Raw genomic sequence first — 57284 nt, forward strand, 5'->3', positions numbered from 1 at the left:
CCGCCAATGCCATCATGGGACTGCTGCCGGACTCGCTGACCATCCAGAGCGGCCGCATTCGGCTGGACGGAGAAGACCTCCTCGATGCCTCTCCGGCTCGGCTGCGGGACTTGCGCGGACGGCTCGTCTCCATCGTCTTTCAGGATCCGCTTTCCGCGCTGAACCCGCTGATGACCATCGGCGACCAGATCGCCGAGGTGATCGATGCCCATCGCCGCCACGGCAAAATTGATAAGCAGGCGCGCGTCGTTGAACTCCTCACCGAGGTGGGGCTGCCCAATCCGGAGCTCATCCAGAAACAATATCCATTCCGCCTGTCCGGCGGCCAGCGCCAGCGGGTGATGATCGCGATGGCGTTGGCGCTCGAACCCTCGGTGCTGATCGCCGACGAGCCGACGACGGCTCTTGACGTGACGACCCAAGCCCAGATTCTCGAACTGATTCGGATGATCCAGCAGCGAAAGGGCATGGGCGTCATGTTCATCACCCATGATTTCGGTGTCGTCGCCGAAATCGCCGATCGGGTGATCGTCATGGAAAAGGGCCACCTGGTGGAGCAAGGCAAGGCACGCGACGTGCTGCAGACGCCGCGGCACCCCTACACCCAGGGTCTGATTGCGGCAGTTCCGCGGATGAGCGAAGCCGCAGTTCATGGCGCCAGCCAAACGCCCGTGGTGCTCTCGGCAAGCGGGCTGAAGAAGACCTTCCGCGTTGCCGGCGGATTTATGAAGCCGTCCCGCACGGTCACGGCCGTCGACGACGTCGCGATTGAAGTGCGCAAAGGCCAGACCGTCGGCATCGTCGGCGAGTCGGGCTCTGGCAAGTCAACCCTTGGCCGGGTTTTGATGAAGATCCTCGATCCCGAGGCCGGGACCATCCATTTCAACGGCCAGGATGTGGCGAAGATGCCGGAGGCCGAGTTTCGCCGCCACCGCCCGTTAATCCAGATGATTTTCCAGGATCCGTTCGCTTCGCTCAACCCGCGGCAGACCGTTGGCCGAATTCTGACTTGCGGGCCGATGGAGCACGGGCTGGGGCGCGCCGAGGCGAAAAAGCGGGCCGAGCGGCTGCTGGCGCGGGTGGGATTATCGCCCTCGGCCTTCGAGCGCTATCCCCATGAATTTTCCGGCGGCCAGCGCCAGCGGGTGGGCATCGCCCGGGCGCTGATGTTCGACCCGGAGCTGATCATCGCCGACGAAGCCGTTTCCGCCCTCGACGTTTCGGTGCAGGCGCAGATCCTCGATCTTCTCGCCGAGATCAAGGACGAGATGAAGCTTGCAATGATTTTCATCACCCATGATTTGCGGATTGCCAGCCGCATTTGCGACTCGGTGCTGGTGATGCAGCGGGGAAAGACGGTGGAAGCCGGTCCGCCGAGCGAAGTCTTCCAGACGCCGAAACACGATTACACCCGCCAGCTCGTCGCAGCCATCCCCGGCGGACGCTGGGACCGGGCAGCGTAAAGCCGGCCGGCGGCCGAAGCGTCGATTGAAAGAGTGAGAGCGTCCTGTCCGCGTCCGATCAGACGCAGGGCGCTCCTAACCGCCGGGCGCCGTCTTATGGCGTCCTCATTCAGCGCAATTTTCAGGCACTCATACTCGACGATAAAAATCTCATCCAAAACTAGTTGACATCGTCCATTACATTTATGACACTTTGCCGTACTTGAACCGTCATGCGTGGACGTCGCCAGACGGCCAATTCGCACCGTCCATGCTGGAGCCGGCCATGGCAGCCGAAAGCCACGCCAAACAGTCTACCGTAACACGCGTCGATGACGTCGATCTCGATGTCCTCGAAGATACGCTGAGTTTCTTCATCCGAAGCCTCAATCTCGCCGTGAGCCGGGATCTCGACGCCCGGCTCGACGGGCTCGACGTCGCGCGCGGGACCGGCAAGGTGACGGCTCTCTTTTTGATCGGCCGCCATCCCGGCATCCGGCCGTCGGTGATCGCCGCAGCCGCGATGATGGACCGCTCAGCCATCGGCCGGGTGCTCGACGGCATGGAGCGCCATGGGCTGGTCCGACGCGAGCCGGACTCCGAGGACGGGCGCGTGCAGGCGCTGTTCTTGACCGAAGCGGGCGAGACACTCGCGGCCGAGGTGCGTGCGATCGTGCGCGAGTCCCGCGCTTTCTTCCACGACATGTCCGATAGCGAATACGCCCAGGTCGTCGACCTGTTGCGCAACATCTACTGGCGCATCGTCAAGAGTCACAGTGGACGGGGATGACATGATGACGGGCCAACCGACCGCTCTGATTTCCGGCGCCAATCGCGGCATCGGCGCCGCCGTCGCGCGGCGGCTGGCGCAAGATGGCTGGGCCCTTTCGTTGGGGATGCGCGATCCGGTCCTGCCGGACTTCGCTGATCCCGACCGAACGCACCTGTTTGCCTACGACGCCACGGCGAAGAGCGAGGCGGCCTGGGTTGCCGAAACGATGGCGCGCTTCGGCCGGATCGACGCGATCGTCGCCAATGCCGGGATCATGATCCCAAAATCGGTGATCGAGGCTGAGGACGACGAGCTCGACACGATGCTCGCGGTCAATGTCAAAGCACCGCGCCGGCTGGTGAAGGCTGCGTTCGAACCTTTGGCCGAAAGCGGACGTGGCCGGGTAATCATCCTTGCTTCGCTCTCCGGCAAACGGGTGAAATCCGAAAAATCCGGCCTTTATGCCATGACCAAATTTGCCGCCGTGGCGCTCGCTCATGGCATCCGTCAGGCCGGCTATCATCGCGGCATCCGCGCCACCGCCGTTTGTCCGAGTTTCGTCGCCACCGATATGGCGCGCGCGCTGACCGATCGTGACGAGGCGAGCCTGACCGATCCATCCGAACTCGCCGATGTCATCGCTATGCTGATCGGCCTTTCGAACACGGCGAGTGTCGCCGAATTTGCTGTGAACTGTCAGCTCGAGGAGCAGTACTGACTATGCCCGGCCCCTTCGTCACTCCCGTCCATGGCGATCTCGACCTGCCGCAGGCGGTCGACGTCGTCGTCATCGGCGGCGGGATTATCGGCGTCTCAACAGCGCTGGAATTGGCCGAGCGTGGCGTCAGTGTCGCCTTATGCGAAAAAGGCGGCATCGCGCAGGAGCAGTCCAGCCGCAACTGGGGTTGGGTCCGGATCTCCCGCCGCGACCCGCGCGAAGTGCCGCTGATGGCCGAGTCGCTGCGGATCTGGGAGGATCTCGACCGGCGCGTCGGCCGCCCCACCGGGTACACCCGCGCCGGCATCGTCTTTTGCTGCGAGAACGACACGGACGTTCAGAACTACAGCAACTGGACGCGCCATCTCGAACCCTGGCAGATCGAAGCACGCATGCTCGATTCGACGGAATTCGCGGCGATGTTCCCGGAGGCGCAATTGCCGGTCAAGGGCGCACTCTACACGCCCGCGGATGGCCGTGCCGAACCGCAGCTCGCCGCGCCCGCGATCGCCGAGGCCGCCCGCGACAAGGGCGCGACGATCCTGACCGAATGCGCGGTGCGCGGCATCGAGACGGCGGGCGGCCGAATTTCCGGCGTTGTCACCGAACGCGGCCGGATCGCTTGTTCGTCTGTGGTGCTCGCAGGCGGAGCCTGGTCGAACCTCTTCTGCGGCCTTTACGGCCTCGACCTGCCCCAACTCACGGTGCTCGCCTCGGTGCTGCGGACCAAGCCTCTCGAAGGCGGGCCGGACCAGGCGATCTGGGCAAAGGACTTTGCCTGTCGCAAGCGGCGGGACGGCGGCTATAGCATCGCCTCAGGCCACGAAAATATCGTCGACATCGTGCCGAATTCGTTCCGCTACGCGCGCCAATTCCTGCCGGCCCTGCTGGAAGAATGGAACTCACTCAATTTTCGCCTCTCCTGGCGGTTCTTTGACGAGGCCCGCCAACCACGCACATGGGCGCTTGATGAGGCTAGCCCCTTCGAATATTGTCGCGTGCTCGATCCTGAACCATCTAAGCGTATGACACAAAAGGCGCTCACCGAGCTCAGCCGCGCTTTTCCTGCCTTCGCCAAGGCCGAAGTTGCCCAGCATTGGGGCGGCCGCATGGACGTCACCCCCGACGCTATCCCGGTCATTTCGGCGATCGACGCTATTCCCGGATTCCACGTCGCCACCGGCTTTTCCGGCCACGGCTTCGGCATCGGCCCTGGTGCGGGCCGCCTGATGGCCGACATCGTGATGGACCGTACGCCGGTCGTCGACCCGCATGAGTTCCGCTTCTCCCGCTTCACGGACGGTTCCAAGATCCGCCCGATGACCGGCTTTTAGCATTGCAGGCAGGCCCCCATTGACCAAAAGGATTCAGGATATGGCAGACGATCAAACTCCCTCGTGGTTTCGCCCGTCGCGGCGCCAGGTGCTTTCGCTGATCGGCGCGTCAAGCGCCGGGCTCGTCGTCCCCGGCCTGTTCGGCAGAGGCGAAGCATGGGCCGCCAAGCCCGCAAAGCCGACCGGGCAGGTGATCGTCGGCTTCTCGCAGGAGCCCACCGTCTTCAATCCCCACCTGCTGCATATCGAGGTCGACGAAGGCATTCACTTCTCCGTCTTCGACCCGCTGTTTTTCATCGACGAGAAGGGTGAATTCCAGCCGGGGCTGGCCACAGAAGTCCCGACGATCGACAATGGCGGCATCTCGGAAGATGGCCTGCACTGGAAGATCAAGCTGCGCGACGGGGTCAAATGGCACGACGGCAAGCCGTTCACCGCCGAAGACGTCAAATTCACCCTCGAACTTCTGGTCGATCCGAATTTCAAAAGTTGGCGCCGCGACGGCCATAACCTGGTCGAGAACCTGACAGTCGTCTCGCCGACCGAGCTGACCTTCGATCTGAAGACGCCTTACGCTCCCTATTCGTCGATCCTGGCCGCGACCTTCATCGTCCCGAAGCACAGCTTCGAGGGCGTTGATCCCAACAACGCACCGTTCAACAACGCACCGATCGGCACCGGCCCGTTCAAATGGGTCGAGCGGATGGCCGGCGATCACATCACGCTGGCCGCCAACGACGGCTATTTCGGCGACGGCCCGTATCTCGAACGGCTGATCTACAAATACATCCCGGATCTGACCGTCCTCTACACCCAGTTCAAGACCGGCGACATCGACGTCGTCGGCGTGCAGTGGATCAGCCCCGACAAGTATCAGGAAGCCAAGGATCTGCCGGGCAAGGTTGTCACGGTGGTGCCGATGGGCACCGTCGAGTCCTTCACCTTCAACATGGCGCGGCCGCAGTTTCAGGATCAGAAGGTGCGCGAGGCGCTCTATTACGCCCTCGACAAGAAGACCATCATCGACGCGCTTTATTACGGCCTGCCGACACCAACCGAAACCTACATGCCGCAGCAGTCGGCCTATTACAACGCCGATCTGCCAAAGCATGAATACGACCCGGAGAAAGCCAAGAGCCTGCTCGACGAGGCCGGCTGGAAGCCCGGCAGCGATGGTATTCGCGAAAAGGACGGAGTGCGGCTCGCCTTCACCAACTCGACCACCGCTGGCAACCATATTCGCGAACAGGCCCAGCAGTTCATCCAGCAGTCCTTCAAGGATATCGGCGTCGACATGCAGATTTCCAATCTGCCGCCGGCGGTGATGTGGGGCGACTACTGGATGCAGTCGAAATTCGACTCTGTCGTCGTCGGCATCGACTTCTTGACCGGAGCCGACCCGGACGTTTCGACCTATCTCTCCCCGACCGCGATCCCCGCAAAAGGTGGCGGCGGCCAGAACACCTGGGAATATGAGAGCGCGGAAGTCGGCAAGCTGTTGAAAGAAGGCGGGACGAGCTTCGACACCAAGGTCCGAAAGGCGGCCTATCTGAAGCTGCAGGAGGTGGTGCGCCATGATCTGCCGTTCCTGCCGATCTTCCAATACGCCGCGGTGCGCGGCCACAAGAACGGCATCGAGGACGTGATCCCCAACATCAATGTCCGTATCGACACCTGGAATGTCGGCGGCTGGTACTGGGACCAATAAGCACTAGACCCTGGCCGGCTCTTGCGGGCCGGCCAGGGGTCTTTCTCAATCAACGTCACATGAAATCCCGCGGCCGGCATATTGGCGCGGGGCGGTGCGCAAAGCGAAAGCGAGAGCGGCGATGGTGCGCTTTCTCCTCGGACGGTTGTGGCAAAGCCTCGTCCTCCTGGTCATCGTCTCGGTGATCGGGTTCTTCGTCCTCAACCTCGCGCCGGGCGGTCCGCTGTCGCAATTTGCGCTCACGCCGGGCATGTCGGACGCGCAGCTCGCCCGCATCGCTCATCAGATGGGCCTCGATCGCCCGCTACCGGTGCAATATTGGGAATGGTTCACGCGGCTGCTTCAGGGCGATTGGGGCCGGTCCTATCGCGACAATCAGCCGGTTCTCACGGTGATCTGGAGCCATCTCCTCGCGACGCTGCTGTTGATGGGCACCTCGACCGTGATCTCCGTCCTGATCGGCACCTGGGTCGGCGTGCTCGGCGCCCTCAGACGCTATTCGGTCTTCGACTACGCCGCCACGGTAGGCGCCATGGTGGCGCTGTCGATCCCGACCTTCTGGTTCGGCCTGATCGCGATCTATCTGTTTTCGCTGCGGCTTGGCTGGTTGCCGGCCGGGAACATGTACACCATCGGCGACGGCTCGTTGCTCGATTACGCCGTCCATTTAATCATGCCGAGCGTCGTCCTGGCGCTGGTCAATGTCGCGGTCTGGAGTCGCTACATGCGCACCGCCGTACTCGACGTCATGACGCAGGATTTCATTCGCACCGCCAAGGCGAAGGGCCTCACCCGCACCGCGGTGCTGACCCGACACATTCTCCGCAACGCCCTCGTTCCGATGGTCACTCTTCTCGGCTTGCAGCTGCCGACGATCCTCGGCGGCGCGCTGGTGACCGAGACCGTCTTCACCTGGCCCGGCATGGGCCGGCTGTTTCTCGATAGCCTCGGTTACAGCGACTATCCGGTGGTGATGGGGCTGCTGATGCTGTCGGCCATCCTGGTGCTGATCGGCAATCTCCTCGCCGACATCGTGGTCGCCGTCATCGATCCGCGGATCCGGCTGGGCTGAAGGGATAACCGATGACCGAGATGACATTTCAGACCGACCCCGCCCCCACAGAGCGCTGGTGGCAGCGCCGCGTCGTCAAGCGCTTCCTGCGCCATCGCCTCGCCTTATTGGGCCTTGCGATCATCGTTGTGATGGTGCTTGCCTGTCTCGTCGGCCCGCACCTTCTGCCCTTCGACGATCTTTATATCGACTTGCGCGCGCGCTTCTCGCCGCCATTCACCGGCGCCCACCTTCTCGGGACTGATCCGCTCGGCCGCGACGTCGCCGCCCGCCTTTTCATGGCCGGTCGGATCTCGCTCCTCGTCGGGTTCGCCGCGATGCTGATCTCCACCGTCTTCGGCAGCCTGATTGGCGTCGTCGCCGGCTATTACGGCGGCAAGGTCGGCGCCGTCCTGATGCGCTTCGTCGATGCCGTCCTGTCCTTCCCGCAGATCTTTCTCCTGTTGGCGCTCGCCGCTTTCATCAAGCCGAGCCCGATCATGATCACGGTGATCATCGCCGCGACGAGCTGGATGGAAATTGCCCGCATCGTCGAAGCCGAGATCAAGTCGCTGCGCGAGCGCGATTTCATTCTGGCCGCCCGCACGCTCGGTCTGCCCAACGCCCAGATCATGTTCCGCGAGCTCCTGCCGAACGCCATCGGCCCGATCATCGTCGCGGCGACACTGACGGTCGCCCGCGCGATCCTGCTCGAAGCCTATGTCAGCTTCCTCGGCTACGGTATCCAGCCGCCGCTGCCGAGCTGGGGCAACATGCTGAACGGCGCCCAGCAATATCTCGACTCCGCCCCTTGGCTCGCCATCGTCCCCGGCGTCGCGATCACTTTGGCGGTCACCGGCTTCAACTTCGTCGGCGACGGCCTGCGTGACGCCCTCGACGCCCGCAGCGACCTGACCTGAGACGAGCAGCGCAAGGGTCACGCGCCGCGCGTCCTTCAGGTCGCACAAACAAACGGCGCTCTCAATCACGGCAGAAAGCCCGATGCGCTGAAGCTCACACCGCCAACTTGCTTCGCGCGTGGCGGCGAGCAATGATATCGGCGAGGTGGCGGCTATCCTCGTCGATGGCGAGGAAGCGGCCGGAGCCCCAGGTATTGAGCCAGCCAAGGCCGATGAAATAGCAGCCCGGCTTGGCGGTGACGCCGCGATCGAAGACCGGTTTGCCGCGCTCGTCGAAGACGTCGATGTCGATCCAGGAATAATCCGGCCGAAAGCCGATCGCCCAGATGACGGCGGTGATGCCGAGGGTGTGGGCGTCGATCGCGGTCACGTCCCGGTCCGGATGCCAGACCGGTTCATAAGGCGGCTCGAGCGGCGCATCGATCCCCTCGCGGGCGATATAGGCGTCGATCTGATCGCGGATGCCGCAATAGCTGCGGTCGGCATCGTCGAGATTGGCGGCGAGATCGGGCAAGAAGGAAATGCGCTCCGCCGCCATGTCGGCGAGCGAGCCATAGAGCGAAACACCGTCATCGCGGGCAAAGCGGCGCAGGTCGATCTCCCTGCCGCCATCGCGTCCGGAGAGATAGTGGTTGGTCTGGCTCAGCGCTTTGGCCGGATCAGGATGCTCGGCGATGGTGACAGCGTAATAGCCCATGTCGTAGAGCCAGTCGGTGGCGTCGCGGCCGCGATATTTCCGCGGGCTGCGCGGTGCCGGCCCGACAGCCATGTGCACCTTGCGGCCAGCGCGGACGAGGTCGTCCATAATTTGGACACCGGATTGACCGGTGCCGACGACGAGGCAGGCCCCGGCCGGCAATTGTGACGGACGACGATAGTCGCGCGAATGCAGCTGCATGATTGCTGGATCGAGATGCGCCGCGTAAGGTGGGACGATCGGCGTGTCGTAGCCGCCGCTCGCAATCACCACCTGATCGGCTGACCAGACGCCGAGGGTCGTCTCGATCCGGTATCGTTTCTCGTCCGGGCTGACCCGCCAAACCTGCACGCCCTCAAGCAGCGGCGGCGCGAAACTTTGCGCGAAGCGGTCGAGATAGTCGACGATCTCATCCCTCGGCATGAAGCCGTCGGGATCGTCCCCGTCATAGGGAAAATGCGGCAGCCGGCACTGCCAGTTCGGTGTGACCAGGCAAAAGCTGTCCCAGCGATCGACCCGCCAGGAATGGAAGCGCCGATACCGCTCGAAAACGACATGGTCGATGCCGCGGTCGACCAGATGACGGCTGACGGACAGTCCGGCCTGTCCGCCCCCGATGACGGCCACCGGGACATGCCTTGGCCGCTCGACTTGCCGGGGATCTGGCTCACTCGCCGCGCCCGCAGACCACGCCGGGCTGATCTCCGCAACCCGCTGACTCGCCCGATCGCATCCCGCCATGCCGCTCATCCTTCAATCGCGACGCAAACCACGCTGGCGCCGTCGCGAGCCTCAAATTCCCGCCCCCGCGCTTCGATGCGCGCGAGCTGTCCCATCGCCGCCGTGCATGCAAAGCCGTATTTCGCTGCAACCCGGTCGGAGGCTTCCGTCAGGCCGGCCCGGGCGCGCGCAAGAAATTCCGCCAAAGCATAGGTCTCGCCGACATCGAACTGGCGCTTGATCGCGGTCGAGGGCGAGTAGCATCGCTCCTCGGTGCCATCCGGCCAGCGCAAGGTGAAGTGGACTTCAGGCATCGACGAGATCCCGAACCGGTGACCGCAAATAGGGTTCGGTCCGCCAATCCCAGAAGGTCGCCGCCGAGGACGCGGTGCAAAAGGTCACGGCGTTGCCTTCGACCACACGGCCAATGACCTCCGCCTCAACCGCTTCAGCCGCAAAGACGGCGCGCGTCGCCTCGACCCGATCGGGCGCGACCGACAATAGAAAGCCGAAACTCGGAAAGGTTCGGAGCCACCGCTCCAGTGCCGTTCCAGCGGGCGGCCTGATCCGATCGACGTCGAGTTCGATCCCGACGGCCGCGGATTCGGCAAGCATCAGCGCCGTGCCGGCGATGCCGCCCTGGCTGATATCCTTGCCGGCCAGAACGAGACCCCCTTCGGCCAAACGCGGCAGGCAATCCAGCTGCGCGCGCAGACGTCGAGGATCCGCCTCGAGCGCGGCACAGAAATTGTCGAATTGCGGCCGGTAGTGCCCCCGCATGTCGATCGCGGCAAGAAGCACGTCACCCGGTTCCGCATCGAAACTGCTCAGAAGATGTCGTGCCTTGCCAAAGACGGTCACCGCAAGTCCGGCATCGGGGCTGGCAAGATTGCTATGCCCGCCAACGATCGGGACGCCGTAGGCTGCTGAAGCTGATCGCAGACCGTCGAGAATCGGCCGCGCGATATTTGCGGACGGCGCCCAGATCTGATCGACCAGCGCAACCGAACGGCCGCCCATCGCGGCAATGTCGGACAGATTGACCATGACGCCGCACCAACCGGCGAACCACGGGTCTTCAGCGACGAAGCGCGGCATGAACCCTTCGCCCGCAAGCAGATCATAACCGCCGTCGTCGCGCGGCAGAATGGCTGCATCATCGCCAGGTCGCCCAAGACTTTCTTCGCTCAGCCCAAGCCGCGCCGTCGCCTGCGCGATCGCTCGTTTGCCGCAGATCGACGGGTGCGCACGCAGAGCGTCGGCAAGCGTCTCGAGCCTCATGCGGATACGCTCCATTGCGGCCATGATGGCGCCAAGAGCGCCGGCACGCCTTCGCAGGCCTGCCGCGAACGGGAGCGGATCGCTGGCCGGCCTTGCGACGCGAGACTGAGCCAGCCGACCTGCGGATCGGCGACCGGCTCGTAGCAAGTGAGATCGGCCCGCATCAGGGCATGCGGCACGCCGTGAACGACGACCTCGTCCTCAATCGACCAGCCGAGCTTGGCGAACAGCGGCACGTTCTGCCGCTGCACATGGGCGAAAAACCGATCACAGCCGCGCCCCTTGGCGGTGGAGACGGCCAACCGGATCAACTGCCGGCCCAGCCGCCCGACGGCGCGGAACTCTTGATCGACGGCCAGGCGCGAGCCCCACCACAACCCCGGCTCGGCCTCGTGGATCCGCACCGTGCCGACCACCTCGTCGGCTTCATGGGCGTAGGTGGAAAGAGCGACCAGCGTCGTCGCAACCGCGTCGATCGCGTCACGGTCGTGGTCTTTGAAGATCTGCTGCTCTTCGACAAATACCCGGTGGCGCAAGGCGGCGGCTCCGCGCGCTTCATAGAGCGCCGTCGCCGCGCGAATGAAAAAGCCGGGGCAGTAAAAGACCGTGGGACCGAACGCCTTCATGGCCGTTTTCCGAGCGCTTCATAGGTCGAGAGCGCCGAGCAGGCGCCGCAGCGGCCGCAACCTGCCTTGATGTCTGACGATCGCATGCCGGCTGCGACGATCATCGCGCCAAGCGGCCGCAGGATCGCCGCCATGAAATCGGCGGTCGGCGCTGGATGGCTTTCGAGCGGCGTGCCGGAGATCGGCACGAAGGGAACAACAAACGGATAGACCCCGATGGCACAGAGCTGCTCGCCCGTCGCCAGGATGGCCTCTTTGCTATCGCCGAGACCGGCCAGAATATAGGTCGAGACCTGTCCCCGCCCAAAGACCGCCACCGCCGCCTCAAAGCTCGCCAGATATTTGTCGACGGGAACGCTCGCCTTGCCGGGCATGACCCGCGCGCGCACTTCTGGCGTCACCGCTTCGAGATGCATGCCGAGCGCGTCGATCCCGGCGGTCTTCATGCGGACGAACCAGGCATCGTCCTGCGGCGGCTCGCATTGCGCTTGGATCGGCAGATCGACCGCCGCCTTGACCGCGCGGGCGCTATCGGCCAGCACCGCGGCGCCGCGATCGGGCCCCTTCGGCGTGCCCGTCGTCATCACCATGTGTTCGACACCGTCGAGTTCGACGGCGGCCTTGGCGACCTCCGCCAGCTGTTCCGGCGTCTTGTGCGCGAGGGTTCGGCCGGCGGCGAGGGACTGTCCGATGGCGCAGAACTGGCAGGCCTTCTTCCGGCTTTCGTAGCGGATGCAGGTCTGCAGCACCGTCGTCGCCAGAACGTTGCGGGCGTGAAGAACAGCGATCTGGTTGTAAGGAATGCCGTCGGCGGTGGTCAGGTCGTAAAAACGCGGCCGGGGCGGGAACTTGACCGTCGCAACGGCCGCGCCGTCTCGGGTGACCCGCGCGCGGCCCGCAGCGTCCGGCGCTTCGACGACGTAGGGACTTTGGAACGCCGGTGCCGTGTGCACCGGAACCATCACGGTCGTCCGACCAAGGGTGACCGCCTTGTGATCGGACGGCCCCGCACCGCCGCGTCGGCTCTCATGGCCGACGCGCGGGTCGACGAGACGCATTCCGCGGGTCTGCAGATCGTTGATGAGATCAGACTCGAGCATCGGTCGCCTCCGCATCCTGCAAGTTGTCGATAGCGCGCCGCTGCTCTTGCGGCCCCATCTCCGTCAGTCCGACAATCTCGTGTACCGATCCGTGCACCGGGCGCGCCGGGCGAGCGTCGTGAACAAGGTGTAAAAGTTCCGGCCGCGCATAGTGCCCGACCGAATCCATCATCCGCTTGCGCTTGGTGATGAGCTTCATGTCGAGGTCGGCCACGACCATCCCCTCGCCATGGATGAGCGGCTTGGCCAGGTGCCGGCCCTCCGGCGAAACGATGCAGGTCATGCAGCCGTCGCGAAGGCCCCTCTGCAGCTTTGGATCGGGGTGGATCGCCTGGATCTGCTCGTCGCTCAGCCAGCCTGTCGCATTGACGACGAAGCATCCGGATTCCAAGGCGTGGTGGCGCAGCGTGACCTCGATCTGCTCGCCGAAAATCGGCCCGACCAGACTGCCGGGAAACTGCGCGGCGTGGATCTCCTCGTGCTGCGCCATGAGCGCGTAGCGGGCGAGCGGATTGTAGTGTTCCCAGCAGGCGAGCGCGCCGATCCGGCCGACGGCGGTCTCAACCACCGTCAAGCCCGAGCCATCCCCCTGCCCCCAGATCATCCGCTCATGATAGGTCGGGGTGATCTTGCGGCGCTTGAGGCGCAAGCTTCCGTCGGCATCGAAGATCAGCTGCGCATTATAGAGCGAGCCATGGTCGCGCTCGTTGACCCCGAGCACCACGACGACGCCGCGCCGGCGCGCTGCGTCAGCGACGGCCTCGGTTTCCGCCGAGGGTACCGTCACGGCTTCCTCGTAAAGCTTCAGATGCGGCGCGCCTTGCTGAACCGGCGGCAGCACGAAGGAAAAATATGGATAATAGGGGACGAAGGTCTCGGGAAAAACGATGAGTTCGGCGCCCTTTTCGGCCGCTTCGGCGATCGCGTTCAGAACACGTTCGATCGTCCCCGCTCTGCCGGACAGGTCGGGTGCGATCTGAATCGCCGCGGCGCGCACGCTATCGCTTGGCATGGTGTCGCCCTCGTCAATGTCGCGAAGCGAGCCGGCGCGATGTGTCGCACCGCCGGCTCCTTGGCATGAGACCGTTGGATCCGGTCAAAGCGTCCAGGTATCGATAACGACGGCATTCGCCTTCTTGTGGAGGAGAATGCAGTCGAGAACGTCCTGCGGGGCGATCGGCCTGATCCCCGGCAGCAACGCCGGTTCGCCGTGGCCATACAGTGCCTGGAGCGCAAAGCGGCAGGCATAGACCTTGCCGCCCTCGCCCATGAACTTCTTCAAATTGGCGGCGAAGTTCTGATGGCCGGGAAAGGCTTCATCGCCGAGGGTCGGAAACCCGCGCTGAATACCGAGCGTCACGCCCGGCCCGTAGAGCAGGATCGTCGTCTCGAACCCTTTTCGATTCAAGCGAATGGCGTTGAGGATATTGACCAGGCCGATGGAGCCTTCGAAGGCGACGGTGTGAAAGGCAACGAGAGCTTTTTCGCCCGGGTCCGCTTTGACATCCTCGAAGACCTTCTCCTCATAATCAACGAAGAAGTCGCCATCCTTATGCGCTTCTGCAGTGACTGCCGGCATCCGAACCTCCTGTTGCCGTGAAACATGGATAAAGGTTGCTGAGCAGAATAATTGCAGTCAATATCCATTATATTATCCATACAATTTTTTTAAGGCGGCAGGATTTATTGATTATGTTATGGCTTGATTGCATGTTTTTTTTGCACGATTTTGGCAAAAATTCTGCAAAAATGCCGAAATTTCGACGTCTTTCGCGTTTTTGCCATTTACCGCAATATTCCATACAATGTCGATTTCGTCAGGCGGCCGGCCGCGCCGGTCAAGCGGCTGTCAAGAGGCAATGACTATGTTGGATTGGATCCCGGAGATCCGGCGCGACGGCAAACCGCTCTATCTCGAGATCGCCGACAAGCTGGAAAGCGACATCCGGATCGGCAAATTAAAGGCCGGTGAGCGGCTTCCGCCCCAGCGCCGGCTCGCCAAACGATTGGCGATCGACTTCACGACGGTCTCCCGCGCCTATGCGGAGGCGCAAACGCGTGGCCTTGTAGACAGCCATGTCGGTCGCGGCACCTTTGTCGCACCGCCGGCGGGGCGAACCGACCGGGTCGATCCGGATCGCGCGGCGTCGGAAGACGCTACGATGAACATGCCGCCGGAGACCCGCGATGCCGCGCTGATCGGCAAGATGCGGGCGGGGCTCGACTATGTCGGCGCCAATCTCGTGTCGCTTTTGCGCTATCAGTCTCCGACCGGCAGTGTGAAGGACAAGATCGCCGCATCCTCCTGGCTATCGATGCGCGGCATGGTGCCGAAGCTCGAGCGGATCGCCGTCACGCCCGGCGCCCACGCGACCATGACGGCGGTGCTTTCGCTGAAGACCGAGCCGGGCGACACGGTGCTGTGCGAGGCAATCACCTATCCGGGATTTCGCGGCATCGCCAAGCTCTTGCGGCTCAACGTGGTCGGGCTGCCGATGGATGCGGCCGGGATCCGGCCCGACGCGCTCGACGCCGCCATCAGGCGCCATCGCCCGAAGATGCTTTACGTCAATCCGACCCTGCAGAACCCGACGACGATCACCATGCCGACCGACCGCCGTCTTGCGGTGGCGGAAATCCTCAACGATCGGCAGCTGCCGGCGATCGAGGACGACGCCTACGGGTTCATCCCGCCGAAAGCGCCCGCCCCCTTGGCGGTGAGCGCGCCGGATCTGATCTGGCATATTGGCGGCTTGGCGAAATGCATCGGCGCTGGGCTGCGCCTGGCCTTTACGGTCGCTCCCAGCGGCACCGACGCCAACGCGCTCACCCAGGCGCTGCGTGCGGCGAGCGGCATGGCCTCGCCGATTTCCGTCGCCCTCGCCACCCATTGGATCGAGGATGGCACCGCTGACGGCATCCGCCGCTTTATTCGCGCCGAGAGTGCCGCGCGCCAGTCGATGGCCGCCGATCTCCTGGCGGGGCTGGATTTCGCCGCCGACCCTTACGCCTTCAACATCTGGCTGCGCCTGCCGCCCGGCCGCTATGGCCGTGCCGACGTGATGGGCCGGCTTGCCAACCGCCATCTGGCGGCGATGCCCTCCGACTCCTTTACCGTTTTGGGTCAGCCGCAGGAGGCACTGCGGATCTGTCTCGGCGGCTCGATCACCCGCGACGAGCTCGTCGCCGATCTGCGCTTCCTCGCCAGTGCCTTGAACGCACGGGACTGGTTCTCGTAACCGCCCTCCATGGCGGGCGACTCCGCGGAGGCGGGCCGATGTGTTAGAGCGCCCTGCGTCCTATCGGACGCAGAAAGGTCGCTCTCACCCTTTGAATCGACGCATCGGCCCGAAAATCGATTCCGATTTTCGAGCCGATGCTCGAGCGCCAGAATCTCATGCGGACGCGATCGCAGAGTGATCCGAAACGATGCCTGACGTTTCGGATCACGTCATGCTGCAAAACAACGACTTCGAGCGGAATGGCGATCCGGTTCATCGCATTCCACGCTAACGCCGCATGTCGTAACGCAAGCTTTGGGTCGCCTCGGCATCGACGGCAAAGCCGTAGCCGTCATCGACCGCGATCAGCGCAACGCCATAGTCGGCCTTGGCGTGCTCGGGTTTGATGAAGCCGTCCAGCACGTCGTCGAGCACCTTTTGCGGGTCGCGGTCGAGCGGGTCGCCATAGCCGCCCCCCGACGGCGAGAAATAGGAAACGACATCGCCCTTTTCGGTTCGAAGCCCCGAGAACTTCGAATATTCCAGCCGGATCTCCTCCGGCCGGTCGACATTGTAGATCTCCATCTTGCCGCAATAGCCGTCCTTGCCGCCGAACACGCCCCAGGGCGCATCAAGGTGGCGATCGCTTTCATGGGTCATGAATCCCGGCGTCAGATAACGCTGCGACTTCACCACCCCGGCCCCGCCGCGGAACTTGCCGGCGCCCGGCGCGGCATCGTCACGGACCTCATAGCGGTCGCAGATCAGCGGCAGATGCATGCCGAGATCTTCGAGCGGGTTGTTGCGGGTGTTGCGCATCAGCTCCTCGACCGTGTCCGGGCCGTCGGAAGCCGGGCGGCCGCCCATCGCCGCCTCGTTCACTTCAAGAAACACCCAGTAGTCGCCATTCGGCCGCACCCCCGAGAAGGCCGCGAAGGACAGGGTCGCGGCGTTGCCGGCGGTGCAGCGTTCCGGCAGCACCGGGGCGAGCGCCTTGATCACCAGATCCGCCATCCGCTGGATCTGGCAGAACCGCGCCTCGGCGGCGGCCGGAGCCACCGGGTTGAAGATGCAGCCCTTCGGCGCGGTCACCGTGATCGGCCGGAACGAACCCTCGTTCTGCGGAATGTACTCCGCATTGGTATAGGTATCGAGCAGCATCGCCCGGAAGACGAAGAAGGCCGCGACCTTGGTCGAGCCCTCAAAGGGAACGTTGAAGGCCGTCGGCACCTGCGGCGACGAGCCGGTGAGATCGACCTCGACCCCGTCGCCTCGGATCTTCACGGTCACTTTGATCGGCAGCGTCTTGTCGCGGCTGCGGCCATCGTCGTCGAGAAAGCCCTCGGCGGTATAGTCACCGTCAGGGATCTTGGCGATCTCCCGGCGCATCATCGTCTCGGTGTAGTCCATCAACTGATGGGTGGCCTGGATCACCGTGTCCTTGCCATAGGTCTTGAGCAACTCTTCGAAGCGCCGCACGCCGAGCTCGGCCGAAGCGATCTGGGCTTCGAGATCGCCCATCACCAAGCTCGGAACGCGGGTGTTGTCGCGGATATACTTCCACAGGGCTTCGTTGCGGGTTCCGGCCGTGAACAGCTTCACGCCATCGAGCAGCATGCCCTCGGCGAACATGTCCGGCACATCGATGATCAGACCCGGCGTCGCCGCGCCGATATCGACGTGATGGGCGGTGTTGGCCGAAAAACCGACCAGTTCGCCCTCGTGAAACACCGGCATCACGATGGCGATGTCCGGCGAGTGACTGGCGCCCTTATAGGGGTGATTGTGGATGACGCAGTCGCCCGGCTGCCAGGCATCGAGCGGCACCGTCTGCTCGATGCCGCGCAGATAGCCCGGCAAGGAGCCGATATGCATCGGCGTTGAATCCGACTCGCACAGCGTGTTGTAGCCGGTGTCGAACAGCCCGGCGCCGAGGTCCTGGCTCTCGCGGATGATCGAGGAATAGCTCATCCGGTAAAGCACGTTGCCCATCTGCTCGGCGATCGAGTGCAACGCACCGCCGACGACCTGCAAGGTAATCGGATCGAGTTCCGTGGTCATGGCGCTCTCCTTCAAACGCGGGTGATGCGGATGTCGCCATGGGCGAGCACGGTGGCGAGAAATCCGGGGGGCACCAAGGTCGTGGAATTGTGCTGGGTGATCAGAGCCGGACCGGCGACGGTATCACGGGCCAAGAGCTTGGTGCGGTCATACCTTGGCGTATCGACAGGCACCCCGTCCTCGAAGACGGTCTTGCGCACATGCAGCAGCGCGTCGTCGGGATTGGCCCGCCCGCCTTCGGCAAGACTGGGCAGCCGCAGCGGCTCGACGGCGGCGCTGGCGACGACGCGCAAGGTGACGCCCTCGGTCACCTGATCGCGGAAGGCGTGGCCGTATTGCTGTTTGTGAACGTCGAAAAAGTTGTCGATGACGACCTTGACGTTGTCCTCGCGCAGCGGTTCGGCCGGCATTTCGGCCCGCAGCTCGAAGCCTTGGCCGACATAGCGGCACTCCATGATCTTGCGGAAGCGGCGATCGGCAACAGCGATGCCGTCGGCGTCGAGCTGCGCGTTCGCCTCGGCGATCAGCTCGTCGGCGACCGCGTTGATCTTGGCGAAAGTCTCGGCGTCGGCGCTGTTTAGCATGGCAACGACCGAGCGCGTGTACTCATACTGCAAATCGGTGACGAGCAGGCCCATTGCGGCGGTGATGCCCGGCTGCAGCGGCGAGACGACGTCCTTGGCGTGGATCATCTCGCCGAGCGCCACCGAATGCAGCGGCCCGGCGCCGCCGAAGCCCATCAGCGTGAACGAACGCGGATCGATGCCCTTGGCGACGGAGTTGGCATTGATCGCCAGCGCCATGTTGTTGTTGATGATCTTCAAGATGCCGAGCGCGGCGGTGGTCACGTCCATGCCGAGTGGGCCGGCGATGTGTTCGGCGATCGCAGCCTTGGAGCGCTCGGGATCGATGCTGAGATCGCCGCCGAGGAAGTGTTCGGGATCGAGGCGGCCGAGCACCACCTGGGCATCGGTCACCGTCGGCTCGGTGCCGCCGCGGCCGTAGCAGGCCGGTCCCGGCGAAGCCCCGGCCGAGCGCGGGCCGACGCGGAAAGCGCCGCCCGGATCGATATAGGCGATCGATCCGCCGCCGGCGCCGATCGCATCGATGTCGATCATCGGCACCAGGACCGGCAGGCCGGCGACCTCGGTGTCGCGCGGGTTCTTGATCCGCTGCTCGCCATTCTGAATGACCGAGATGTCGGCCGAGGTGCCGCCGATATCGATGGTGATGACATTGCCGGTGTCGCAATGGCCACCGGTCCAGCGCCCGCCGATGACGCCGCCGGCCGGGCCCGACAGAAGCAGGCCGATCGGCTGCTCGGAGGATTTTGCGACCGTCGAGATGCCGCCGTTCGACTGCATGATGCGGACCATCGCGGTGACGCCGTTGTCCCGCAGCCGGCCCTCGAGGCGTTTGAGATAGAGCGCCGTCTTCGGCCCGATGTAAGCGTTCATCGCGGTCGAGGAGAAGCGCTCATATTCGCGGATGACGTTCACCACTTCGAGCGAGGTGCAGAGATAGGCGTCCGGCAGCACCTCCCGGACGATCGCCTTGGCGCGCTGCTCGTGGGCGTCGTTGAGGAAGGAGAAGAGAAAGCCGATGATGATCGCGTCGATGCCGCGCTTCTTGAACAGCTCGGCCGCCGCGCGCACCTCGTCCTCGTTAAGCGCAACCTCGACGCTGCCGTCCGGCGGCATGATGCGCTCGGTGATCGCGATGCGGTTGCGCCGCTTGACCAGCGGCTTCGACTGCCAGGGCACGTCGAACTGCAGCGAGAAATTATGCGGCCGCTTGTGCCGCGCCATGTGCAGGATGTCGCGAAAGCCTTTGGTCGTCAGCATGCCGACCTCGGCGCCATTGCGCTCGATCACCATGTTGGTGGCGACCGTCGTGCCGTGGAAGAGAATGTCGATCTCACCCGGCTCGACGCCCGCTGCTCGGCAGACCTGCAGCACGCCGGCGACGACGCCCTCGGACTGATCATGGATCGTCGACGGTACCTTGGTGACGACGACTTCCTGCTCTCCGTTGCGGGTGCGCTCCAACACCACATCGGTGAAGGTGCCCCCGACGTCTACGCCCACTCTGATCATCGTTCGCCCGTTCCCATTGCAATGGTCATGAATGTCTCAAGCCTCGCCGCGAATTGCCGCCTCGGCCGCAAGGCCGAAGCCAAGGAGGCGCTCGTCCTCGCCGCCATTGGCCGCGAGAAGAAAACTGGTCGGCATACCGGCCGTGCCGGTCCCGTTGGGGACCGCAAGCCCCGGCAGGTTGAGGAAATTGCCGATCGCTGTGTTGCGCAGCGTCTTTAGATTGACGCGATGAAACAGCGCATCGTCGGCTTCGAGCGGCGCGATCGCCGGTGCGACATGCGGCGTCGTCGGCATCGCCACGAGCGCGCCGTCAAGCTGCCGCCGCAGCGCCGCAATGCCCTGTGCGCGCGCCCGCTGCAAGGTGATCAGATCGGCCGCGCGCATCGCCGCGCCGCCCTTGATCCGCGCGACCACCCGGCGGTCGATGCGGGTGACGTCTGGCCCGTCGACCTGGTCGCGATGCTCGACATAGGCCTCGGCGGCGGTGATCGTGCCGAACTCGGCGGCCAGCCGCGCGGCTTCGTCGAGTGGTTTGAGCGGCGCAGTGACGATTTTTGCGCCGCCCTGCTCCAGCCGTCGAAGGCTTGCCTCGAAATTCTCCGCCACCGCCGGTTCGAGATCGGCACAGACAATGCCGTTCGCAACGACGACGGTCAGTCCGCTCAGAGCTCGCCGGCAAATCGGCGTCGCGACGGCGCCGCGCAAAACGATGTCGAGGCCGACGCAGTCCGCCACCGAGCGCGCCAGCGGCCCGACCGTGTCGAGGCTCCGGGACAGCGCGAAGACGCCGCGCTTATCGATCCGCCCCTCGGACGACTTGTAGCCGACGAGGCCGTTAAAGGCCGCCGGGACCCGCACCGAGCCGCCGGTATCGGTGCCGATGGCGCAGGCGGCAAGCCCCGCCGCCACCGCCACCGCCGAGCCGGACGAGGAGCCGCCCGGCACTCGCGGCGTTTGGGGATCGTGCGGATTGATCGGCGTGCCGAAATGCGGATTGAGGCCGAGGCCGGAATAGGCAAATTCCGATAAATTCACCTTGCCGAGACAGACCATCCCGGCCGCCGCGGCATGGGCCGCGATCGGCGCGTCGGCTGCTGCCGGCGGCGCATGGCGATAAAGCGCAGAGGCGGCGGTGGTCGGCTCGCCGGCGAGATCGATGAGATCCTTCCAGGCGATCGGCACACCGTCGAGGCATGAGGCGGGCGTTCCGGCGCCAATCCGCTGCTCGGCTGCCGCCGCCTCGGCCAAGGCACGCTGGCGTGTGATCGCCAGGAAGACCGGCGAAGTCTGCGCCTCGATCCGCGACAGGTAGAATTCGCTCAGCGCTACCGGGCTCGCCTGCCCGGCCGCAAAGGCTTGCGCAATCGCCATCGCCGGCATGGCGGCAAGTTGCTCCAGCGCGATCATCGATGGCGCCCCTGCCATGAACCGATGCCGCCACTCATGCCGCATCCGCCACGATCGTCACCCGGTCGGGCCGCCAGCTGAGATGAACCGGCGTGCCGGGCGCAATCCCCCGGCCGGAGAGCATCTCCCGGTGGGTTTCGAGCCGCACCTCAAGCGCGTCGTCGAGCCGGACGGAAACGTAGACGACCTGTCCGACCGGGTCGAGCGCGGTGCAGGTGCCGTCGACGCCGGCCATGTCCTGGCGCTCGGCGCCCCCCACCGCTTCGATACCGACATATTCCGACGGCACCACGGCATAGGCCGCGTGGCCGGTGACCGTTTTGCCTCGATCGAAGGTCGGCAGACCTGACAAGGGGCCGAAGCGGGTCGCAATCACCGCCCGGTCGGCGGCCGCTTCCGCCAGCGTTCCGTCGATGATGTTGTTGCGGCCGATGAAACGGGCGACGAACGGGCTTTGCGGCCGGGTGTAAAGCTCGAATGGCGCCGAGATCTGCTCGACCTTGCCGGCATTCATGACCACCACCCGATCGCCCATGCTGAGTGCCTCGGACTGGGCGTGGGTGACGAAGACGAAGGTCAGACCGAGATTGCGCTGGAGGAGCTTCAGCTCCTCTTGGATCGACTTTCGCAAATTGGCGTCGAGCGCGCCCAGGGGTTCGTCGAGCAACAGGATATCCGGCTCGGTGACAAGGCCGCGCGCGAGCGCCAGCCGCTGCTTCTGACCGCCCGCAAGCGCGCCTTCCTTCGCGCCGGCGACCGATCCAAGCTCCAGCTTGTCGATGATCGCATCGACCCGCCGCTTGATCTCGGCGGACGGCAGCTTGCGCACCCTCAGGCCGAAAGCGACGTTCTCCCACACCGTCATATGCGGGAAGATCGCGTAGTTCTGGAAAATCGTCGCGGTCGGCCGCTTTTCTGCCGGCACATCGGTGAAGTTGCGATTACGGATCAACAGATCACCGGAGCTGATGCTCTCCAGCCCGGCGATCATCCGCAACGTCGTGGTCTTGCCGCAACCCGAAGGACCGACAAAGGAGATGAACTCTCCGCGCTTGACCCTGAGATCGAAGCCCTCCACGGCAACGGTGCCGCCAGGATAGACCTTGCGCAGCTGAACGAGTTCGAGATCGATATCGGCGGCCATCGGCGCCCACTCCTCGCAGGAATTACGCCGAGCACGGACCTCGCCCGCGCTCGGCATCGGCTCGCGCCGCTCAGGCGTTGAGGAACTCGTCCCAGCGCTGGATCAGATGGTCGTATTCGTCCGGCCACTGGTGCCAGTAGGCGACCTTCGAGGCACGCTCTTCAAGACTGCCGCCGTCGCGCAGGTCGCCAGGATTAATGCCGCGCTCGGGCTTTCCAGCCCAGGGCTTGCCCTCGTACCAGAAGGCGTATTTCTCCGGCGCCATCACCTTCTCGATGTTGGTCGTCGGCGAGTAGTAGCCCTGCTCCGACACGGTGATGCCCGGCGAGCCGGACAGCCAGTAATTGGCGTAGGCCTTCACGGCGTCGGCATTGGACGAATTGGCCAGCAGCGCAATACCGATCGACCAGGCGCGATAGCCTTCCTTCGGCACAGCGTAGCTGCATTTCGTGCCCTGCGCCTTCACCGCCATCACCGCCGGCTGCCAGGCGTCGGCGATGATCATTTCCCCGGAGGAGAGTAGATTGACGAGCTCGCCGAAGTCTCCCCATAGCGCGCGGAACTGGCCGCCCTTTTTCTTGGAGACAAGGAATTTGGTGGCTTCGTCGATATCCTTGGTGCTGGGATTGCCGGGGTTCTTCACGTCGAGCAGGCCGAGCGAGTTCATCGCCAGGATGGCTTCACCGAAGGCGATCAGCGGATCGACATTGAGGCCGGTTTTGCCCTTGAACTTGTCGTCGAAAATCGCCGTCCAGGTGTTGGCCTCTTCGGCGCTGACGAGGTCCGGCCGATAGCCGACGGAATCGAAGTTGAAGACGGTCGGCACCATCCACAGCTCGGTCTTGGCGTCGTCGGCCCAGATCTGGCCGGAAATCTGCGCCTTGGGCGCGAGCTTCGGATCGGTCGTGGTGAAGATCGGTCGGATGCCCGCCCAGTTGGGAATATCGGCCGTGGCGATCGGAACGATCGTCTTGGTCTCGGTCATCGCCGGCAGACGCTCGCCGATCGTCTCCCAGCAATCGTAGGCGGTGGAGCCCGAAAGAAGTTCGGTCTGAGTGTTGGGAAAGATGTCGGCCTTGCCCGACACTGAACCCACGCCCGACTTTTTCTTGAAGTCGTTCAGGATGCGCTCCTGCACCGTGACCGACAGGCCGACGGTGCGCAGCTGTTCGCTGGACAGATCCGCGGCGAAGAGCTGTTGCGGCCGCATCAAAGCGGCGGATCCGGCCAGCATGCCGGCCCCTGCCATGAACCGGCGACGATTGGTATAAAATCTACTCATGTCCAGCCTCCTGGTTGCCTTCGAGACATTTCCGCGACGCGCTTCAGTAGCGGCCGACCAACAATCCGCCGTCCACGGTAACGACCTGACCGGTCAGGTACCGGGCACCGCTGGACGCAAGGAACAGGATGACGTCGGCAATATCATCGGGTTCGCCGACCCGGCGCATCGGGATGAAGCCTGCGGCCGCCTCGAGCCCTTCCGGGCCGAGGGAATGGTCCTTGGAGAGCGCCTGCGCGGTGCGCACGTAACCCGGCGCGACGCCGTTGACCCGGATACCGTCAGCGGCCAGTTCGACGGCGAGGCCCCGGACCAGGCCGACGACACCGGCCTTGGCGGCGGAATAATGCACGTGCTCATCCCAGCCGTAGGCAACGCCCATGATCGAGGAGAGGCAGACGATCGCGCCGCGCTGCGCCGCGCGCATCTTCGGCGCGGCGGCCCGCACGATCCGCATCATGCCCTTGAGGTCGATGTCGAAGGTCTGGTCCCACTTTGCGTCGGTCAGCTCGCCGAGCGGCACCTTGTGGGCGATGCCGGCATTGCAGACCAGCACGTCCAACGGTCCGTAAGCTTCCTCGACCCCGGCGATCAGCGCATCGGTCGCAGCGGTGTCGCGAACGTCGAGCAGATGGAAGACGGCGGTGCCGCCATTCTCGGTGATCTGCCGCACGACCGCTTCGCCGTCCTCTTCGAGGATATCGGTGACGAGGACGCGGTAGCCGGCCTTGGCGAAGGCGAACGCCGTCGCCCGGCCAATGCCGATGCCAGCTCCGGTGATCAAGACCGTCTGCATGGCCGCGCTCCTCTCATAGCATCACGTCGCCGGAATTCGGCCCAAGCGTCTGGCCGACATAGATTTTCGCTTCGTCCGACGCGAGGAAGGCGACGGTCGCGGCAACGTCCTCGGGCTCGCCGAAACGGCCAAGCGGCAGCTCTTTCGCCTTGGCCGCGCGCCAGTCCGGTGACAGCCGCATCACCAGCTCCGTGGCGATCGGCCCCGGCGCAACCGCATTGACCCTGACGCCCGCGGCGCTGACTTCGCGGGCCAAGGCCTTGGTCAGGCCGATGATGCCGGCCTTGGCGGCGCTGTAATGGGTGAGTTCGACGCCGCCGATCTGGCCGAGCTGCGAGGCGACATTGACGATCACACCCGCGCCGGCCTCCAGCATCGGATTGATCGCCCGCCGGCAGCCGAGAAAGCAGCCGCGCAGATGAACGGCGATCATCCTGTCGAAATCGTCGACCGCAAGATCCTTCAGCGGCACCTGCTGCACGATGCCGGCATTGTTGACGACGAGGCTCGCCGAGCCCCAGGCCTCCTCGCAGACCCCGAACATGCGGTCGACTGCATCGGCATCGGCAACGTCGCCGGGCGCCGCCAGCGCCTCGCCGCCGCTCGCGCGGATCGCCTCGAGCGTCATATTAGCGGCCGCTGGATCGAGATCGTTGACCACGACCCGAGCGCCCTCTTCGGCCAGCCGCAAGGCGATCGCCTTGCCGATGCCGGCGCCCGCGCCGGTGACCACGGCCCGATGTCTGGAAAGCCGGGCCATCACGCGATCTCCTCCTGGAGGCCGATGGATCTGGCCGCAGCGCGGCGCACCGACAGCGCCATGAGGACGCCGTAGATCGTCAGCAGCGCAAAGGAGAACAGCGTCGTCAGGACACCAAAGGCGAAGAGGTTCGGGTGAATTTCGACGGCGAAGGTGCCGTAGATCGCGATCGGGATCGTCACCTGCGAGCCGGCGGTGAACAGCGTGCGCGGAAACTCGTCATAGCTCAGCGTGAAGGCAAATAGCATCGCCGAGAGGACGCCCGGAAAGATCATCGGGAAGGTGATCTTGCGAAAGGTCGTCGCCGGCGTCACGCCCAGGGACCAAGACGCTTCTTCGACGGAGGCGTCGAAGCGGTTGAAGATCGCCAGCATCACCAGGAAACAGAACGGATAGGTATAGACGACATGGAGGACAAAGGCGGTGCCCCACCAGGTGCGCGGAATGCCCGCCTGTTCGGCGACGAGCGCCATGCCGAGGCCGAGCAGGACGCCCGGCACCATCATGCCGAGAATGATCAGGTAGAAGACGAAGCTCGAGCCCTTGAACCGGCGGCGGAACGCCTGCGCGGTCAATGTTCCGAGGATCGTCGAGACCACCATGGTAGCGAAGGCGAGGATCAGCGAGCGCGTCAGCGCCTCGCCAATCGGCAGCGGCGCGACCCGCGACGGCGGCGCGATGCCAAGCACATGCTTGTACCAGAACAGCGACCACGCGATGATCGGAAATTGCGGCCCGCCCTCCGGCCCCTGCTGGAAGGAGAGGATCGCCATGATGACGAAAGGGCCGTAGAGAAACGCGATGAACAGCGCCGTATAGGCGGCGAGAACGAGGCGAAGGCCCTTCAACTGATGCATGACGGGCTCCTCACAATTCCCGCCGCAGATCGACCAGCCTGAGAAGGCCGGCGATCACGGCCGCCATCACCACCGTCAGCACCACGCCGGCAACGGCGGCGAAGGCCCATTTCAGCGAGCCGACCTGGGTGACGATAATGTTGCCGAGCAGATTGACCTTGCGCCCCGACAGGGCGGCCGAGGTGGCAAATTCGCCAAGCACCATGACTGAGACAAAGATCGCGCCGACGGTGACCCCCGGCAGGCTCAACGGAAAGATGATGCGGCGAAAGATGGTCATCGGCGAGGCGCCGAGATCGCGGGCCGCCTCGATCAGGCTGTCGTCGATCCGCGCCAGCATGAAGGCGATCGGCCCGACCATGAAGACCACATAGATCTGCACCATGCCGATGATCACCGACAGCTCGGTGAAGAGCAGCTGCGAAATCGGATGGGAGATCACCCCGAACTTCATCAGGACGATGTTGATCGCGCCCTCGCGGCCGAGCATCGGCCGCCAGGCGAGAACACGGATCAGGAACGAGGTCCAGAACGGAATGACGCAGGCGACGAGCAGGATCGTCTGGACCGTCTTGTCGCGGACGAACTGACCGATGAACAGCGCCGTCGGATAACCGATCGCGAAGGTCAGCCCAAGCACGATCAACCAGATCCGCAATGTGCGCATCAAAGCCTCGACATAGGTGTCGGAGCTGAAGAAGGTCACCCACGACTTCAAGGTCAGCGTCGAGTGGATGGCAAAGGTCGTCTGCGTCCAGAAGCTGACATAGAGCATCATCAAGAGCGGCATGACGAGAAAGACGAGCATCCACAAAACGCCCGGCAACAGCAGGACATAGTGCCGGTTGCGTGCCAGGAAGCTCGGCTTGGCCGGAGCGCTCTGACCGGCCACATAGACGATGTCGGTGTTGGTCGCGGTCATCACGCAGCCCTGCCCAGGCGATCGTTGGAAATCAGCGTGCCGGCCGCGTCGAAAGCGAGAACGTCGCAGATGGCCCAACTGAGGCGGCGCGGCTCGTCAGGCCGCAGCACGATCGGATCGAAGCGGCTGAGATGACGCTCGACCTCCATCACGGCGCCGTCGGGCAGGCGAAAGAGATAGACCACCCGGCTGCCGAGGAACTCGCTGGCAATGAAGGTCGCCGGCAACGATGCCCGGTCATCGTCGAGCGCGGCCGCCGGTTCGTCGATGGCGACGGCGTCATAGCGCAACGCGTAATGCGCCGCATCACCAACGCCCGGCGGCAGCGGCAGATCGTGCGCGCCGCGGCGGAAACGCCCCCCCGAGCTTTTGCCGGACAGAAGATTGTAGGCGTTGACGAAGCGGGCGACCCGCACAGTTGCCGGCGCGCTATAGACCGTCGCCGGCGAATCCACCTGAAGCACCCGGCCGGCATCGAGAACGACCATGCGATCGCCCATCGCCAGGGCCTCGGCCTCGTTGCCGGTCACATGGAGGAACGTCACGCCCAGGGCCTCGCGGATACGCCGCAGCTCGACGGTCATGCGCTCGCGCAAATTGGCGTCGAGCGCTCCGAGCGGCTCGTCGAGCAGGCAGATCTTCGGCTCGGTGACGAGGGTCCGGGCGAGCGAAACCCGTTGCTTCTGGCCGCCGGATAGCTGCCCGATCTGCCGGCCTTCGAGACCGGCCAGACCGACCAGATCGATCATCCGGGCGACCCGCCGCGCGACCTCGGCCGCATCGCTTACCGGCGCGAGGCGGCGATGGCGCAGACCAAAGGCGATGTTGTCGGCAACGCTCATGGTGGGAAACAGCGCGTATTTCTGCTGAACGAAGCCGAGGCCGCGCAGATGGGCCGGGGCATGGGTGAGATCGGCGCCGTCGAGACGGATCTTTCCGGCGTCTGCCTGTTCGAGCCCGGCGATCAGCCGCAACAAGGTCGACTTTCCGGAGCCGGACGGCCCGAGCAGCGTCAGATATTCATCATTCCGCACGCTGAGCGCGACATCGACGAGAGCCGGCACGCCATCGAAGGCTTTGGCGAGGCCGTCGATCTCCATCATCCGGGTACCCGTCCTTTCCACGGCCGATTGGCTGCGACGGGTCAAAGGCTCTGACTTTGGTTCACAAGAGTCAATATAAAAAGGCGAAATTGTCATACATTTTTTAAAATGACGGCTTTTTCAGCGTTTTGTCTAGAAATTCACCATTCGAAAATGCACTTTGGTTCACGCAATGCGTTTCTTGGTGTAAAATTTGCTGGCATTTGATGTTGGCGGGCGAAACCGCTACAGCCTCGCCCCGAACGTCAGACGTCATGCGCATTGTATATTTGACGTGAAATCAATGATTTGGAGCCGCGCTTTGAAGGCCCGAGCGGGCGGATGGCGCGGTGCAATGTTGTTTGAATGGACACCAGGAATTTGATCAGCCAGAGGCCGGAACCGCGCTATGTGACGATCGAGCGAGCCTTGTCGCGCGCCATCGCCTCCGGCGCTCTGCCTGCCGGCACAGTGCTCACCGAAGGCCCCATCGCCGATCTCTTCGGCACCAGCCGGACGCCGGTGCGCACCGCGCTCAACGACCTGATGGCGAAAGGCAGCCTCGCGCGGTTCGAGGGCCGTGGCTTTGTCGTTCAGGGCGGCGAACCGGCCCGCGTCCCGCTGACGCCGGCAATGCTCGGCATCGGCGACGGCGAGCCAGCCAAGCCCCACCCCGTCGCCGCCCACCTCATCGCCCGGGATTTCGAGGACACGCTGGCGCAGGCCCTGCCCTTCGGCTCCTGGCGGATCAACGAGCAGGCCGCCGCCGAGCACTTTGCCGTCAGCCGCACGGTGGTGCGCGAGCTCTTGTCGCGCTTTCAGGATCGCGGGCTGGTGCGCAAGGATCTCCGCTCACACTGGATGATCGGGCCGCTAACGGCGCGCGACATCAACCATTATTTCGCCGTGCGCCGGAAGCTGGAGCCACTCGCCCTCACCGACAGCGCCCCGCTGACCTCGATGGACGCCATCGACGCGATGCGCCAACGGCTCCAGACGGCGTTGACGACGCCGCACAGCCTTGCGCCCGATCGCCTGGCGGAAATCGAGCACGATCTGCATGTGCGGCTGTTGTCGCGCTCACCCAATCCGCATTTGTTGCGAATGATCGGCCAGAGTCAGATGGCGCTGGTGGTCAACCGGGTCTTTGCCAAAGCGGTCGGCTCGCGCCCGTTCGAACTGGCCTTGCGCGAGCACGCGATCGTCTATGAGTTCCTGATCCGCCGGGCCTGGAGCGCCGCAGCGGCCGCACTCGACGAGCATCTCCACCTATCGGCCGAGCGCACCTGCAAGCGGCTGATGGCCATTTCGGTGTTTCCGATGCCGGATTTGCCGCGCTACCTGAAACAATCCGCCTGATCATCGGCGGGGGACCGTCGGCAACGTGCCGCCGTCGCTTCAATGGCCGAGCGCGGCCTCCCATTTGCGGACGAAATAATTGTGCTCGGTCATCACCGTGTCCCAGACGACGATCCTCTCCATCCGCTCGGCGTAGCTGCCCCCTTCGCGCCTTTCGCCGACCGCATAGATGTGGCGCCCGAAGGCGTCGCAAATCGGCTCCTCGGCCGGACGCCCCTCGTACCAAAAGGCCCATTCGGCCGGCGTCAGATAGGGTTTCACCGCAGCTGGATTCGACATATAGGCGCCATTGCGCGCCATCAGCGCCCCCGCCTCGCCCTCCAGCCACCAGTTCAAATAATCATAGGCCGCGTCGCGCTGCCAGTCATTGAGATCGGCCGACAGGCCGAGGCCGCCGAACCAGCCGCGGCAGCCTTCACCCGGGATAACCATCGACACTGTTTGGCCCCGAGCCCGCAAATTGGTCAGCCCCGACCACCAGAGCGATCCGATCGTCGGATTTCCCTCGCATATCGCATCCAGCGCTTCCGCCTCATCGGCCCAAAACTGCCGAAAATGTCCGCGGCTGCGATAAACGCCGATCAGCGCCGTGAGCGCGTCGATTTCCTCCAACGACAGATCGTCGATCGCCCCGGGGCTGAATTCGCCGCGCGCCACCAAGGCCAGCAGAAGGTCGAGGCTGCCGATCGCGGCATCGGACTGCAGCACGACTTTGCCGGCCCAGCGCGGATCGAGCAACGCGCCCCAGCTGGTCACCACGCCAGCCTCGGCGCCCGCAACGGCAAATCCATCGGCATTGTGGACGGTCGGAACCAGCGACACCCGCTGCGAAGGCGCTTCGCCAAGCGACCCATCGGCTTGGACGAACAGACGCAGCGATGGGTCACCGCCCGGAGCACGGGCAGATCCCGGCGTCAGCCGACCTTTTTTCGGCAAGTCGTTGATTTCGTCCCAGCGGATAATGCGGGTCAGATCGATCGGCTGGATCGAACCGGTCGGCCAGATCAGGTCGACATCGTGAAACCACTGATCATAGACGTCGAAACTGCCGGGCTCGAGCGCGCAGCGCCGCTGGGCGGCGGTGCCATCGAGGGTGATGAAGTCGAGCGCGACGCCGAGCGCCTTCTTCGAGGCCGCCTTGATCGGCTCGATCTGGGTGACGGAGGTCCCGAGGACACGCAGCGCGGGCCGTGTTCGACGCACCGCCGGGGCGGAACGGGCGTCGCCGCGGCTCGTGCGGTCAGCCGTATCAAAACGCATTCGCCCGCCTCCTGACGGCACGCCGAGACTGCCATGCCTCATCGCCGGTCCGATGCCTCAGAACATTATCATTCGATCATGCTGCACAGAATTTCAGCGGCGTGAAGGCGGAATTTTCGCCGTGTCGCGGCATGCCGGCGCAACCCCCTCATCCTCTTGATACGCCGACCCGCTTGCGGCCGCAGATGCTAGCGTCCGAAGCGCGTCGTAATCGGTCTTGCCGGAAGCGAGGCGCGGCCAAATCTCGACGATGACGATTCGCCTCGGGGCTGCGCCCGACCCGAAAACGGCCTGACAGGCAGCCTTCGCTGCCGCGATGGCCCCGTCGTCAAGCTGACCGGCGACAAAGCCGACCGGAATGCGGCCACGGCGGGCGTCGGGCATGTCCATCACCGCCGCCTCGACAATGCCGGGCTGTGCGAGCAAAAGCGCCTCCAGCGCTTCGGGATGGACAACGCTGTCGGCAACATTGAACGCCCGATCGGCACGGCCCGCGAGGGAAAGATTGCCGGCCTCGTCAAACCAACCTAGCTCGCCGACGGTCAGCCAACGCCCCTCCCAGCGCGTCGCCGCGCTCGCACCGACGGCATAATCGTCAAAGAGATACGGGCTCGCCACCCAGACCGTGCCGATGTCGCCGACGCGCGCCTTACCGCCGGTCGCAGTCTCGATCCGGATTTCGCAGCCCGGATAGGGCTTGCCGACGGATCCCACAGGACAGGCGCGATCGCAAAGAGTCATGAAGCTGGTTTCGGCCGCGCCGTAAAACGCTGCGATCTCGGCTTGCGGGAACAGCCGCCGCGCCGCCGTGCGCGCGCCCTCGTCCAAAAATCCGCCCCCGATCACCAGGCGCTTGACACCCGGCGACAGCGCCCCGGTCGGAACGGCGAGCGCCAGTTGCCGCAGATGGGTGGGGCTGGCATAGACGAGCGTCGGCGTCCCGTCGCCAAAGGCCTCGGCCTGACGGTCCGGCCGTTGATCCCCGAGCAGCCGCAGACCGGCGCCGAGCCACAATGCCTCGACGATCGCGTAGAGCGGCAGCGAATGCTGCAGGGTGCCGAACACCGCGACCGTGTCGGCCGACCCCAGCGGCCACAGGCGACGATTGACCTCAAAACTGGCAATCCAGGAGGCCTGGCTGCGGCGGATTCGCTTGGCCACGCCCGTGGTGCCGCCGGTTTCGCATTCCAGGAACGGGCGCCGAAGCGCGATCGCCTGACGCCCCCGGTGATGCTCCAGGCTCACCGGATGACCGCGCCCAGGTTCACGGCAAACGCAAAACGGCCGCCCAGCCTCGATCGCGGCGAGAAGCTGCGACACAGCCTGCACGATCGGCCGACCTGCAATCTCAACGAGGCCCCCTTCGGGACCATCAGCGAAATCCCCCGCCACACGCTCGAACGGGCCGAGACGGCCAAGATCAATGCGGGCCTTGGGATGAATGCGAAACCGGTCTTGCGTTTTCGTCGGGACGCTTGCCATCGGGCCTTGGTTCACTGTCATGGGCACCGCGCCGGGCGGTGCAACGGGAGACGGCACCGTCCCGCCGTGATCTGACCAAAGGACCGCCCTGCCGCTCCCATCCTTAAGCATCGCGCAGGCTGAAAAGCGACCCCCCCCGATCGTCAGTGCCTCGCGAATGCGAAGGCCCTTGTACCGCTTGCAAGGAGCAGCGCCGAGCCAATGCCCCCCGCCGCGGCAATGGCGGCGAGCCCGATCCCAGGGCGCCGGTCCAATGCCGCGATCAGATCCACCGCGAGGATCGCCCCCGAGGCGCCAATCGGATGCCCCCGCGCCAGCGCGCCGCCGAAGGGATTGACGATTTCGCGCGGCAGCTCCGCCCCCTGCTGGCAGCCGATCGCCTGAACGGCAAAGGCTTCCATGATGGCGGCGACGGCGAGATCGTCCGTCCTGACCGCGGCCTCCTGCAGCACCGCGCGGATCGCCGGCAGTGGCGCAAGGCCTGGGCGTTCGGCGTCGGCACCGAGCGTTCGCCCCCCGATAATTTGGGCGCCGCGCCCCGCAGCGAAGCGGTCCGACACGACAACGAGCAAGCCGGCACCATCGGCCGCGACCGCCATATTGGCGGCGGTGATGCTGCCCTCGATCACCGGTGCCCGTGCGGCCACCTTTGGCGCCAAGGCTCGGGTGAAAGGATCGCGATCGCAATCCCCAAGCGCGACGATCCGGCGGCACGGTCCTGCCGCCGTGGCAGCGCGATGGCTCGCGATCGCCCACGCATCCTGCGCATCGCGCGAAATCTGAAGCGTCTCGGCCAAGCGAGCCGCTGCGGTGACCATTTTCGGATCGCGTTCCGGCCAGGGCGTGAACGGCGCCTGATCGTAAAATTCCGGGGCTCGGCCGTCACCGTTCGTGCGATAGCGCAGTGGCCGGCGCGAACAGCTCTCGACGCCGCCGGCGATGACGACATCGTGCATGCCTGCCCGGATCATCGCATCGGCGAGCAGCACCGCATCGAGGCCGCCGGCGCACTGCCGGTCGATGGTCAGCCCCGCCACGCGCTCCGGCAGCCCAGCCGCCAGCGCGGCCACCCGCGCCACATTGCCCCCCGGCCCGAGCGCATTCGACAGAACCACCTCGCCGACATCAGTCGCCTCAAGCCCCGCATCGGCCAAAACGGCCCGCAAGACCGGCGCGACGAGTTCATGCGGCGCCAAGGCTGCCAAGGCTCCGTTCTTCGGCGCGACGGGACTGCGGCGTGCGGCGAGAATTGACGTCATGGATCCTAAAAGTGTTCGACCGACCGTCCCGTCGGCAAACCAGGGACTTTCTCAACCGTTCGCGCATGTCGGCAAACAGGAAATTGGTAGCGGAGGAGGGACTCGAACCCCCGACACGCGGATTATGATTCCGCTGCTCTAACCAACTGAGCTACTCCGCCGCCGGGCCGCTTGGTGGCGACGCGGCGATATACGAATGGGACACGGCGCCTGTCAATGGTTTGTCGCATTGCGGCTGGGAATGGACATCGGTTTTTCGCCCGACACGCCTGAACTGCCGGCGATGCGGCTTGTCAAAGCCCGTCGATCACCAACACACTATCGATGTCGACGCCGGCGACATCGCTCGCGGGCTCAAGAACCTTTCAAGGGCCTCACCCTTGACGAGTCCATCGGCAAGGCGTGGTTCTCACAGCCCGAGCGGTTCACCATCAAGGCGGTCCAGCAAATGCCGGGATCGGAAATCGCGCGCCGCGATCCGCCTGCGGTCGGGATCCGCGTGATCGACAACGACAAAGCGAGGCTGAAGACGAGGACCTCGCCATCAACAGATGCTAAACCTGTCACCGCGACTGTCGCCGCGACCAACCTTGGTTTGCCGAAAGCCTTTGGAAATGCTGGTCGGAGTGGCAGGATTCGAACCTGCGACCCCCTCGTCCCGAACGAGGTGCGCTACCAGACTGCGCTACACTCCGTGACCCGCGGCGCGGTATATAACGGGAGCTTGACAGCTCCGCAAGCATGGCCGGTGGATTTCGGCAAATTCCTCACCGCGTCGACCCAAAACCGTCAAATGCCGCTCAATCACTTGGATTTGAGCCGTCTGCGCTGCTTCGGCACGCCGCGCAGATGCCGGAGATTTCCAGCGTCGTGCTCTTGGTCAAGAACGCCTTTTCCACCGCCCAAGCGGCAAAGCGCGCCTCGATCGCCGAATCGGAAAACTCGAACACCCGCGCGCAGCTCTCGCAGATCGCAAAGGCCACCAGCCCGGTGCAGGGATGGTCGTGCGGATGGCTGCAGGCGACGAAGGCCTTGAGGCTGTCGAGCCGATGAACCTCGCCGGTCTCGAGCAGCTTGTCCAAGGCCCGGTAGACCTGCAGCGGCGCGCGCAGGCCCTCGTCCCGCAGCCGGTCGAGAATGGCATAGGCGCTGAGCGGCTCGTCCGCCCTTGTGAGCACCTCCAGCACCAGCGCCTGATTGCGGGTCAGCGCCCGCCGCCCGCTCATTGCTCCAACTCCGCAATCGTCGCCCCGGCGGCGGCGGGCGCCTCTGCCTGCCCTCGCCCGCGGCCAAGCTGCGGCAACGGCAACAGCGCGATCAGGAACAGGCCCAGCGCGGCAACGACGATCGACGGCCCGGACGGCGTGTCGAATCCCAGCGAGAGATACAGCCCGCCGGTCGAGGCGGCCGCGCCGAACAACGCCGCCAAAAGCGCCATGATCTCCGGCGAGGTGGCGAAGCGCCGCGCGGTCGCCGCCGGGATGATCAGCATCGCGGTGATCAACAGGATGCCAACGATCTTCATCGCGATGGCGATCACGAAGGCCATCAGCACCATAAAGGCAAGGCGCGCCCGCTCCGGCCGCTCGCCTTCGGCGGCGGCAAGCTCGGCATTAACCGTGCCGGCCAGCAGTGGGCGCCACAACAACGCCAGCACCAACGCCACCACCATCACGCCGCCCCAGATCACCGCGAGATCGGTCGTCGAAACCGCGAGAATGTCACCGAACAGATAGCCGAGCAGATCGACGCGCACATTCGGCATAAAGGCCAGCGAGACCAGGCCGATCGCCAGCGTCGCATGGGACAGGATGCCGAGCAGCGCGTCGGTCGACAGCCCGTTCCTGCGCTGCAGCATGACCAGTGCCAGCGACACCAGGCCGGAGATCATGAACACAGAGATCAATGTCGACCACCCGAAGGCCAGCGACAGAGCGATGCCGAGCAGCGCCGAATGGGCCATGGTGTCGCCCAAATAGGCCATCCGCCGCCAAATGACGAAACAGCCGAGCGGCCCGGCAATGAGGGCGATGCCGATACCGGCCAAGATTGCCCGCATGAAGAAGTCGTCAAACATTGTCAGTCTCCTTCGTTGCCGTAGCCTCCGCCGCGCCCCGCTGGGCCACGGGATGCAAATCGTGATGATCAAAATCAGATTCCGTGCAGCTGCAGCCGCCCCCCTCGCCTGGTGCGTCATTGGCCGCGACCACCTGCCCATCGGGCAGATGGGTGTGGTCGTGCTTATGGCGGTAGATCGCCAGAGCATCGGCAGCGCGGTCGCCGAATAGCTGGCGATAGGCGGGCGAGGCCGCCACCGAACGCGGGCTGCCCTCGCAGCAGACATGGCCGTTGAGACAGAGCACCCGGTCGGTCTTCGCCATCACGACATGCAGATCGTGGGAGATCAAAAGCACCGCGCAGCCATCTTGATCGCGCAGCTCGGAAATCAATTCGTAAAGCGCGATCTCACCGGCGAAGTCCACCCCCTGCACAGGCTCATCGAGCACCAAAAGGTTTGGTTTGCGCAGCATCGCCCGGGCCAACAGCGCCCGTTGGAACTCGCCGCCGGAAAGCCCATGAATCTCAGCTTTTTCCAGATGTGGAATGCCGACGCGCTCCAGCGCCTGTCGCATCGCAACGGTGCTGGTGCGGGTCGTCAGCCGCATCAGCCGCGCGACCGTCAGCGGCAGCGATCGATCGACCGCAAGCTTCTGCGGAACGTAGCCGACAACGAGGTCGTGGGCGCGCCGCACCGTGCCGGCGCTCGCTTCCACGATGCCGATGGCGGTCTTCGCGGTGGTCGACTTGCCGGAGCCGTTCGGCCCGATCAAGGTGACGATCTCGCCCGCCCCGATCGTTAGGTCGACGTCGCGCACCAACCAGCGCCCGCCCCGCTGCACTCCCATATTTTCCATTGCGATCAAAGAGTTGGACAATCCAGACTGCATGAATCCTGACACCTTCAAGAACCGCACTTTTCGCGCTTGCTATCGCATACGTTATAGCATAACGCAATTAATGTAATAACATTACATCACTTTGGAGACACCCCGCGTGCCTTATCGTCCCTGCCACAATCCGCGCCAGACCGGCGCCCGCCCCGCCCTGTCCGGCCGTCGCCGGCTGGCCCGTTCGACGCGCAATCGCCTCGCCGCCCTGAGCGTGTTCGTGGCCGCCTTCACCGGCCTCGTGTTCCCTGCGGCTGCAGCTGATACCCCGGTCGTGGTGACATCGATCAAGCCGGTCAATTCGCTGGTCGCAGCTGTCATGCAAGGCGTTGCCAAGCCTTATCTGATCGTCAAGGGCGCCGCCTCGCCGCACACGGCAGCCTTGAAGCCGTCGGACGCCACGGCTCTGTCCCAGGCTGCCGCAGTGTTCTGGATCGGTCCCGAATTTGAGAATTTCCTGATCAAGCCGATCTCATCGCTCGGAAGCAAAGCCGATGTTGTCGAGCTTTGGGATGCTCCAAACGTTCAAAAGCTGCGAAACCGTTCCGGTGGGATGTTTGAGGCCGAGGTTGAACAACACGCCGGAGGAGCCAAGGACGCTGACGAGGCCCATGGCGACAACCCCTATGACAAGCATGTCTGGCTCGATCCGCAAAATGCCGCCGCAATGACCCAGACAATCGCAGCGACACTTGCCAAGGTCGATCCGGATCACGCCGTAATCTACCACAAGAATGCCGACGCGTATGTACAGCGGCTCGTAGCTCTCGGAGCGGACGTTCGACAGCTGCTCAGCGTCAAGACCCGCAAGCCGTTCATCGTCTTCCACGACGCCTATCAATATTTCGAGCACCGCTTCGACATCCCAGCGGTCGGATCAATCACCATCAGCCCGGAAAAAGCGCCCGGTGCCGCAAGGCTGCGGGAAATCCGTGCCAAGCTGCAAAGCCTTGGCGCCGCCTGCGTTTTCACCGAACCGGAATTTCCCCCACGCCTCGTCGAAACGGTGACGCGGGGCACGAACGTTTCGATCGGCGTCATGGATCCGCTTGGCGCGGCGTTGAAGGACGGACCGGATCTTTATCCGCAACTTGTCCGAAACATCGCCGTCAGCCTCGAAGACTGCTTCGACGGAAAGTGATGCAGCACCGTTTACGATAGACCGCAGCAGAACGGTCCCGGATACAACAGCATCGGCCTAAAAATCGGGATCGATTTTCGGAACGCACGATGCGTAGAATCGGTAATAGTGCGCCCAGTGCGTCCGATCAGACGCACCGGGCGCCAGTAGACAAATCAAATTGTGCTGCGCCGCAAAATGATCATTTCGCGGCGCATTCATTGTCATCAATAAAAACTGATGCGAAGCGATTCATCCCAAAGTATTATAGCTTGGCGCCAAAGGGTCGTAGACGATAGATGGAATGTAACGACGCCTTGATCTCGGGAGGAAACGGGTCAAGGCGGGCGTGCCAAGGTTTTCAACTCGGGAGGAGAAGAATGCCTATCGACACTTCGGCTTGGAGCCGTCGCAGGATTTTGCAGACCAGTGCCGCGCTCGGGGCTGGTCTGGCGATACCGCATGTCTTCGTGCGCAATGCCTGGTCGCAGGACAAAGTGTTCTGCAATTCGCCGACCGGCAGCAACGTCGTTCTCGGCTTCAACGTGCCGCAATCGGGTCCCTATGCCGATGAGGGCGCCGACGAGCTGCGCGCCTTCAAGCTGGCGGTCCAGCACCTCAACGGCGAGGGCGACGGCGGCCTGTTGAAGACGCTCAAGCCGTCCAGCCTCAAGGGCAACGGCATTTTGGGCAAGAAGGTGACCTTTGTCACCGGCGACACCCAGACGAAATCGGACGCCGCCCGCGCCTCGGCCAAACGGATGATCGAGGCCGACAAGGTGGTCATGATCTCCGGCGGCTCGTCGTCCGGCGTTGCCGTGGCGGTTCAGTCTCTGTGCCAGGACATGGGCGTGATCTTCATGACCGGTCTTACCCACTCCAACGACACCACCGGCAAGGACAAGCGGCGTTACGGCTTTCGGCACTTCTTCAACGCCTACATGTCGGGCGTCGCACTCGGACCGGTGCTCGCCGAGCAGTATGGCAAGGACCGCAAGGCCTATCACCTGACCGCCGACTACACCTGGGGCTGGACCCAGGAAGAGTCGATGAAGAACGCAACGGAGAAGGAGGGCTGGAAAACCGTCCAGACCGTTCGCACGCCGCTCGGCGCGGGCGACTTCTCGCAATATCTGACGCCGGTCCTGAATTCCGGTGCCGATGTCCTGATCCTCAACCACTATGGCGGCGACATGGTCAACTCGCTGCGCCAGGCCGTCAACCAGTTCGACATGAAGAACAAGACGGTGAACGGCAAGCAGTTCGAGATCGTCGTGCCGCTGATCTCCGAGCTCATGGCGGAAGGCGCCGGCGACGCGATCAAGGGTATTCTTGGGACCGCCAACTGGGACTGGAAACTCGACAACGAGGCCACGAAGACCCTCGCCAAGTCGTTCGGCGAGGCCTATGGCCGGCCGCCGTCGCAGGCCGCTCAGACCTGCTACGCCCAGACACTGCTCTATGCCAATGCGGTGGAGATGGCGGGCACCTTCTATCCGCCGGAGGTGATCAAGGCATTGGAAGGCTTCGAGTTCGACGGCCTCGGCAACGGACCGACGCTTTATCGCGCCGCCGACCACCAGTGCTTCAAAGACGTTCTGGTCGTGCGGGGCAAGGAGAAGCCTGCCAACCAGTTCGACCTTCTCGAAGTGGTCAAGATCGTCCCGCGGGAAACCGTGACCTACGATCCATCAATCTTCGGTGGTGAGCTCGGCCCGTCCGAGGTCAAGGGTTGCGCGGCCTAGAGCATGGTGCCGAAAAGTTGCATGACTTTTCGGGTCACATCATGCGGCAAAACAATGGCTTAGAGCGGAATGGCGATTCCAGTTTATCGCATTCCGCTCTAAGCCGCAGTCCATCCGATCCGGCGCCGGCGGACGACAGCGATGCCGTCCGCCGGCGTGTGACAGAAGATGCGGCAGGAGCGCGACGGCACCTTCCATGGACGCAATCATTCTCCAGATTCTCAACGGCCTCGACAAGGGCGGCGCCTATGCGCTGATCGCCCTCGGCCTGACATTGATCTTCGGCACACTCGGCGTGGTGAATTTCGCCCATGGCGCACTGTTCATGCTCGGCGCCTTCTGCGCGGTCACCTTCGAGCGGGTCCTGACGCTGTCGGAGCGGGTCCGCGACCCAAGCGTGACCTTTTTCGAGGCCTATAAGGAGGTGCCCTATCTGACGATCTGGTACGGCGACGCCGGCCAGGCGATCGTCGACTGGGCCGTGCCCTTGTCGATCATCCTGGCCATTCCCGTCATGCTGATCGTCGGCCTTGCCATGGAGCGTGGGCTGATCCGCTTCTTCTACAAGCGCAGCCATGCCGAACAGATCCTCGTGACCTTCGGTCTCGCCATCGTTCTGCAGGAGATCGTCAAGTATTTCTTCGGAGCCAATCCGATCCCGCTCACCGCTCCCTCTGCCCTCACCGGCAGCGTCGATCTCGGCCATTGGTTGGGTTTGACGGGGATTTCCTATCCGCTGTGGCGCATCGTCTATTTCCTGTTCTCGCTGGTGGTGATCGCTGCCGTCTTCGCGTTCCTGCAACTGACGACCTTCGGCATGGTGGTGCGCGCCGGCATGGCCGACCGCGAGACCGTCGGCCTGCTCGGCATCAACATCTCGCGCAAGTTCACCATTGTCTTCGGCATCGCCGCCGTCGTCGCAGGGCTCGCCGGTGTCATGTACACACCGATCCTCGCCCCGAACTACCATCTCGGCATGGATTTTCTGGTGCTGTCCTTCGTCGTCGTGGTGGTCGGCGGGATGGGCTCGCTCGGCGGCGCGGTGCTCGCCGGCTTTCTGCTCGGCATCCTGCAATCCTTCGCCTCGATGACCGAGGTCAAGGCGATCGTTCCGGGCATCGACCAGATCATCATCTACCTCGTCGCCGTGGTGGTTCTCCTCGTTCGCCCGCGTGGCCTGCTGGGCCGCAAGGGCGTGATGGAGGCCTGACCGATGAGCCAAAGCGTGATGACCTCCGGCAACCGACCGGAGAAGGGCATGGGCAAAAGCCCGGCCGAACGCACCGAACCGACGGGCAGCGGCCTGCGCGGCTTCATGCGATCGAGCGGTGGCGACTACCTGCTGCTCGCGGTTTTCGCCGCCGCCATCCTGACCATGCCGATCTGGCTGGCGCCGATCGGCGCCGGCTACCCGGATATTCTGCAGAAATTCGCCATCTTCGGCATCTTCGCCCTCGGCTTCAACATCCTCTTCGGCTTCTCGGGCTATCTGTCTTTCGGTCACGCCGCCTTTCTCGGTGTCGGCTCCTATGCTGCGGTCTGGATGTTCAAACTGTTGTCGATGAACGCCTTTCCGGCCCTCATCTTCGCAGTCCTCGTTTCCGGCGTTTTCGCGCTGCTGATCGGCTTCGTCAGCCTGAGGCGCTCAGGGATCTACTTCTCGATCCTGACGCTCGCCTTCGCGCAGATGTCCTACAATCTCGCCTATTCGGTGCTCACCCCGATCACCAACGGCGAGACAGGCCTGCAGGTGAACCGCTCCGATCCGCGCATCCTCGATCAGCTATTCGGCGGCACAAGCATGACCGTACCGGACATCTTCGGCGTTCAATTGCAAGGCTGGGCCGGCTTTTATTTCTGCGCCGTTCTGCTCATCCTCGCCTTCTTCATCACCATGCGGATCAAGAACTCGACCTTCGGGCTGATGCTCTTTGCCATCAAGGCGAACCAGACGCGGATGAGCTTCACCGGCTTTTCGACCCGGCCCTATCTGCTCACCGCCTTCGTCATCTCCGGCATGTATGCGGGGCTCGCCGGCGGCCTCCTCGCGGTGACCGATCCGCTCGCCGGCGCCGAGCGCATGCAGTGGACCGCCTCCGGCGAGGTGGTGCTGATGACCATTCTCGGCGGCGTCGGCACATTGCTCGGCCCGGTAATCGGCGCGGCGGTGATCAAATATCTCGAACAGATCTTCTCCTCCTTCAACGAAGGTTTGCTCCATCGCGCCTTCGACTTCCTGCCGACCGCCGTTCAGGACATCGTGGTGGCTATCGTTGCCCCCTTCGTCGGCGAAGGCTGGCAGCTCACCCTCGGCCTGATGTTCATGATCGTGGTGATTTTCCTGCCCGGCGGCATCATGGAAGGCGTCGGGCGGATCGCCCGCAGGGTCCGACGCGACAAGCCGTCGGATGACGGCGCCGCTTCGAAAGCCGGCCATTGAGGATTGCTGCCCCATGACCACCGACATTCTTTCGATCAGCGGCGTCGGCAAGCGCTTCGGCGGCCTTCGCGCCCTCGACGACGTCAATCTCAACGTCAAAAAGGGCAGCATCCACGCGATCATCGGGCCGAACGGCGCCGGCAAGTCGACCCTGCTCAACTGCCTCGTCGGCCGCATCATCCCCGACCAGGGCACGGTCACCTTCGACGGCGGCTCGCTGCTCGGCCACAAGCCGCATGCGATCAACCAGGCGGGAATCGCCCGGGTGTTCCAGACCCCGGAGATTTTCGGCGAATTGACCGTCATGGAAAACGTCATGATCCCGGCCTTCGCCAAGCATGACGGCGCCTTCCGCGTCAATGCCTGGCAAAGGGCCCGCGAGCGCGGCGCGGTGCGCGAGGAAGCCGAGCACATTCTCGATGATCTCAATCTCTGGGATCAGCGCGATCACATCGTCAATTCCATGTCGCGCGGCGACAAGAGGCGGCTCGAATTGGCGATGTGCCTCGTCCAGCACCCCAAGCTGCTGCTGCTCGACGAGCCGACCGCCGGAATGTCGCGCGCCGACACCAACAACACCGTCGACCTTTTGAAAAAGATCGCCGAGCGCGGCATCACCAAGGTGATCATCGAGCACGATATGCATGTCGTCTTTTCGCTGGCCGAAAAGGTCTCCGTCATGGCCCAGGGCACGGTGATCGCCGAAGGCTCGCCCGAGGAGATCAAGGCGAGCGAGACAGTCCAGGAAGCCTATCTCGGGGGAGCCCATCTATGAGCGAGACCCGCGAACCCAGACCGTCAGCCCGCAACGCGACGCCCGCATCGTCCGAACGCCCGTTCTTCTCAGCTCGCGACATGCACGCCTATTACGGCGAAAGCTATATCGTCCAAGGCGTCTCCTTCGATATCCGCCACGGCGAAATCCTGGCGCTGCTTGGCCGCAACGGCGCCGGCAAGACCTCGACGCTCAGGACCATCGCGCGAACCGGTACGCCGGAGCTGAGGAGCGGCGAGATCTGGCTCGACGGCGAGGCGCTGCACAAGAAGCAGTCCTTCGAGGCGGCGCGAGTCGGCGTGCAGCTTGTCCCCGAAGATCGCCGGATCATCCCCGGTCTCACCGTCGAGGAAAATCTCAAGCTCGCCCGCATCGAGCCGCCTGTCGGCTGGGACATCGAGCGGATCTACGCGCGTTTCCCACGCCTCGCCGAGCGCCGCAATCAGGAGGGCACGACGATGTCCGGCGGGGAGCAACAGATGCTGGCGGTGGCCCGGGCGCTGGCCCGTGAGGTCAAGCTTCTGCTTCTCGACGAGCCCTATGAAGGCCTCGCGCCGGTCATCGTGAAGGAGATCGAGACCATCCTCGGAGAGATCAAGCAGATCGGCATCACCACCATCCTGGTCGAGCAGAACGCCATTGCGGCCCTGCATCTCGCCGACCGGGCGATCATCCTCGACATGGGCGAAGTGGTGTTCGACGGCTCGGCGCAAGACATCATCGCCGACAAAGAGTTACGCATGCAGTATCTGGCGGTGTGACAGGCAGTCACCATCGCCGGCGCTCGCCGATCCGTGGCGCCGAGGGCTTCGAAAAAGACCGCCGGACACGACGACAGCGGCCGCTCACACGCCTGGATGCCGCCGCCGATCGCGACTATGCGCCGCCCTCCACCGCGACAATCCGTCGCATCAACTTAAGTCGTAGAATGCGGTCTCAAAATCGACTTGCGCCGCCTCCGGTGACGTGATGAATGGATAGAATTGTCGCATAACCAAAGTTGAATTGAGGCAACATGCCCGTCAATGGCGATTCGGTTCGCCGGGCTCGTGGTCGGCCCATAGAAGACAACGTTCTAGAAGCAGCTTGGCTCTACTACGTCGAAGAAAAAAACCAGAGCGAAATCGCCGATGAACTGGCCGTTTCGCGCGCGACGGTTGTGAATTATCTTCAACAAGCCCGAGAGCAAGGCCACATCGAACTCAGGGTCAACCCCTTGGCATTCGAGCGTCATCAGTTGTCGCAATCACTGCGGGCCAAGTTCGGCCTCGCCTCCGCCTTAGTCGTTCCGGGACCGAACGCCTCTCTGGCGTCAGTCGCCCTCGCCGCCGGCCGCTATTTCCCCGACGTGCTCGACCCGGGCGACGTCGTCGGCGTCTCCTGGGGCGAAACCCTCGAACTGATGGCGCAGCAGATGATCCCGCGCACGATTGCCGACCTCACCGTCGTGCAGATGCTGGGCTCGATGCACTGCCCCTACATCTTCACCTCCGAAAGCTGCTCGACCAACGTCGCGCTGAAGCTTTCCGGCAAGGTCGTCAATCTCTATGCCCCCGCCGCCTTGTCGACGGCCGAGGCCGCGGAGACGCTGCGAAGCGAGCCAGTCATCCAGGAGCACTTTGCCCTCCTGGCGACGATGCGCAAGGCTGTCTTCGCCATCGGCACGATGGGTACGGCGAGCCATATCGTCAAAAGCGGCATCGCCACGCCCGAGGACGTCGAATGGTACGCCGCTCATGGCGCCGTCGGTGTTCTGTGCGGGCGCTTCATCGACGGGCGCGGCCGCCACGTCAAAGGCCCACTCGACGAGCGTATGATCGGCGTCACGCCGGAGCGTCTCGCCGATCTCGATGTCGGCTTCCTCGTCGCCGCCGGCGAGGCGCGCGTTGCCGGGGTTTTCGGTGCGATGACCGCGGGTTACGTCACCCATATCGTCACCGACGAGCCGACCGCACAGACACTGCTCGAAACCGTCGGCTGATTGCGGCTGACGGCGGCAGCGTCGATGCCTGGCCAGCAGCGCTTTGGCCTTCCAGCCCGCGCGTTGCTTGATCATCGCCGATCGCCTCCGTCGGCGCCCCAGCAACGCCGACGCTGTCGTGGACGACCTCCGAAATCCACATCTTGACCGTGTGCGACCACGAAACCACGCCCGAGAAGCGGGGAGTCACTCCATTTGTCGCTTGGCAGCAGCATCGGCCCGAAAATCGGATCGATTTTCGGCAAAGCACGATGCGTCGACTCGATCCGATCGAGCGTCCGGTGTGCACCCTGTCAAACGCACGGCGCGGGAACATTAACGCGCCGCCGCCCTTGGGTGGTCCGCGGCCGTGAAGCGGCTTGCGCCTTGCACCGGAAAACCTATCTGCGTGCATCGACGGGCCCGCCGATAAGCCACGTCCACGCATCTGTCGCGCCCCGCCCACCCGCTTTGTCACGATCCGATCCGATATCGAAGGAATGTATCTGCCCATGGCCGAGAAGCACTCGACCCCGAAGATCGAAGTCCGCACCGCGACCACCAAGGACGTCGCGGCGATCATTGCCCTGTCGGCGAAAGTCTTCAAGGACGAGGCGCCCTATACCCGCGGCATGATCATGGGACAGCTTTCGGCCTTTCCCGAAGGCCAATTCGTGGTGGTCTTTGAAGACGAGATCGTCGGCTATGCGGCGACGATGATCCTGCCCGAGGCGAAGGTGATGAAGCAGCATAGCTGGGCCGAGGTCACCGGCGGCGGCTATGCGGCGATGCATGACCGCAAGGGGGATTGGCTCTACGGCATCGAGGTTTGCGTCGATCCGGATCGCCGCCGGTTGCGGATCGGCAAGCGTCTTTACGACGCGCGGCGGCGCTTATGCACCGACATGGCATTGAAGGGCATCGCCTTTGGCGGCCGGTTGCCGGGCTACAAGCGCAACGCCAAGAAATACAAAACGCCCGAGGCCTATATCGAAGCCGTTCGCAAGAACGAGCTCACCGATCCGGTGGCGACATTTCATTTGCGCGCCGGCTTCGAACCGGCGTTCCTGCTGAAGAACTATTATCCGCTCGACACCGCCTCCGGCGGAAACGGCGTGCTGATGGTTTGGCGCAATCCCTATTACGATCCCGAGCAGAGCAAGCAACCGGTCAATCGCTCGAACCCGGACATGGTGCGCATCGTCACCGTGCAGATGGAGGCGCGCAAGATCGCTGCGCCGCAGGACTTCTACGACGCGGTCGAATATTTCGTCGAGGTCGCCTCAGAATATGATGGCGACTTCGTCGTCTTCCCCGAATTGTTCACGCTGATGCTGCTGTCCTGCGAGCCGGAAGAGCTGAAGCCCGAGGCCGCGATCGCAAGGCTCACCGAGCACACGCCGGAATTCGTCGAACGGCTCAGCGATATGGCGCTCCGCCGCAACATCAACATCATTGGCGGCAGCCACGCCACCCGCACCGACGACGGCGAAATCCAGAATGTCGGCTATGCGTTCCTGCGCGACGGCTCAGTCCATCCCCGCGAAAAGATCCACCCAACGCCAAACGAGCGGCAGTATTGGCACATCCAGGGCGGCGATCCGATCGACGTTATCGAGACCGACTGCGGCCCGGTCGGCATCATGATCTGCTACGATTCCGAGTTTCCGGAGATCGCCCGGCGGCTGTGCGACCAAGGCGCCCGCATCCTGTTCGTCCCCTTCAACACCGACACCCGCCACGGCTATCTCAGAGTGCGCTATTGCTGCCAGGCGCGGGCGATCGAGAACCAGTGCTATGTCGTGACCTCGGGGATGACCGGCAATCTCGCCAATGTCGACAATCTCGACATCGAATACGCCCAGTCGGGCATCTTCACCCCGTGCGACTTCCCCTTCGCCCGCGACGGCATCGCGGCGGAAGCCTCTGAAAATGTCGAGATGGTCGCCGTCGCCGATCTCAATCTCTCAACCCTCTTGTGGGCGCGCTACGAAGGCTCGGTGCGCAATTTCCGCGATCGCCGGCTCGATCTTTATCGCACCCGCTGGTCGGACGGCGGCTGATCAGCGCGGCGGCGCTTCGACGGCCTCAACTGACGCGATGCCCGGCGCCCGCCGCCGCCGGCGCTGCCCATTCAGCAGCGACCACGTGTAGATCCCGAGCGCCGTCCAGATAAAGGCGAAGGCGACGAACTGCCAGTGGTTGAACGGCTCGCCGAAGAGGAAAACGGCCGTGACCGCCAGCAGCGTCGGAACCAGATACTGCAGAATGCCGACGGTCGTATAATCCAGCAATCGGGCCCCCGCTGCATAAAGGATCAGCGGGATCGCCGTCAGCGGCCCGGCGACGAGAAGCAGCGTCGTCTCCAGGCCGTTCGACAAAAAGTGCACGTCCGGCACGAAGAACAGGATGGCGATCAGCGAGGGGATCGAAAGCAGCGCAACTTCGAGAAAAAATCCTTCGCTCGCCCCGACCGGCACCATCTTGCGCAACAGCCCATAGGTTCCAAAGGTCAAGGCCAGCACCAGCGAAATCCACGGCAGGCCGCCGGCCTTTGCCGTCATCACCCCGACACCGATCACCGCCAGCGTGATGGCAACGCTCTGCAGCCGGGTCGGCCGCTCGCCGAGAAAGATCGCCGCCAAAGCCACATTCACCAGCGGATTGATATAATAGCCGAGCGCCGCCTCGACCGCCCGTCCAGCTCCAATGGCATAGACGAACGTGCCCCAGTTCAGCGAGATCAGTGTCGCCGTCAACGCCGCCAAAGCCACCGTGCGGGCGTTCCTGAAATGCGACAGGGCATGGCTGAGCGAGCCTTGCCAAAGCAGCAGCGCGACGGCGAAGGGCAGCGCCCAGATAATCCGGTGAACGACCACCTCGACCGGTGAGACATGGGCCAGCAGCTTCATGAAGATCGGCAGGACCAGCCCCCAGATGGCGAAGGCGCCGAGCGTGTAGGTGAGACCCTGACGGCTTTCGCCGGAACCAAGCGGCATCCAACAACTCTTCGATGCAAAATTTATCTGTGCCGGCGATAACAGAACCGGCACGGCACTTCAGCCCGGTTTCTGATGATAGCGGCGATCATTGATCGTGATGGATCGAGCCCCGCAACTGCCGGCCAGATCAAAGCCGCGGAAAAGAACCGTCGAACCAAAGGCGCGAATGGGATGGGGTGCGGTGCGATGCAACATACGCGTCGGCATCGGCGGCCCGGCGCTCGAAAACCGCTGCACCCGATCGGCCAAAGGATCAGGCTTCGTCCGGCGACGGCGCGTCGGGATGCTGATGGCTGACCAACCTGCCGCCCAAAGCCGCGATCTCGGCGTCGTCCTCCGTCACCACGCCGATCAGCCTGTGCAACTCGTCGACATAGAAGATCTTGCCTTCGATCCCGTCTTGGCAAACCGGCGGCACCCGACTCGGATCGTCGAGCGCACCGATCGCGATGGAGACCGCCTGGGCCGTCTCATAGGTCAGCGGTGTCCCGCATTCGGGACAAAAGCCCCGCGCCGCATAATTCGACGACTGAAACCGCGTCGGCTCCTTGTGCGTCCAAACCAACGTCCCGGGTCGAGCATGGACAAGCGGCGCGTAAAAGGAGCCAAATGCCTTCTGGCACATGCGGCAGTGGCAGATGCTCGCCGTCTCAGCCTCCACCTCACAGCGAAACCGCACCGCACCGCACTGACACCCGCCGCTCAAAATCGTCATGACGAGCCCTCCTTGGTCCAACCAGACTCATGAAACATTCAGCAACGCAACAGGTTCAAGACCCGCGCCAAGTGCTGGCCTCCAGGCAGGCGGCGCCGATGCTCCGCCCGGCATTCCTACGCCTCGGGCAGGTCCGCCGCGAACTGGTCGGTCGCCTGGAGGAGTTCGTGCAAAATGGCCGGTTCGGCAAAGGCGTGGCCGGCGCCTTCGACGAGGCGATAGTCGGCCTTCGGCCAGGCTTGGGCGAATTGCCAGGAGGTGATCGCCGGGGTGACGACGTCGTAGCGGCCCTGGATGATGGTCGCCGGCACGGCCGCGAGCCGATCGGCATCACGCAGCAGCTGCCCCTCTTCCAGCCAAAGGTCGTGGAAGAAGAAGTGGTTCTCGATCCGGGCAAAGGCGATCTGGCCGTCGCTCGCGGTGCCGTCGGCCAGCGTCGTCGCCGGGTTGCTGGCGCGCACCATCACCGTCGCCGATTCCCAGGCGGTCCAGGCTTGCGCGGCCTTGGCCCGCACCGTTCGATCCGGATCGGTCAGCCGGCGACGATAGGCGGCGACGAGATCGTGCTGCTCGTCCCCGGAAATCTGTGCGACGAGATTTTCCCAATGGTCGGGAAACAGCCGGTTGGCGCCACCGTCGTAGAACCAGTCGAGTTCCGCTCGCCGACCTGAGAAGATCCCTCGCAAAATTAGGCCCAAGACCCGATCGACATGGGCCTCGGCATAGGCCAGCGCCAGCGTCGCGCCCCAGGAACCGCCGAACAGCAGCCAGCGCTCGATCCGCAAATGCCGCCGGAGCCGTTCGAGATCATCGACGAGATGCCAGGTGGTATTCGCCTCCAGCGCGCCGAGCGGCAGCGAGCGGCCACAGCCGCGCTGGTCGAAGATCACGATACGGTAACGCTGCGGATCGAACAGGCGGCGATGCGGCGCCGATGCGCCACTGCCCGGCCCCCCGTGCAGAAACACCACGGGCAGGCCCGCCGGATTGCCGCACTCCTCGAAATAGAGTTCGTGCCCGTCTCCAACATCGAGGCGCCCCATGCGATAGGGATCGATCGGCGGGTAGGGTTTGCGCAGAGTCATCGGCGGGCATTAGATGTGAAATCGCGTCGAGCGCAAACGAGAAATTGTCGCCCCATGCGCGCGCCTCGCCCCCGCGCCCTTGCCCAAGCAGGCCTTGCAACATTTCACGCCCGCCGCCGTTTTCATCCGATTGGGATCATTCTGCGCTACGGCATCGCCCGAGCCGCGCCGGACCGCCGGGAATCAACACGATGTCTTGAGACAAAAAAAGGCGCGCGCGCCAGCCCCCGTTCGCAGCCCCCGCCCCGTGGATGGACGCGGATCAGAAAGGCCCTCTCCATGCTCCGCGTTGCCTCCTACAATATCCGTAAAAGCGTCGGCACCGACTGGCGCCGCCGCCCGTTGGAAATCCTCGCCGTCCTCAACGAGATCGACGCGGACGTCGTCGCGCTGCAGGAGGTCGATCGGCGCTTCGGCACCCGCACCTCGTCGATCCCGCCCCGCGCCATCCGCGATCACACCCGCTACACGGTCGTCGCCGTCGATGCGCGCCCCGGCGGGATTGGCTGGCACGGCAACGCCATCCTGGTGCGCGAGACGATCGCGGCGGATTCGGTGACCTGTTTGACGCTGCCGGCGCTGGAGCCGCGCGGCGCCGTGATCGCCGATCTCCGCCTCGGCCAAGCGCGGTTCCGCGTCGCCGCCATGCATCTCGGCCTGCTCGGCCTGTGGCGCAAACGCCAGGCGCGCGCCGTCCTTGCCGCCCTCGATCGCCTGCAGCCGGCCCTGCCGACGATTTTGATGGGCGATCTCAACGAATGGAACCCGGATGGGCGCTGCTTTAAGCTGTTCGGCCGCGCCCACGCGGTGCTCACCCCCGGCCGCTCCTACCCCTCGCGCATGCCGCTCGGCGCCCTCGACAGGATCATCCTCAGCCGTGATGTCGAGCTCGTCGACACCGCCGTGCATCTGTCGAGTCGCGCCCGCAGGGCCTCCGATCATCTGCCGGTCTATGCCGACGTTGCTTTTGCCGGCAGCGCGGCGGCCGGGCGCCATGTGCGGCCGCTGGTCTCGCATCCCTGATCGCCGCGATGCAGCGTTGGTGTTCGCCGGTCGATTGCTTACATTGCGCCGCATGAGCGATTTCAACGAATCAGCGCCGGCGCCGCGCCAGGGCGGCATCGCCGCCAGAGCGATGGCCGCGCGGGGCGCCAAGGCGCCGGATTATCTCAGCGGGCTCAATCCCGAGCAGCGCGCCGCCGTCGAAACGACGGAGGGGCCGGTTCTGGTGCTGGCCGGCGCCGGCACCGGCAAGACGAGGGTGCTCACTACCCGCATCGCCCATATTCTGGCGACCGGCCATGCGTGGCCGAGCCAGATCCTCGCCGTCACCTTCACCAACAAGGCGGCGCGCGAGATGAAGCAGCGCATCGGCCTGCTCGTCGGCGGCGAGGTCGAGGGCATGCCCTGGCTCGGCACCTTCCACTCGATCGGCGTGAAGATCCTGCGCCGCCATGCCGAACTGGTCGGGCTGAAGCCGAACTTCACCATCCTCGATACCGACGACCAGATCCGCCTGATCAAGCAGCTGATCCAAGCCGAAAATCTCGACGACAAGCGTTGGCCGGCCCGCACCTTCGCCACCATGCTCGACGGCTGGAAGAACAAGGGGCTGTCGCCGAAGGACATTCCCGAGGGCGACGCGCGAGCCTTCGCCGGCAAAGGCCGCCAGCTCTATGCCGACTATCAGAACCGACTGCTCACGCTGAATGCCTGCGATTTCGGCGATCTGTTGATGCATCCGATCGCCCTGTTCAAGGCCAATCCGGATGTGCTCGCCGACTATCACCGCCGCTTCCGCTACATCCTCGTCGACGAATATCAAGATACCAACGTCGCCCAGTATCTCTGGCTGCGGCTTCTGGCGCAGCGGCCGAGGGAGACGTCGGCCAAAAACGCACCGCCGATCAACATCTGCTGCGTCGGCGACGACGACCAGTCGATCTATGGCTGGCGCGGCGCCGAGGTCGACAACATCCTGCGTTTCGACAAGGATTTTCCCGGGGCGGCGGTCATCCGGCTCGAACGCAACTACCGCTCCACCGGCCATATTCTCGGCGCGGCGTCCCATCTGATTGCCCATAACGAAGACCGGCTCGGCAAGACCCTCTTCACCGACACGCCCGATCCCGAAGACCCGAAGGTCGAGGTCAATGCCGGCTGGGATTCGGAAGAGGAAGCCCGGGCGATCGGCGAGGCGATCGAGGATCTGCAGCGGCGCGAGGATCACAACCTCAACGACATGGCGATCCTGGTGCGCGCGTCCTTCCAGATGCGCGCCTTCGAAGATCGCTTCGTCACCATGGGGCTGAACTACCGGGTGATCGGCGGCCCGCGCTTTTACGAGCGCATGGAGATCCGCGACGCGCTCGCCTATTTCCGCTGCGTCTGCCAGCCGGCCGACGATCTTGCTTTCGAGCGCATCGTCAACACGCCGAAGCGCGGGCTCGGTGATGCCACCGTCCGCCTCGTTCACGATTATGCGCGTGGCCGCGAGATCCCGCTGATCGCGGCGGCCGGCGAAATGGTTGAAACGGAAGAGCTGAAGCCCAAGCCGCGCAACACGCTGCGGGCTCTCGTCGCTGATTTCCGCCGATGGTCGGAGCTTCTTTCGACCAGCAAGCACACCGAGCTTGCCGAGCAGATCCTCGACGAATCCGGCTATACCGAGATGTGGCAGAACGACCGCTCGGCCGAAGCGCCGGGGCGGCTGGAAAATCTCAAGGAGCTGATCCGCTCCATGGAGGCCTACGAGTCTCTGCCCTCTTTCCTCGAGCATGTGGCCCTGGTGATGGACGCCGAGCAGGAAAACGAGGTCGATGCGGTGTCGATCATGACGCTGCATTCGGCCAAGGGGCTGGAATTCGAGACGGTGTTTCTGCCCGGTTGGGAGGAAGGGCTGTTTCCCCACCAGCGGGCCCTCGACGAGGGCGGCCGCTCAGGCCTCGAGGAAGAGCGGCGTCTTGCCTATGTCGGCATCACCCGGGCCAAGCGGCGGGCGAAAATCTGGTTCGTCTCCAACCGCCGCATCCACGGCCTGTGGCAGTCGACCATCCCGTCGCGCTTTCTCGACGAACTGCCGGAAGCCCATGTCGACGTGATGGAGGCCAACACCTCCTATGGCGGCTACGGCGCCGGCGGTTTCGGCGGCTATGGCGCCTCGCGCTGGGATGGCGGCGCGGCCTTCAAGCAATCGGCCTATGGCACGCCCGGCTGGAAACGCGCCCAGGCGGCCCAGGCGGGCTTTGCCGGCGGCGATCAGCAGACCCGCGGCGGCGACGGCTGGTCAGGCGGGCGCACCCGCGAGATCAGCTACGAGGCCGAGCCGGGCGCACGTGGCAAGAGCGGCGGCACGGGGGGCGCCTCGGGCTTCGCCGGCCGCATGGGCGCCGACGCCCCGCGCGAGCGGGCGGGGCGCGGCCACAATCAGCCGCCGAAAAAGGGGCTCGGCCTTTACTCCTCCTCCAAGCGCGGCGGCCCGCGCGAGATCGAGGGTGAGCTGGTGGCGAAATCCGTCGCCCCCGAAGCCAGCCGCTTTGCCGCGGGCGACCGGGTGTTCCACCTGAAATTCGGCAACGGCACGGTCGCCGGCGTCGAAGGCAACAAGCTCACCGTCGACTTCGACAAGGCCGGCCAGAAGCGGGTTCTCGACGGCTTCGTCGAGCCGGCGTGAGCCGGGCGCCGCTTCGCCCTCGATCACTTCGTCACAAAGCTGTTCCCGATCGCCGACCAGATGGCCACGCCCACCGGTCAGCGCCTTGCCGCCGCCCGCCGCGCCACCATGCAGCAGTTCATCAACGCACTCCTCGCCGAGATTGGCGAATAGAGCGCCCTGCGTCCGATCGGACGCAGAAAGGTCGCTCTCACCCTTTGGATCGACGCATCGTGCTTGCCGAAAATCGATTCCGATTGTCGAACCGATGCTGTAGCCGATCAGGCGATGCGGGCTTCGCTCTGGCGATCGAAGAGGTGGACGGCTTCCGGCGCGACGGTCAGGCTGAGGGGTTTGCCCGGCGCCTGGCGCTCGGCGCGGGGAACGACCACGATCGTGTCGCGGCCGTCGACGTCGACATGCAGCTGGACATCCTGGCCGGTGGTTTCGGAGAGAATGACCGTGCCGCGGATCGGGCCCTCCTCGGCGATCGCCAAGTCGTTCGGACGGACCCCGAGCGTCACCGGCTGGCCGGGGCGCGCAGTGCTGTTCGCCGGCAGCGCGATCGAAACGCCCGGCGCTTCGAAGCTCGGCGCTCCGCCCCGCGCGTCGATCGTGCCCTCGATGAAGTTCATCGCCGGCGAGCCGATGAAGCCGGCGACATAGATCGAGTTCGGCCGCTCATAGATTTCGTCGGGCGTGCCCATCTGGACGATGGCGCCCTTGTGCATCAGGACGATCACGTCGGCCATGGTCATCGCCTCGATCTGGTCGTGGGTGACATAGACCGTCGTCGCCTTCAGCCGATTGTGGAGCTGGCGGATTTCGATCCGCATATGGGCGCGCAGCTTCGCGTCGAGATTGGACAGCGGCTCGTCGAACAAAAAGACGCCGGTGTCGCGGACCATCGCCCGGCCCATGGCGACACGCTGGCGCTGGCCGCCGGACAGTTCCTTCGGATAGCGCTTCAGATAGTCGGTGAGATTGAGGATCTCGGCCGCCCATTCGACTTTCTTGCGGATCTCGGCCTTCGGCTTCTTGGCGACCTGCAGCGAGAAGGCGATGTTGTCGAAGACGCTCATCGTCGGATAGAGCGCGTAATTCTGGAAGACCATGGCGATGTCGCGATCGCGTGGATGGACGCCATTCACCTTTTCGCCACCGATCATCAGATCGCCGGCACTGATCGTCTCCAGCCCGGCGGTCATGCGCAACAGCGTAGTCTTGCCGCAGCCGGACGGCCCGAGCAGCACGACGAACTGATGGTCCTCGATCTTGAAGGAAATATCCCGCATCACCTCGACGGCGCCGAAGGATTTCCCGATTCCGATATATTCAACGCTCGACATGGCAGGGACTTTTCTTCGATCTTTGTCTGAATGAGTGACAGTTACTGATTGAAATAATGGAAGAAAAGACCGTTCAATACTTTTGCCTTGTCGGCGTCAGAACGATTTCCTGAACCAGTGCGGCCTGGGGCATCTCGTAGGTCGAAAGGATCAGCTGGGCGACATGCTCGGGGCCGATGCCACCGCCCATCTTCGCCTTGTTCGCCTGATAGTCGGCGAGGGTCTTCTCATCCTTGACGCCGGAGAGAACCTCGGTCTCGATCACCCCTGGCGAGATCACCTGAACGCGCACGTCGTAGTCGGAGAGATAGTCGCGCAAGCTTTCCGACACCGCATGAACGAAGAATTTCGTGCCACAATAGACGGTGTGGTCGGGATAGACCTTGCGCCCGGCAATCGAGCTCATCATCACCAGCGTGCCGCGGCGGCGGGCGATCATACCCGCCATCACCGCATGGACGGTGTTCATCACCCCCTTGGTGTTGATGTCGATCATCGCGTCCCATTCCTCCGGCGGCTGCCGGGCGATGTCGGCGAGATGGGCAACGCCGGCATTGGCGAACATCAGATCGACGGGACCATAGGCCGCCTCGCCTTTCGCGACGGCCGCGGCGATCGCCGCACGGTCGCGGACATCGACTTCGGCGATGACCGCATCGGGCAAACCGAGGGCCTGCATGCGATCGACGCGCCGGGCCATCAACAACAGTGGATAGCCGGCGTTGGCGAAGGCCTTGGCCGTCGCCTCGCCGATGCCGGAACTGGCGCCGGTGATTGCAATCAATGGCTTATCGGACATGACGCAAATCTCCTCGAGTCGAAGGGCGGACAAGCCCGCGCGGCCGATCAAAGGCCGCGCGGGCTGAAGCAGGACGCGTCAGCTTTTCAGGACGGCTTCGACCTTGGTCTTGATGTCGTCCATCGCCGCTTTCGGGCTGTCATACTGGCCGGCGAAATACTGGCCGAGCGCCACCGGGATGGTGTCGGACGAAATCTCAGCCCATTCCGGCAGATCCGGTTCGGAGCCCATATATTTCGAGATCGTCTCGCGCACGACCGGCAGGTGCCTTGTGGTGCCGGCGCCGACCCGGGCATTGGCCTTCACCCGCGGATCGTCATAGACGCTGGTGCGGGTCGGCCCGGTACCACCGCCAAGGACGGTGATCAGCGCCTGGGTGTCAGCGGCCGTCGCCCATTGCATGAAGACCCAGGCAGCGTCCGGGTTCTTGGAGTATTTCGACACCGCCAAGCTCGAGCCGCCCTGATGGCCGACGCCCGGGATCTCGCCGAAGCCGGTCTTGTCGGGGGAAATCAGGGTGATCGCCTTCGGCGGCACCGCCGCTTCCATCAGGCCGGAGATCTTGCCCGACTTCGGATCGTCGAAGAACGGGAAGAACTCGCCCCAGGACAGCATCGAGGCGGCGACACCTTGGCTGACGGATTGGCCCTCGCCGTCCCAGGTCCAGCCGTCGACGCCCGGCGGCATCGTCTTCTTCAGCTTGTCCCAGTATTCGATCGCCTTGATGCCGGCGTCGTTGTTGCCGACGAATTTCCGGTCGGTATCGAAGATCTGGCCGCCATGGCCCCACAGCCAGCAGGTCCAGTCGCATTCGAGGCTGTAATGGCCGGACTTCATCTGGCCGGTGGTGCCGTAGAGCTGCGGGCCCTTGGCCTCGGTGATCTTCTGGGAGTTCGTCAGCAGCTCATCCATCGTCTCGGGCGCCTTGAGGCCGAGCTCGTCATAGATGTCCTTGCGGTACTGCATGATGAAGATCGGGATGTCGTAGGGCACGCCCACCCAGCGATCCTTGTATTTGGCGATGCCGTCGACCAGCGGCGGCAGGAAGTCGTCGATATTGTAGTCGGGATAAGCGAGATCCGGCTTGTCCTTGATCTGCTCGCGCGGATCGAAGACGTCCTGGCTGAAGTTCGCCGCCCAGCTCTGATCGATATAGTAGAGATCGTAGGTGCCGAGCTGCGAGGCGACGTCGAGGGTGAGCTTCTGCAGCACCTGTTCGAGCGGCAGCACCTCGATCTCGATCTTGATGCCGGAGGCCTTTTCAAAGAACGGCTTGAGGCTGTTGGCGATGGCGTTGGACGGCGGGGTGGATTCGGTGGCGAGCCGCAACGTCGTGCCGGCGAAGGGCTTGCCGACGTCGGCGAGCCACTTCATCATCTCAGGCGAGGGCTCCAGCGAGCCCTCCGCGAAGGCCGACGGCGCCAGATTGAAGAAGGGCCGCCGCCCCGACAGGCCGAAGCCGGCTCCGAGCGCTCCGACCGACAGGCCGAGCTTTCCGGCCGCGCGCAAAAAGCTGCGGCGGTCCATCTGACCTTTCACGTAGCGGTCGGTCACCGATGCGAGATAGGTCTTGCGTTGCCAATCTCTCATGACTGCTTCTCCTCCTCTTGCGATGGTTCTAGCCACCCATCGCTGCGGCTTGGCCTTCTGGGCGCGCCTCCCTCCCGGAGGGTTGCCCGGCCCTATTGCTTGAGCGAGCCCATGGTCAGGCCGCGCACCAGATGCCGCTGAACGGCGAGCACGAAAATGAACGCCGGCACGATCGCCGCCGCGCCGAGCGCCGCCATGTTGCCCCAAGCGGTCCCAACCGAGGTGACGAAGGTGGTCGAGACCACCGGCACGGTCTTGATCTGCGTTTGAGTCAGGGTCAGCGCGAACAGGAATTCGGTCCAGGAAAAGATGAAGCACAGGACCGCCGTCGCGGCGATGCCACCGCGCGCCATCGGCAGGACGATGCGGCGAAAGATCAGCCAGCGGCTGGCGCCGTCGACGACCGCACTTTCGTCGATCTCCTTCGGCACGTCGTCGAAGAAGCTCTTCATCAACAGGACGGCGAGCGGCAGGTTCATCAAGGCATGAATGAGGATCATGCCGAGATAGGTGTCGAGCAGGCCAAGGGTCTTGTACATGAAGAACATCGGGATCGCGACGGCGACCGGCGGCATCATCCGGGTCGACAGCACCCAGCCGACGAAGCTGTGGCGGGCCCGGAAATGAATGCGCGACAGGGCATAGGCGGCCAGCGTCGCGATCGCGACGGCAAGGATCGTCGAGCCAACGCCAATGACGATCGAATCCCACAGTCGCGGCGCCATGTAGAAATTGCCGCCACCGGGA

The 57284-nt window shown here is 64.2% G+C and carries 49 protein-coding genes and 2 tRNA genes (2 of these 51 cut by a window edge); 19 read left to right on the top strand and 32 right to left on the bottom strand.

From position 1 onward, the window contains the following. From J1C48_RS09770 to J1C48_RS09800, 7 genes are all read left to right on the top strand, one after another. A protein-coding gene (locus J1C48_RS09770; protein WP_207257658.1) for an ABC transporter ATP-binding protein crosses the window boundary here: on the top strand, positions 1–1463 show its 3' portion. 169 nt of this gene lie to the left of the window's left edge; the window shows 1463 of its 1632 coding nt (coding positions 170–1632); its start codon lies off the left edge, out of view; it ends in the stop codon at positions 1461–1463. A gap of 265 nt (positions 1464–1728) precedes the next feature. Further along, on the top strand, positions 1729–2232 hold the full coding sequence (locus J1C48_RS09775) for a MarR family winged helix-turn-helix transcriptional regulator (RefSeq protein ID WP_207257659.1): 504 nt from the start codon (positions 1729–1731) through the stop codon (positions 2230–2232). A 4-nt stretch (positions 2233–2236) separates the two neighbouring features. Then, a complete protein-coding gene (locus J1C48_RS09780; protein ID WP_207257782.1) occupies positions 2237–2932 on the top strand; it encodes an SDR family NAD(P)-dependent oxidoreductase in 696 nt (231 codons plus the stop codon). 2 nt (positions 2933–2934) lie between these two features. Beyond that, positions 2935–4266 carry an NAD(P)/FAD-dependent oxidoreductase gene (locus tag J1C48_RS09785; RefSeq protein WP_207257660.1) on the top strand — a complete coding sequence of 444 codons (1332 nt, stop codon included), beginning with the start codon at positions 2935–2937 and terminating at the stop codon, positions 4264–4266. 40 nt (positions 4267–4306) lie between these two features. Beyond that, a complete protein-coding gene (locus J1C48_RS09790) occupies positions 4307–5974 on the top strand; it encodes a peptide ABC transporter substrate-binding protein (protein ID WP_207257661.1) in 1668 nt (555 codons plus the stop codon). Between the two features lie 121 nt (positions 5975–6095). Next, positions 6096–7046, top strand: a complete 951-nt coding sequence (locus tag J1C48_RS09795) for an ABC transporter permease (RefSeq protein WP_207257662.1) — start codon at positions 6096–6098, stop codon at positions 7044–7046. 20 nt (positions 7047–7066) lie between these two features. Next, the gene (locus J1C48_RS09800; RefSeq protein WP_207257783.1) at positions 7067–7945 is read left to right on the top strand and encodes an ABC transporter permease; all 879 of its coding nucleotides are present in this window, start codon (positions 7067–7069) and stop codon (positions 7943–7945) included. Between the two features lie 94 nt (positions 7946–8039). Here the strand turns inward: J1C48_RS09800 and J1C48_RS09805 are convergent, their stop codons facing one another. From J1C48_RS09805 to J1C48_RS09835, 7 genes are all read right to left on the bottom strand, one after another. Next, positions 8040–9269: an MSMEG_0569 family flavin-dependent oxidoreductase gene (locus J1C48_RS09805; RefSeq protein WP_231081686.1), complete on the bottom strand. Its 1230-nt coding sequence runs from the start codon at positions 9267–9269 to the stop codon at positions 8040–8042. Between the two features lie 119 nt (positions 9270–9388). Next, positions 9389–9676 carry an MSMEG_0570 family nitrogen starvation response protein gene (locus J1C48_RS09810; protein WP_207257664.1) on the bottom strand — a complete coding sequence of 96 codons (288 nt, stop codon included), beginning with the start codon at positions 9674–9676 and terminating at the stop codon, positions 9389–9391. Next, the gene (locus J1C48_RS09815) at positions 9669–10643 is read right to left on the bottom strand and encodes a sll0787 family AIR synthase-like protein (protein ID WP_207257665.1); all 975 of its coding nucleotides are present in this window, start codon (positions 10641–10643) and stop codon (positions 9669–9671) included. Before J1C48_RS09815 ends, J1C48_RS09810 begins: the two co-directional genes overlap by 8 nt. Then, the gene (locus tag J1C48_RS09820; RefSeq protein ID WP_207257666.1) at positions 10640–11269 is read right to left on the bottom strand and encodes an MSMEG_0567/Sll0786 family nitrogen starvation N-acetyltransferase; all 630 of its coding nucleotides are present in this window, start codon (positions 11267–11269) and stop codon (positions 10640–10642) included. The genes J1C48_RS09815 and J1C48_RS09820 overlap by 4 nt, the downstream gene beginning before the upstream one ends. Next, complete coding sequence (locus J1C48_RS09825) at positions 11266–12369, bottom strand: MSMEG_0568 family radical SAM protein (RefSeq protein ID WP_425523494.1); 1104 nt, start codon at positions 12367–12369, stop codon at positions 11266–11268. The genes J1C48_RS09820 and J1C48_RS09825 overlap by 4 nt, the downstream gene beginning before the upstream one ends. Next, positions 12356–13381: a Nit6803 family nitrilase gene (locus J1C48_RS09830; protein WP_207257668.1), complete on the bottom strand. Its 1026-nt coding sequence runs from the start codon at positions 13379–13381 to the stop codon at positions 12356–12358. The genes J1C48_RS09825 and J1C48_RS09830 overlap by 14 nt, the downstream gene beginning before the upstream one ends. An 84-nt stretch (positions 13382–13465) precedes the next feature. After that, positions 13466–13948 carry an MSMEG_0572/Sll0783 family nitrogen starvation response protein gene (locus tag J1C48_RS09835; protein ID WP_207257669.1) on the bottom strand — a complete coding sequence of 161 codons (483 nt, stop codon included), beginning with the start codon at positions 13946–13948 and terminating at the stop codon, positions 13466–13468. A 286-nt stretch (positions 13949–14234) separates the two neighbouring features. Here J1C48_RS09835 and J1C48_RS09840 point away from each other — a divergent pair, with 286 nt between their 5' ends. Further along, on the top strand, positions 14235–15608 hold the full coding sequence (locus J1C48_RS09840) for an aminotransferase-like domain-containing protein (protein WP_207257670.1): 1374 nt from the start codon (positions 14235–14237) through the stop codon (positions 15606–15608). Positions 15609–15878: 270 nt separating this feature from the next. On the opposite strand, the gene J1C48_RS09845 is transcribed toward J1C48_RS09840, so the two are convergent. The 10 genes from J1C48_RS09845 to J1C48_RS09890 form a co-directional block, all read right to left on the bottom strand. Then, positions 15879–17651: a hydantoinase B/oxoprolinase family protein gene (locus J1C48_RS09845; protein WP_207257671.1), complete on the bottom strand. Its 1773-nt coding sequence runs from the start codon at positions 17649–17651 to the stop codon at positions 15879–15881. 11 nt (positions 17652–17662) lie between these two features. Continuing rightward, on the bottom strand, positions 17663–19738 hold the full coding sequence (locus J1C48_RS09850; protein WP_231081685.1) for a hydantoinase/oxoprolinase family protein: 2076 nt from the start codon (positions 19736–19738) through the stop codon (positions 17663–17665). A gap of 45 nt (positions 19739–19783) precedes the next feature. Next, positions 19784–21172: an amidase gene (locus tag J1C48_RS09855; protein WP_231081684.1), complete on the bottom strand. Its 1389-nt coding sequence runs from the start codon at positions 21170–21172 to the stop codon at positions 19784–19786. Positions 21173–21188: 16 nt separating this feature from the next. Then, positions 21189–22298, bottom strand: a complete 1110-nt coding sequence (locus J1C48_RS09860; protein WP_207257673.1) for an ABC transporter ATP-binding protein — start codon at positions 22296–22298, stop codon at positions 21189–21191. 70 nt (positions 22299–22368) lie between these two features. Continuing rightward, the gene (locus J1C48_RS09865; RefSeq protein ID WP_207257674.1) at positions 22369–23580 is read right to left on the bottom strand and encodes an ABC transporter substrate-binding protein; all 1212 of its coding nucleotides are present in this window, start codon (positions 23578–23580) and stop codon (positions 22369–22371) included. A 43-nt stretch (positions 23581–23623) separates the two neighbouring features. Continuing rightward, positions 23624–24376 carry an SDR family NAD(P)-dependent oxidoreductase gene (locus J1C48_RS09870; RefSeq protein WP_207257675.1) on the bottom strand — a complete coding sequence of 251 codons (753 nt, stop codon included), beginning with the start codon at positions 24374–24376 and terminating at the stop codon, positions 23624–23626. Positions 24377–24389: 13 nt separating this feature from the next. Continuing rightward, the gene (locus J1C48_RS09875; protein WP_207257676.1) at positions 24390–25136 is read right to left on the bottom strand and encodes an SDR family NAD(P)-dependent oxidoreductase; all 747 of its coding nucleotides are present in this window, start codon (positions 25134–25136) and stop codon (positions 24390–24392) included. After that, positions 25136–25993 (bottom strand): ABC transporter permease, encoded by an 858-nt coding sequence (locus tag J1C48_RS09880; protein WP_207257677.1) that lies wholly within the window; start codon positions 25991–25993, stop codon positions 25136–25138. Before J1C48_RS09880 ends, J1C48_RS09875 begins: the two co-directional genes overlap by 1 nt. Before the next feature lie 10 nt (positions 25994–26003). Next, on the bottom strand, positions 26004–26915 hold the full coding sequence (locus J1C48_RS09885) for an ABC transporter permease (protein ID WP_207257678.1): 912 nt from the start codon (positions 26913–26915) through the stop codon (positions 26004–26006). Next, positions 26915–28018, bottom strand: a complete 1104-nt coding sequence (locus J1C48_RS09890) for an ABC transporter ATP-binding protein (protein ID WP_207257679.1) — start codon at positions 28016–28018, stop codon at positions 26915–26917. The genes J1C48_RS09885 and J1C48_RS09890 overlap by 1 nt, the downstream gene beginning before the upstream one ends. Before the next feature lie 345 nt (positions 28019–28363). Here J1C48_RS09890 and J1C48_RS09895 point away from each other — a divergent pair, with 345 nt between their 5' ends. Next, complete coding sequence (locus J1C48_RS09895; protein WP_207257680.1) at positions 28364–29356, top strand: GntR family transcriptional regulator; 993 nt, start codon at positions 28364–28366, stop codon at positions 29354–29356. 39 nt (positions 29357–29395) lie between these two features. On the opposite strand, the gene J1C48_RS09900 is transcribed toward J1C48_RS09895, so the two are convergent. The 8 genes from J1C48_RS09900 to J1C48_RS09935 all read right to left on the bottom strand — a co-directional run bounded on the left by J1C48_RS09900 (position 29396) and on the right by J1C48_RS09935 (position 36305). Next, complete coding sequence (locus J1C48_RS09900; protein ID WP_207257681.1) at positions 29396–30616, bottom strand: ABC transporter substrate-binding protein; 1221 nt, start codon at positions 30614–30616, stop codon at positions 29396–29398. A gap of 93 nt (positions 30617–30709) precedes the next feature. Then, positions 30710–32119, bottom strand: coding sequence for an AMP-binding protein (locus J1C48_RS09905; protein WP_207257682.1), 1410 nt, complete (start codon positions 32117–32119; stop codon positions 30710–30712). Positions 32120–32241: 122 nt separating this feature from the next. Beyond that, positions 32242–33357: a thiolase family protein gene (locus J1C48_RS09910; protein WP_207257683.1), complete on the bottom strand. Its 1116-nt coding sequence runs from the start codon at positions 33355–33357 to the stop codon at positions 32242–32244. Positions 33358–33441: 84 nt separating this feature from the next. Beyond that, positions 33442–33518, bottom strand: a tRNA-Met gene (locus J1C48_RS09915). A 457-nt stretch (positions 33519–33975) separates the two neighbouring features. Then, positions 33976–34052 (bottom strand) — tRNA-Pro (locus tag J1C48_RS09920). A gap of 105 nt (positions 34053–34157) precedes the next feature. Further along, positions 34158–34583, bottom strand: a complete 426-nt coding sequence (locus J1C48_RS09925) for a Fur family transcriptional regulator (RefSeq protein ID WP_207257684.1) — start codon at positions 34581–34583, stop codon at positions 34158–34160. Then, positions 34580–35434 carry an iron chelate uptake ABC transporter family permease subunit gene (locus tag J1C48_RS09930; protein ID WP_207257685.1) on the bottom strand — a complete coding sequence of 285 codons (855 nt, stop codon included), beginning with the start codon at positions 35432–35434 and terminating at the stop codon, positions 34580–34582. The genes J1C48_RS09925 and J1C48_RS09930 overlap by 4 nt, the downstream gene beginning before the upstream one ends. Beyond that, entirely contained in the window at positions 35427–36305 is an 879-nt protein-coding gene (locus J1C48_RS09935) for an ATP-binding cassette domain-containing protein (protein ID WP_207257686.1), read from the bottom strand. Before J1C48_RS09935 ends, J1C48_RS09930 begins: the two co-directional genes overlap by 8 nt. Before the next feature lie 175 nt (positions 36306–36480). Here J1C48_RS09935 and J1C48_RS09940 point away from each other — a divergent pair, with 175 nt between their 5' ends. From J1C48_RS09940 to J1C48_RS09975, 8 genes are all read left to right on the top strand, one after another. After that, positions 36481–37446 carry a zinc ABC transporter substrate-binding protein gene (locus J1C48_RS09940; RefSeq protein ID WP_207257785.1) on the top strand — a complete coding sequence of 322 codons (966 nt, stop codon included), beginning with the start codon at positions 36481–36483 and terminating at the stop codon, positions 37444–37446. A 359-nt stretch (positions 37447–37805) separates the two neighbouring features. Continuing rightward, the gene (locus J1C48_RS09945; protein ID WP_207257687.1) at positions 37806–39170 is read left to right on the top strand and encodes a substrate-binding protein; all 1365 of its coding nucleotides are present in this window, start codon (positions 37806–37808) and stop codon (positions 39168–39170) included. A gap of 196 nt (positions 39171–39366) precedes the next feature. Then, the gene (locus J1C48_RS09950; protein WP_207257688.1) at positions 39367–40380 is read left to right on the top strand and encodes a branched-chain amino acid ABC transporter permease; all 1014 of its coding nucleotides are present in this window, start codon (positions 39367–39369) and stop codon (positions 40378–40380) included. A 105-nt stretch (positions 40381–40485) separates the two neighbouring features. After that, complete coding sequence (locus J1C48_RS09955) at positions 40486–41610, top strand: ABC transporter permease subunit (protein ID WP_207257786.1); 1125 nt, start codon at positions 40486–40488, stop codon at positions 41608–41610. Positions 41611–41623: 13 nt separating this feature from the next. Then, positions 41624–42385 (top strand): ABC transporter ATP-binding protein, encoded by a 762-nt coding sequence (locus J1C48_RS09960; RefSeq protein WP_207257689.1) that lies wholly within the window; start codon positions 41624–41626, stop codon positions 42383–42385. Beyond that, positions 42382–43146: an ABC transporter ATP-binding protein gene (locus J1C48_RS09965; protein ID WP_207257690.1), complete on the top strand. Its 765-nt coding sequence runs from the start codon at positions 42382–42384 to the stop codon at positions 43144–43146. The genes J1C48_RS09960 and J1C48_RS09965 overlap by 4 nt, the downstream gene beginning before the upstream one ends. A gap of 455 nt (positions 43147–43601) precedes the next feature. Next, positions 43602–44366, top strand: coding sequence for a sugar-binding transcriptional regulator (locus J1C48_RS09970; RefSeq protein WP_231081682.1), 765 nt, complete (start codon positions 43602–43604; stop codon positions 44364–44366). Positions 44367–44857: 491 nt separating this feature from the next. Further along, positions 44858–46408 carry a bifunctional GNAT family N-acetyltransferase/carbon-nitrogen hydrolase family protein gene (locus tag J1C48_RS09975; protein ID WP_207257692.1) on the top strand — a complete coding sequence of 517 codons (1551 nt, stop codon included), beginning with the start codon at positions 44858–44860 and terminating at the stop codon, positions 46406–46408. Here the strand turns inward: J1C48_RS09975 and rarD are convergent, their stop codons facing one another. The 3 genes from rarD to pip form a co-directional block, all read right to left on the bottom strand. After that, positions 46409–47344, bottom strand: a complete 936-nt coding sequence (gene rarD / locus J1C48_RS09980) for an EamA family transporter RarD (protein WP_207257693.1) — start codon at positions 47342–47344, stop codon at positions 46409–46411. A gap of 256 nt (positions 47345–47600) precedes the next feature. Further along, a complete protein-coding gene (locus J1C48_RS09985) occupies positions 47601–48062 on the bottom strand; it encodes a GFA family protein (protein WP_207257694.1) in 462 nt (153 codons plus the stop codon). A gap of 116 nt (positions 48063–48178) precedes the next feature. Beyond that, a complete protein-coding gene (gene pip, locus J1C48_RS09990; RefSeq protein ID WP_207257695.1) occupies positions 48179–49147 on the bottom strand; it encodes a prolyl aminopeptidase in 969 nt (322 codons plus the stop codon). Between the two features lie 279 nt (positions 49148–49426). On the opposite strand from pip, the gene J1C48_RS09995 reads away from it, so the two are divergent. Further along, positions 49427–50170, top strand: a complete 744-nt coding sequence (locus J1C48_RS09995; RefSeq protein ID WP_207257696.1) for an endonuclease/exonuclease/phosphatase family protein — start codon at positions 49427–49429, stop codon at positions 50168–50170. Between the two features lie 52 nt (positions 50171–50222). Beyond that, positions 50223–52820, top strand: a complete 2598-nt coding sequence (locus J1C48_RS10000; RefSeq protein WP_207257697.1) for an ATP-dependent helicase — start codon at positions 50223–50225, stop codon at positions 52818–52820. A gap of 260 nt (positions 52821–53080) precedes the next feature. Here the strand turns inward: J1C48_RS10000 and J1C48_RS10005 are convergent, their stop codons facing one another. The 4 genes from J1C48_RS10005 to J1C48_RS10020 form a co-directional block, all read right to left on the bottom strand. Beyond that, entirely contained in the window at positions 53081–54148 is a 1068-nt protein-coding gene (locus tag J1C48_RS10005; protein ID WP_207257698.1) for an ABC transporter ATP-binding protein, read from the bottom strand. Between the two features lie 73 nt (positions 54149–54221). After that, on the bottom strand, positions 54222–54947 hold the full coding sequence (locus J1C48_RS10010; RefSeq protein WP_207257699.1) for an SDR family oxidoreductase: 726 nt from the start codon (positions 54945–54947) through the stop codon (positions 54222–54224). Positions 54948–55025: 78 nt separating this feature from the next. Beyond that, entirely contained in the window at positions 55026–56537 is a 1512-nt protein-coding gene (locus J1C48_RS10015; protein WP_207257700.1) for an ABC transporter substrate-binding protein, read from the bottom strand. Between the two features lie 92 nt (positions 56538–56629). Then, a protein-coding gene (locus J1C48_RS10020) for a carbohydrate ABC transporter permease (RefSeq protein WP_207257701.1) crosses the window boundary here: on the bottom strand, positions 56630–57284 show its 3' portion. The gene runs 218 nt beyond the window's last position; only the last 655 of its 873 coding nucleotides appear in the window; its start codon lies beyond the right edge, outside the window — the gene reads right to left on this strand; its stop codon occupies positions 56630–56632.

This window comes from Jiella flava (assembly GCF_017349315.1).
In the GTDB taxonomy this organism is placed as follows: Bacteria; Pseudomonadota; Alphaproteobacteria; order Rhizobiales; family Rhizobiaceae; genus Jiella; species Jiella flava.

Excerpts from the sequence above, each read along its gene's own strand:
- J1C48_RS09960 (WP_207257689.1), top strand. The coding sequence starts at position 41,624 with ATGACCACCGACATTCTTTCGATCAGCGGCGTCGGCAAGCGCTTCGGC.
- J1C48_RS09865 (WP_207257674.1), bottom strand. The coding sequence starts at position 23,580 with ATGAGTAGATTTTATACCAATCGTCGCCGGTTCATGGCAGGGGCCGGC.
- J1C48_RS09810 (WP_207257664.1), bottom strand. The coding sequence starts at position 9,676 with ATGCCTGAAGTCCACTTCACCTTGCGCTGGCCGGATGGCACCGAGGAG.
- J1C48_RS09840 (WP_207257670.1), top strand. The coding sequence starts at position 14,235 with ATGTTGGATTGGATCCCGGAGATCCGGCGCGACGGCAAACCGCTCTAT.
- J1C48_RS09995 (WP_207257696.1), top strand. The coding sequence starts at position 49,427 with ATGCTCCGCGTTGCCTCCTACAATATCCGTAAAAGCGTCGGCACCGAC.
- J1C48_RS09965 (WP_207257690.1), top strand. The coding sequence starts at position 42,382 with ATGAGCGAGACCCGCGAACCCAGACCGTCAGCCCGCAACGCGACGCCC.
- J1C48_RS09925 (WP_207257684.1), bottom strand. The coding sequence starts at position 34,583 with ATGAGCGGGCGGCGGGCGCTGACCCGCAATCAGGCGCTGGTGCTGGAG.
- J1C48_RS09795 (WP_207257662.1), top strand. The coding sequence starts at position 6,096 with ATGGTGCGCTTTCTCCTCGGACGGTTGTGGCAAAGCCTCGTCCTCCTG.
- J1C48_RS09910 (WP_207257683.1), bottom strand. The coding sequence starts at position 33,357 with ATGACGTCAATTCTCGCCGCACGCCGCAGTCCCGTCGCGCCGAAGAAC.
- J1C48_RS09835 (WP_207257669.1), bottom strand. The coding sequence starts at position 13,948 with ATGCCGGCAGTCACTGCAGAAGCGCATAAGGATGGCGACTTCTTCGTT.
- J1C48_RS10010 (WP_207257699.1), bottom strand. The coding sequence starts at position 54,947 with ATGTCCGATAAGCCATTGATTGCAATCACCGGCGCCAGTTCCGGCATC.
- J1C48_RS09895 (WP_207257680.1), top strand. The coding sequence starts at position 28,364 with ATGGACACCAGGAATTTGATCAGCCAGAGGCCGGAACCGCGCTATGTG.
- J1C48_RS09825 (WP_425523494.1), bottom strand. The coding sequence starts at position 12,369 with ATGCTCGAGTCTGATCTCATCAACGATCTGCAGACCCGCGGAATGCGT.
- J1C48_RS09890 (WP_207257679.1), bottom strand. The coding sequence starts at position 28,018 with ATGATGGAGATCGACGGCCTCGCCAAAGCCTTCGATGGCGTGCCGGCT.
- J1C48_RS09800 (WP_207257783.1), top strand. The coding sequence starts at position 7,067 with ATGACATTTCAGACCGACCCCGCCCCCACAGAGCGCTGGTGGCAGCGC.
- J1C48_RS09985 (WP_207257694.1), bottom strand. The coding sequence starts at position 48,062 with ATGACGATTTTGAGCGGCGGGTGTCAGTGCGGTGCGGTGCGGTTTCGC.
- J1C48_RS09785 (WP_207257660.1), top strand. The coding sequence starts at position 2,935 with ATGCCCGGCCCCTTCGTCACTCCCGTCCATGGCGATCTCGACCTGCCG.
- J1C48_RS09935 (WP_207257686.1), bottom strand. The coding sequence starts at position 36,305 with ATGCAGTCTGGATTGTCCAACTCTTTGATCGCAATGGAAAATATGGGA.
- rarD (WP_207257693.1), bottom strand. The coding sequence starts at position 47,344 with ATGCCGCTTGGTTCCGGCGAAAGCCGTCAGGGTCTCACCTACACGCTC.
- pip (WP_207257695.1), bottom strand. The coding sequence starts at position 49,147 with ATGACTCTGCGCAAACCCTACCCGCCGATCGATCCCTATCGCATGGGG.
- J1C48_RS09975 (WP_207257692.1), top strand. The coding sequence starts at position 44,858 with ATGGCCGAGAAGCACTCGACCCCGAAGATCGAAGTCCGCACCGCGACC.
- J1C48_RS09955 (WP_207257786.1), top strand. The coding sequence starts at position 40,486 with ATGCGATCGAGCGGTGGCGACTACCTGCTGCTCGCGGTTTTCGCCGCC.
- J1C48_RS09820 (WP_207257666.1), bottom strand. The coding sequence starts at position 11,269 with ATGAAGGCGTTCGGTCCCACGGTCTTTTACTGCCCCGGCTTTTTCATT.
- J1C48_RS10005 (WP_207257698.1), bottom strand. The coding sequence starts at position 54,148 with ATGTCGAGCGTTGAATATATCGGAATCGGGAAATCCTTCGGCGCCGTC.
- J1C48_RS09815 (WP_207257665.1), bottom strand. The coding sequence starts at position 10,643 with ATGAGGCTCGAGACGCTTGCCGACGCTCTGCGTGCGCACCCGTCGATC.
- J1C48_RS10000 (WP_207257697.1), top strand. The coding sequence starts at position 50,223 with ATGAGCGATTTCAACGAATCAGCGCCGGCGCCGCGCCAGGGCGGCATC.
- J1C48_RS09930 (WP_207257685.1), bottom strand. The coding sequence starts at position 35,434 with ATGTTTGACGACTTCTTCATGCGGGCAATCTTGGCCGGTATCGGCATC.
- J1C48_RS09855 (WP_231081684.1), bottom strand. The coding sequence starts at position 21,172 with ATGGCAGGGGCGCCATCGATGATCGCGCTGGAGCAACTTGCCGCCATG.
- J1C48_RS09880 (WP_207257677.1), bottom strand. The coding sequence starts at position 25,993 with ATGCATCAGTTGAAGGGCCTTCGCCTCGTTCTCGCCGCCTATACGGCG.
- J1C48_RS09775 (WP_207257659.1), top strand. The coding sequence starts at position 1,729 with ATGGCAGCCGAAAGCCACGCCAAACAGTCTACCGTAACACGCGTCGAT.
- J1C48_RS09905 (WP_207257682.1), bottom strand. The coding sequence starts at position 32,119 with ATGACAGTGAACCAAGGCCCGATGGCAAGCGTCCCGACGAAAACGCAA.
- J1C48_RS09945 (WP_207257687.1), top strand. The coding sequence starts at position 37,806 with ATGCCTATCGACACTTCGGCTTGGAGCCGTCGCAGGATTTTGCAGACC.
- J1C48_RS09830 (WP_207257668.1), bottom strand. The coding sequence starts at position 13,381 with ATGCCAAGCGATAGCGTGCGCGCCGCGGCGATTCAGATCGCACCCGAC.
- J1C48_RS10015 (WP_207257700.1), bottom strand. The coding sequence starts at position 56,537 with ATGAGAGATTGGCAACGCAAGACCTATCTCGCATCGGTGACCGACCGC.
- J1C48_RS09950 (WP_207257688.1), top strand. The coding sequence starts at position 39,367 with ATGGACGCAATCATTCTCCAGATTCTCAACGGCCTCGACAAGGGCGGC.
- J1C48_RS09780 (WP_207257782.1), top strand. The coding sequence starts at position 2,237 with ATGACGGGCCAACCGACCGCTCTGATTTCCGGCGCCAATCGCGGCATC.
- J1C48_RS09870 (WP_207257675.1), bottom strand. The coding sequence starts at position 24,376 with ATGCAGACGGTCTTGATCACCGGAGCTGGCATCGGCATTGGCCGGGCG.
- J1C48_RS09790 (WP_207257661.1), top strand. The coding sequence starts at position 4,307 with ATGGCAGACGATCAAACTCCCTCGTGGTTTCGCCCGTCGCGGCGCCAG.
- J1C48_RS09885 (WP_207257678.1), bottom strand. The coding sequence starts at position 26,915 with ATGACCGCGACCAACACCGACATCGTCTATGTGGCCGGTCAGAGCGCT.
- J1C48_RS09875 (WP_207257676.1), bottom strand. The coding sequence starts at position 25,136 with ATGGCCCGGCTTTCCAGACATCGGGCCGTGGTCACCGGCGCGGGCGCC.
- J1C48_RS09900 (WP_207257681.1), bottom strand. The coding sequence starts at position 30,616 with ATGCGTTTTGATACGGCTGACCGCACGAGCCGCGGCGACGCCCGTTCC.
- J1C48_RS09845 (WP_207257671.1), bottom strand. The coding sequence starts at position 17,651 with ATGACCACGGAACTCGATCCGATTACCTTGCAGGTCGTCGGCGGTGCG.
- J1C48_RS09860 (WP_207257673.1), bottom strand. The coding sequence starts at position 22,298 with ATGGCCGCCGATATCGATCTCGAACTCGTTCAGCTGCGCAAGGTCTAT.